The 57,671-nt window shown below is 75.1% G+C and carries 31 protein-coding genes (1 of these 31 running past the window's edge); 10 read left to right on the top strand and 21 right to left on the bottom strand.

The window, feature by feature from the left end; translation table 11 throughout:
* From ACYVGT_RS04720 to eccD, 9 genes are all read right to left on the bottom strand, one after another.
* A protein-coding gene (locus ACYVGT_RS04720; protein ID WP_460855164.1) for a WXG100-like domain-containing protein crosses the window boundary here: on the bottom strand, window positions 1-20,633 show its 5' portion. It extends 3,664 nt beyond the left edge of the window; 20,633 of the gene's 24,297 nt are visible here — the first part of the coding sequence; its start codon is at window positions 20,631-20,633; the stop codon falls past the left edge of the window.
* Between the two features lie 7 nt (window positions 20,634-20,640).
* A complete protein-coding gene (locus tag ACYVGT_RS04715) occupies window positions 20,641-21,864 on the bottom strand; it encodes a hypothetical protein (RefSeq protein ID WP_460855163.1) in 1,224 nt (407 codons plus the stop codon).
* A gap of 73 nt (window positions 21,865-21,937) precedes the next feature.
* Entirely contained in the window at window positions 21,938-22,243 is a 306-nt protein-coding gene (locus ACYVGT_RS04710; protein ID WP_460855325.1) for a YbaB/EbfC family nucleoid-associated protein, read from the bottom strand.
* Window positions 22,164-24,953 (bottom strand): hypothetical protein, encoded by a 2,790-nt coding sequence (locus ACYVGT_RS04705; RefSeq protein ID WP_460855162.1) that lies wholly within the window; start codon window positions 24,951-24,953, stop codon window positions 22,164-22,166. The genes ACYVGT_RS04710 and ACYVGT_RS04705 overlap by 80 nt, the downstream gene beginning before the upstream one ends.
* A 62-nt stretch (window positions 24,954-25,015) precedes the next feature.
* Window positions 25,016-25,414, bottom strand: coding sequence for a hypothetical protein (locus ACYVGT_RS04700; RefSeq protein ID WP_460855161.1), 399 nt, complete (start codon window positions 25,412-25,414; stop codon window positions 25,016-25,018).
* 134 nt (window positions 25,415-25,548) lie between these two features.
* A complete protein-coding gene (locus ACYVGT_RS04695; RefSeq protein WP_460855160.1) occupies window positions 25,549-25,851 on the bottom strand; it encodes a WXG100 family type VII secretion target in 303 nt (100 codons plus the stop codon).
* 45 nt (window positions 25,852-25,896) lie between these two features.
* Window positions 25,897-26,223, bottom strand: coding sequence for a WXG100 family type VII secretion target (locus ACYVGT_RS04690; protein ID WP_460855159.1), 327 nt, complete (start codon window positions 26,221-26,223; stop codon window positions 25,897-25,899).
* 26 nt (window positions 26,224-26,249) lie between these two features.
* Window positions 26,250-27,710, bottom strand: a complete 1,461-nt coding sequence (gene eccB, locus ACYVGT_RS04685; RefSeq protein ID WP_460855158.1) for a type VII secretion protein EccB — start codon at window positions 27,708-27,710, stop codon at window positions 26,250-26,252.
* A gap of 28 nt (window positions 27,711-27,738) precedes the next feature.
* Window positions 27,739-29,139: a type VII secretion integral membrane protein EccD gene (gene eccD, locus ACYVGT_RS04680; protein ID WP_460855157.1), complete on the bottom strand. Its 1,401-nt coding sequence runs from the start codon at window positions 29,137-29,139 to the stop codon at window positions 27,739-27,741.
* Between the two features lie 372 nt (window positions 29,140-29,511).
* Here eccD and eccCa point away from each other — a divergent pair, with 372 nt between their 5' ends.
* A complete protein-coding gene (gene eccCa, locus ACYVGT_RS04675; protein ID WP_460855156.1) occupies window positions 29,512-33,459 on the top strand; it encodes a type VII secretion protein EccCa in 3,948 nt (1,315 codons plus the stop codon).
* Between the two features lie 75 nt (window positions 33,460-33,534).
* Here the strand turns inward: eccCa and ACYVGT_RS04670 are convergent, their stop codons facing one another.
* Window positions 33,535-34,710, bottom strand: coding sequence for a S8 family serine peptidase (locus ACYVGT_RS04670; RefSeq protein WP_460855155.1), 1,176 nt, complete (start codon window positions 34,708-34,710; stop codon window positions 33,535-33,537).
* A 268-nt stretch (window positions 34,711-34,978) separates the two neighbouring features.
* Here ACYVGT_RS04670 and ACYVGT_RS04665 point away from each other — a divergent pair, with 268 nt between their 5' ends.
* Window positions 34,979-36,004, top strand: a complete 1,026-nt coding sequence (locus ACYVGT_RS04665; RefSeq protein WP_460855154.1) for a chitinase — start codon at window positions 34,979-34,981, stop codon at window positions 36,002-36,004.
* Between the two features lie 121 nt (window positions 36,005-36,125).
* Here the strand turns inward: ACYVGT_RS04665 and ACYVGT_RS04660 are convergent, their stop codons facing one another.
* On the bottom strand, window positions 36,126-37,172 hold the full coding sequence (locus ACYVGT_RS04660; RefSeq protein ID WP_460855153.1) for an acyltransferase domain-containing protein: 1,047 nt from the start codon (window positions 37,170-37,172) through the stop codon (window positions 36,126-36,128).
* A 204-nt stretch (window positions 37,173-37,376) separates the two neighbouring features.
* Here ACYVGT_RS04660 and ACYVGT_RS04655 point away from each other — a divergent pair, with 204 nt between their 5' ends.
* Window positions 37,377-38,972, top strand: a complete 1,596-nt coding sequence (locus ACYVGT_RS04655) for an AMP-binding protein (RefSeq protein ID WP_460855152.1) — start codon at window positions 37,377-37,379, stop codon at window positions 38,970-38,972.
* A gap of 45 nt (window positions 38,973-39,017) precedes the next feature.
* Here ACYVGT_RS04655 and ACYVGT_RS04650 read toward each other — a convergent pair whose 3' ends face one another.
* From ACYVGT_RS04650 to ACYVGT_RS04630, 5 genes are all read right to left on the bottom strand, one after another.
* Window positions 39,018-39,341 (bottom strand): 4a-hydroxytetrahydrobiopterin dehydratase, encoded by a 324-nt coding sequence (locus ACYVGT_RS04650; RefSeq protein WP_460855151.1) that lies wholly within the window; start codon window positions 39,339-39,341, stop codon window positions 39,018-39,020.
* A gap of 99 nt (window positions 39,342-39,440) precedes the next feature.
* On the bottom strand, window positions 39,441-40,271 hold the full coding sequence (locus tag ACYVGT_RS04645) for a metal ABC transporter permease (protein ID WP_460855324.1): 831 nt from the start codon (window positions 40,269-40,271) through the stop codon (window positions 39,441-39,443).
* A gap of 41 nt (window positions 40,272-40,312) precedes the next feature.
* A complete protein-coding gene (locus tag ACYVGT_RS04640) occupies window positions 40,313-41,095 on the bottom strand; it encodes a metal ABC transporter ATP-binding protein (RefSeq protein ID WP_460855150.1) in 783 nt (260 codons plus the stop codon).
* The gene (locus ACYVGT_RS04635) at window positions 41,092-42,075 is read right to left on the bottom strand and encodes a metal ABC transporter substrate-binding protein (RefSeq protein WP_460855149.1); all 984 of its coding nucleotides are present in this window, start codon (window positions 42,073-42,075) and stop codon (window positions 41,092-41,094) included. The genes ACYVGT_RS04640 and ACYVGT_RS04635 overlap by 4 nt, the downstream gene beginning before the upstream one ends.
* Window positions 42,076-42,131: 56 nt before the next feature.
* Window positions 42,132-43,010, bottom strand: coding sequence for a phosphotransferase (locus tag ACYVGT_RS04630; RefSeq protein ID WP_460855148.1), 879 nt, complete (start codon window positions 43,008-43,010; stop codon window positions 42,132-42,134).
* Window positions 43,011-43,194: 184 nt separating this feature from the next.
* On the opposite strand from ACYVGT_RS04630, the gene rph reads away from it, so the two are divergent.
* Both rph and ACYVGT_RS04620 read left to right on the top strand, forming a co-directional pair.
* The gene (rph, locus tag ACYVGT_RS04625; RefSeq protein ID WP_460855147.1) at window positions 43,195-45,774 is read left to right on the top strand and encodes a rifamycin-inactivating phosphotransferase; all 2,580 of its coding nucleotides are present in this window, start codon (window positions 43,195-43,197) and stop codon (window positions 45,772-45,774) included.
* A 100-nt stretch (window positions 45,775-45,874) separates the two neighbouring features.
* Window positions 45,875-46,291 carry a DUF6463 family protein gene (locus ACYVGT_RS04620; RefSeq protein WP_460855146.1) on the top strand — a complete coding sequence of 139 codons (417 nt, stop codon included), beginning with the start codon at window positions 45,875-45,877 and terminating at the stop codon, window positions 46,289-46,291.
* Window positions 46,292-46,312: 21 nt separating this feature from the next.
* On the opposite strand, the gene ACYVGT_RS04615 is transcribed toward ACYVGT_RS04620, so the two are convergent.
* Window positions 46,313-47,011, bottom strand: a complete 699-nt coding sequence (locus ACYVGT_RS04615) for a metal-dependent transcriptional regulator (RefSeq protein ID WP_460855145.1) — start codon at window positions 47,009-47,011, stop codon at window positions 46,313-46,315.
* Between the two features lie 76 nt (window positions 47,012-47,087).
* Window positions 47,088-47,939, bottom strand: coding sequence for an alpha/beta fold hydrolase (locus ACYVGT_RS04610; RefSeq protein ID WP_460855144.1), 852 nt, complete (start codon window positions 47,937-47,939; stop codon window positions 47,088-47,090).
* Window positions 47,940-48,183: 244 nt separating this feature from the next.
* On the opposite strand from ACYVGT_RS04610, the gene ACYVGT_RS04605 reads away from it, so the two are divergent.
* Together ACYVGT_RS04605 and ACYVGT_RS04600 are read left to right on the top strand one after the other, a co-directional pair.
* Window positions 48,184-49,449 carry an FAD-dependent oxidoreductase gene (locus ACYVGT_RS04605; protein ID WP_460855143.1) on the top strand — a complete coding sequence of 422 codons (1,266 nt, stop codon included), beginning with the start codon at window positions 48,184-48,186 and terminating at the stop codon, window positions 49,447-49,449.
* Window positions 49,450-49,753: 304 nt separating this feature from the next.
* The gene (locus tag ACYVGT_RS04600) at window positions 49,754-50,101 is read left to right on the top strand and encodes a hypothetical protein (protein ID WP_460855142.1); all 348 of its coding nucleotides are present in this window, start codon (window positions 49,754-49,756) and stop codon (window positions 50,099-50,101) included.
* 112 nt (window positions 50,102-50,213) lie between these two features.
* Here ACYVGT_RS04600 and ACYVGT_RS04595 read toward each other — a convergent pair whose 3' ends face one another.
* The gene (locus ACYVGT_RS04595) at window positions 50,214-50,789 is read right to left on the bottom strand and encodes a DUF421 domain-containing protein (protein WP_460855141.1); all 576 of its coding nucleotides are present in this window, start codon (window positions 50,787-50,789) and stop codon (window positions 50,214-50,216) included.
* A 319-nt stretch (window positions 50,790-51,108) separates the two neighbouring features.
* Between ACYVGT_RS04595 and ACYVGT_RS04590 the strand changes: the two genes are divergently transcribed.
* A complete protein-coding gene (locus ACYVGT_RS04590; RefSeq protein ID WP_460855140.1) occupies window positions 51,109-54,489 on the top strand; it encodes a DNA polymerase III subunit alpha in 3,381 nt (1,126 codons plus the stop codon).
* Window positions 54,490-54,507: 18 nt separating this feature from the next.
* Here the strand turns inward: ACYVGT_RS04590 and ACYVGT_RS04585 are convergent, their stop codons facing one another.
* Window positions 54,508-55,035: a CGNR zinc finger domain-containing protein gene (locus ACYVGT_RS04585; protein ID WP_460855139.1), complete on the bottom strand. Its 528-nt coding sequence runs from the start codon at window positions 55,033-55,035 to the stop codon at window positions 54,508-54,510.
* 90 nt (window positions 55,036-55,125) lie between these two features.
* On the opposite strand from ACYVGT_RS04585, the gene ACYVGT_RS04580 reads away from it, so the two are divergent.
* Window positions 55,126-55,314 (top strand): hypothetical protein, encoded by a 189-nt coding sequence (locus tag ACYVGT_RS04580; protein ID WP_460855138.1) that lies wholly within the window; start codon window positions 55,126-55,128, stop codon window positions 55,312-55,314.
* Between the two features lie 116 nt (window positions 55,315-55,430).
* Complete coding sequence (locus ACYVGT_RS04575) at window positions 55,431-56,231, top strand: thioesterase family protein (protein WP_460855137.1); 801 nt, start codon at window positions 55,431-55,433, stop codon at window positions 56,229-56,231.
* 672 nt (window positions 56,232-56,903) lie between these two features.
* Here ACYVGT_RS04575 and ACYVGT_RS04570 read toward each other — a convergent pair.
* Window positions 56,904-57,671, bottom strand: a 768-nt coding sequence (locus ACYVGT_RS04570) for an FUSC family protein (RefSeq protein ID WP_460855136.1), incomplete at its 5' end; no start/stop codon positions are given.

The following is a 57,671-nucleotide window of genomic DNA, read 5'->3' as shown; positions in this document are numbered from 1 at the left end:
GGGGCGGGTGGCGCGGCGGGGTCGGGGTGGTGTGCGGCGTTGAGGGCGTCGGCGTAGGTGCGCAGGGCGGTGACCGCGTCGCGGCGGGCGAGGGCGGCGGCGCGCTGGTCGTGTGCGGCGTCGAGGCGGGTCTGGGCTGCTCGGGCGGCTTCGGTGCGGGCTGCGGCGGCGGCGCGGTCGGCGGTTCGGGCGCTTTCGGTGGCGGTGTGGCGCTGCTTCTCGGCGGTGGCGCTGTGGGCGGCGGCGGTCCGGTTGGCGGTGGTGAGGGCGTGTTCGCGGTCGGGGAGCTGGTCGGCGAGGGCGGCTGCGGCGTCGCGGTCGGCCCGTGCCCGGTCGAGGGCGGCGCTGGCGGCGCGGGCCGCGGTGAGGGTGCGTTCGGCTTCGGCGCGGGCGGTTGCAGCGGCGGCGGCGCGGTCGGCGGTGGGGGCCCTCTCGCCGGGAACGGGTGTGGTCCGGGGGCCCTCGACCAGGAGGCGGGGCCGGCCTGCGCTGCCGGTGCCGACCGGGGTGACGTCGGTTTCGGGGCCGGTGCCGATGGCGGCGGTGAGGCGGAGGGCGTAGCTCCAGGAGTCGAGGGTGCCCGAGGCGCTGGAGGCGGCTTCGACGCCGGATTTGCGGGTGCTGGAGGCGGGGGCGGCCTTCTCGTGCTCGTAGGTGTATGCGGCGCCGGCCTCGGCGATGCCGCGCGGGAGTGCCGCTGCGGTCTCGCCGGGGCGGACCTGGAGGGCGGCGGAGGCGTCGGCGCCGTAGGCCCGGGTGGTCTGGTGGCCGGTGCCCTGGGCGGTGGAGGCGTTGAGGCCGGAGCTGAGGGTGCCCTCGCGGGATCCGGCGAAGCGGGCGCCTTCGAGGCTGCCGTGGATGCGGACGGTGACGAAGCCGGCGCCGTCGCGGTCGTCGGTCTTGACCGATTCGTTGAAGGCGCCCACGAGGGAGCGGCGGCGTCCGGGGGCGGGGGTCAGGGCGTTGCGCAGCCCGCCGGTGCGCAGGGTGATCGGGATGCCGTCGCCGATGAGGGTGTCGGCGTCGGCGGCGGCGCGGTCGATCTGGTCGTAGAGGGCCAGGGTGTTGCTGGTGCGCTGGTCGGGGCCGCGCCACAGGCCGGACCAGAAGCCGCGGCCGGTGCGGTCGCCGTCGGCCGGGTCGTGGACCAGTTCGGGGTGGGCGCGGTGGACGGCTTCGTGGACGCGGCGGGCGGCGGCGGCCAGCGGGGTGGCGGCGCTGGTGTCGCGCAGCCGGCCGTCGTCCCATTCGGCGTGCAGCGGGGTGGATTCGCCGAGGTGGTCGGCGCGGTCGGCGCGCAGGCCGGGGGTGGCCGGGGCGGCGGGGTCGCCGTCGGCGGGGGTGCGGGGGCCGGCGGCGATGGCGCGGGCGTCGTCGGCGGAGACCTGGTCGAGGGTGGTCAGGTCGAGGGTGCCGGGCCGCAGGCGCGGCTGGGGTGGGGCGGTGCCGCCGCTGTCGGGTCCGGGGGCGGGGGGCTGGGGTTCGGTGGTGGTGATGCGGTAGGTGCGCTGGACCTCGTAGAGGGCGGAGTCGCCGGTGGTGCCGGCGGCGTGGACGCGTTCGCTGCCGTGCTCGGTGGTGCGGGTGGACTTCTGGGCGCCCTTGGCTCCGCCGCCGATCTCGGGCCCCAGGCGCAGCAGCGAGGGTGATCCTGCGCCGGGGATGAGGGTGCCGACGAAGCCGCCGCTGATGCGCAGTTCCTGCTTGTTGGTGCGTCCGGCGCTGCTCTGGGCGCTGGCGGCGGTCTTGTCGGTGTCGGAGAAGGCGCTGTCGGTGAGTTCGGGGCCGATGCGGCGGTAGTCGAGGGGTCCGCCGCTGATCTCGGCGACCTGCCAGGCGCCGGTGGGGTCCTGGTAGGGGACGCGGAGGGTTTCGCCGTGGTCGGCGCGGCCGAGGTGTTCGCGCAGGGTGCGCGGGTCGAGGGGGAAGCTGTCGGGCGGGGTGGGGCTGGTGATGGCCAGGGTCTGGGCGAAGCGGGGGACGCGGGTGGGGATGCCGGTTCCGTCGTCGGTGCGGAAGTGGTCGGGGGCCGGTTCTCGGGGCGTCTCGGCCGGGTCGGTGGGGGCCGGGGGGCGGATCTGTCCGGGCAGCGCTACTTCGATGGCGCCGTTGAGGCGGTCGGTGAACGCGGTGGGGCGGGGCGGGCGGCCGGTGGTGTCGGTGCGGTCGAGGTCGAGGGTGCCGTGCACGGTGAGGTCGGTGGTGAAGCGTGCGGGGCGGTCGCCGGAGACGTCGACCTTGCGCTTGCGGCGGCGTTCGGTGGTGGTCTGGTATTCGCTGCCGCGCTGGCGGATGGCGGCGGCGATCTTGGCGCGGATGGTGGCCAGTGCGGTTTTGCCGCCGGCTTCGCCGATGAGGGTGATGGGTGCGCCGATGTTGGCGCTCTTGCGGGACTGCTGGGCGGCGGTGCCGACGGCCTTGGCGCGGATTTCGGCGGTGTGCGCGGGGCGGGTGGCGGCGGTGTCGCCGGCGGATTCGGTGGTGTCGCGCCAGGTGTGGTCGGTGGTCAGGCGCAGGCGGCCGCGTGCGGGCGGCGGGTCGCCGCGCCGTGCGGATCCGTCGGTGCTGCGGGGGCGGACGGGGATGTCGAGGGGCTGGCCGGGGCGGGTGGCGCCGGTGGCGATGCGGACCAGGGCGTTGTCGAGGGCTGCGGGGTCGGGTTCGAGGCCGCGGCGGGCGAGGCGTTGGGTGATGCGGCGCTGGAGCCCTTCGACGTCGGCGGCGGGGTCGGCGCGGGTGCCGGTGTAGCCGCCGCCGGCCTCGTTGACGCCGCCGGCGAGGAGCGTGTCGAGCAGTCGGGTGGTGGCGGCGTCGGGTGCGGGTCCGTCGATGGGGGCGGGGGTCGCGGTCTCGGCCGCATGCTCGGTGCCGGTGTCGTCGTCGCTGGATTCGTCGTCGGTGGTCTCGCTTGCGTCTGTGTTCTCGGCCGGCGGGGCGGTCTCCTCCCCCGGCGGCGGGCCCTGGGGGTCGGTGGGCGGGGCGAAGCGCACCCGCCGGCCGGTGGTGTTCAGGTCGTCGAGCGGGTGGCCGCGGCCGTCGGCGGGAGGGTGTGCGGTGGCCGATTGCGCGGGGCCGGCGGCGCGGTGCGGGGTGCTGTCGGGTGCGTCGGTTCCGGCGGGGTGCGGGAGCTGGGACAGCGGCGCGTCCATGCCGGCGCCGCGCGCGGTGTCCAGGGCGCGGTCGAGGCGGCCGTCGGCGGCCCAGGCGGCGGTGGCGGCGTCGAAGGGGGCGCGCAGCCGCGGCGGCAGGTCGGCGCGGACCTGGTCGTCGGGGCGGCCGCGGACGTCGCGGTCGTAGGCGGCGCCGAACAGGTCGACGGTGTCGTCGGTGCTGCGGGTGCCGTCGGGGTCCAGGACGGCGGCGATGGCGCGGTGGGCGCCTTCGCCGAGGTCGGCCAGGCGGGCGGGGGCGTCGTAGGCCGATGCCTGGCCGGCGTGGGCCTCGATCTGGTCGAGGTAGTGGTTGAGGATGCGGGGCGCGGTGTGCGGGTCGTCCATGTAGCCGCCGGCCTGGTGCACTGCGGTGGAGCCCGGTGAGCTGCGGAGCACGGCGGGCGAGCGCGCGCCGTCCTCGGCCGGCGGTGCGTCGCGGTATTCGTCGTTCAGCCCGAGGCCGTGGAGGGTTTCGTGCAGCCACACGTCGGCGCCGTCGTCTAGGCGCCAGTTGGCGGTGTCGCTGCGCCCGGGCAGGTCGGGGTTGTCGTTGACCCAGGTGATGGAGGTGTGGGGCCGGTCCCCCGCGCCGACCGGTTCGATGCGCACGTGCAGCTGGTCGCCGCTGTCGGGCAGCCGGTAGTGCTGGTTGAGCACGTCGTCGACGCGCTGCAGGAAGCGCTGCCGGGCCCGGTCTGCGTCGCCGGGGTGCACGCTGTCGCCGGCGCCGAAGTGCATCCGCACGGTGAGTTCGGTGACGTGGGTGGGGCCGCCGTGCGGTGGGTGCGGCAGCGGGATCCGGCGCACGTCGAAGCCGCGCGCGGCCACTGAGGAGACCGGCCGGTCGGGGGTGGAGGCGGCGAGGATCTCCACGCCGTCGGTGTCGATGCCGGAGGTGTCGCGGGCTGTTCCGGCGCGGGAGACCTCTGCGGCGCCGCGGGCGCCCTCCCAGTCGGCCGGGGGCGGCAGACCGGGCGTGGTCGGGGCCGGAGCGTCGGGGGCGCGGTGTCTGCCCGTGCCGGTGTCTGCGGTCCCCTCCGCTGCGCGGTCCGGGGCGCCGGGGCTGTCCGCGGCGCGGTCGGCGCCGTTGTCCTCGGCTGGGGGGCGGGGCGGCGGCGCGGCGGCGCGCACCGGGGTGTTCGGCTGTTCGGGGGCGGGCCGGGCGGGGGTGGAGAACGCGTTTTCCAGGTTCTGGAAGTAGGTGTCCAGGGCTGTGCGGTGGTCGCGCAGGGCGTGCTCCAGGCCGCTGCGGTGCTGGACCAGGTCGCGCATGCCTTGGACGGTGTCGCGGTCCAGGCCGCCGGCGTCTCCGGCGGTGGAGTCCAGGCGGGTGAGGGCTGCGTCTGCGGCGGTGCGGGCAAGGTCGGTTTCGGCGGCGGGGCGGTTCCAGCCGTGGTCGGCCGCTGCGGTGCCGAGGTAGTCGCGCAGGGCGCCGACCGCGTCGGCTGTTGCGGGCGACCAGTCGCGGGGGTTGCGATCGGCGTCCAGGGCGAGCAGGTCGCGGGCGCGGTTGGCGGGCTGGCCGGCCTCGGCGCCGGTGTCGAGGCCGAGGTGGTTGAAGACCGCGGTGTCCAGGGCCGCCTCGGTCGTGGCGGCGGCGGTCTGGGCGGTGGCCGCTGCGTCCCAGGCGGCGCGGTGGGCGGGGGTGATGCCGGTGTCGAGCAGGGTCAGGCTGTCGGGGCCCAGCCACACGTCCACGGTGGTCTGCACCCTCTCCCCCGCCGGGGGCGTGCTGGAGCGGGTGTCCTGGGCGGTGATGAGCACGTCGACCGGGAACCGCACCAGGTAGCCGTCGCTTTTCGCGGTGGGCGGCGCGGCGTCGGTGCGCTGGGTGGAGGCGGCGGTCTTGGAGCCGCCGGCGGCGGTGGAGGCCGCTCCCGCGGTGCTGTTGCCGCCGCCGATCATGACCTGGCGCTCGTTGAAGCCGCTGGCCGGCTCGTCGACCGCCTTCATGCCGGCCAGGCTGGCGTCGGTGGTCAGGGCGGTGGAGCCGGCGTGGGTGGTGGCGTGTTCGTCGCGGTGCAGGTGCTGGGTCTCGGTGCCGGTCTTCAGGCCGCTGTCGCCGCCGGCTGCGCCGATGATCTCTGCGCCTGAGTAGTCGACCTGGGTGAAGATGCGGGTGTCCAGCCCGGGGACGGCGAAGGGGCCCTGGGGGTCGTCGCCGACGAGGCTGGCGCCGTCGTCGGTGGTTGCGGCGCCGAATACGCCGCGCAGGACCTGCTCATCGATGGCGGCGGGGAGCATGTCGGCGCGTGTGCCCGGGCGCTGGGTGCGCAGGTGCTCGACCGGTCCGCGGGCGTTGTCGGTGGTCCAGCCGAAGGTGCGGGCCTGGGCGCGCAGTACGGCGTCGGCGACGGGGCGGTGGTCCACGCTCTCCACCGGGGGCAGGGTGTGCTGCGGGCGGGCGAGGCCGGCGCGCCAGTGGTCGGCGTAGGTGCGGTGTGTGGGGGCGTCCGGGCCGGGCTGGGGCGGGGTGAACGGCTGCGGGGCGGTGCGCACGGGCCGGTCGCCGGAGCGGTGGCGGGGCGGGTTTCCGTCTGCCGCGGGTGCGGGGCGGGGGCGGAAGGAGCCGGTGGGGAAGACTTCGCGGCGGGGGCCGGCGTCGACGGAGCCGGAGGCGGTTCGGATCTTGCCGGCGCTGTTGCCCGCGGTGAGGGTGAAGTCGATGCTGAAGCGGGTGTCGGCGCCGGCGCCGGGTGCGGTGACGGTGCGCGAGGTGGTGCGGGTGTCGGTGTCGGAGGTGAGGTCGGTGGCGGTGGTGGCGCCTTCGACGCCGGTTCCGGCGGTGAAGGCGTTGGACTGGTAGCGGTTGCGCGGGAAGGAGGCGGTGCCGTCGGCGTTGGTGCCGGTGGGGCCGACCGGGTTGACTCCTCCGTCCACTGCGGTGGTCAGGCCGCGCTTGATCTGCTTGGCCGAGGAGGCGTTGTGCTCGTCGGAGCGGCTGCCCGACCACTCGGTGGAGAATCCGGACTCGGCCGAGTCGAACTGCGGTGCGCTGCTGCGGCCCAGGCTGAGGCGGATCCATCCGTGGCTGGTGAAGCGCTGCTCCCCCAGCGGGCCGCCTTCGCGGACCCGGACCGGGACCACGAGGCCGCCGGTCTGCAGGCGCCGGTTGGCGCCGCGGGTGTCGGAGGCCGACAGTGCGGTTTTGATGTCGTGCAGTGCCTGGTCGGTCAGTTCCACGCCGGCTCGGTCGCGGACCTGGCGGGCGATGGTGTCGGCGGCGGCCGCGGTGTCGATCGGGGTGAAGGCGTAGCCGGTGCTGTGGCGGCCCGGGACGGTCTCGGTGTGCGGCGGGGTGGCGCGGGCGCGGGTGAGCGCGCCGTCCAGTCCGCGGGTGCCGGGCAGGGCGCCGTCTTGGGCCAGGTCGAGGATGCGGTGGCGGGCGGAGACGGTTCCGTGGCCTTGGGCGGGCCGGCCGGGGGGCGGCGCTCCGGGGCGGCTGGCGGAGCTGTCCTGGGAGTCGTGGCTGGTGCGGGTGGGCGGCGGGGCGGGCAGGCCTGCGCTGGTCTGGCTGCGGGAGCTGATCGGCACCGAGGCGCCGACGTTCCACCGGGTCTTGATGCGGGTGTCCACCTGGAAGGTGTCGGAGGTGGTGACGTCGAGCGTTCCGCCCGGGAAGGAGATCTTCTCCTCGTCGGCGCTGGTCTGGGTGTCGCCGGTGGTCCGGGTCTTCTTGGAGGCGTAGGGGGTGGCGCCGGCGGAGAACCGGAGGCGGTTGTAGGCGTCGGCGCCGGGGACGAGGGAGGCCTCCCCCTTGACGCCGGCCTTGGTGTCGAAGGTGTGGCTGCTGGAGGCGCCGGTGCCGCGTCCGGCCTCGCTTTTGAGGGTGAGGTCGATGCCGCCGTCCTTGACCGCCGCCGAGGTGGTCATGGTCTCGCGCTGGGCGGTGATGTCGGTGGTGATGTCGGAGCGCAGGTGGCCTTCGTACTGGGCCTGCAGCGGCAGGCCGCCGTTGTGCAGGTCGGCGGTGTTCGCGGCGAGCACGGTGGGTGAGGTGAGCATGTCCCAGTGCCCGGTCACGGCCTCGCCGGAGCGGGCGGCTTCCTGGGCGCCGTGGGCGTTGCGGACCGAGTCGCGCACGGTGGCGGCGAGGTCGGGGGCGTCGACGTTGCGGGGCGCGTTGGGACGGCCTTCGAGGTCGAGGGCGGGGCGGCGCCGGGGGGCGCCGTCCGGTCCGGGTTCGGCGCGCAGCCTGCCGTCGCGTTCCAGGGCGAAGCGATGGTTGCGGGCTTCGGCTGCGGCTGCGGCTTCCTCGGCGCGGGCGGTGCGCTCGGTGTCCAGGGCCTGGTGCAGGGCGGTGCGGCGGTCGCCGAGGCGTTCGCCGGCGTCGTGGGACTGCTGGCGTTCTGCTTCGGCGGCGGTGGCGGCCTGCTGCGCGTCGCTCGCCTGCTCGGCTGCCCGGGTCGCGGCCGCGGCGGCCTCTTGGGCGGTGGTGCGGTGCCCGGTGGCGGTGCGCTGGCTCTGGTCGGCAGCCGTGCGGGCGCGGTCGGCGCTGTCGCTGCGGGTGCGGGACTGGTGGTCGGCTGCGTCGGCGTTGGCCGGGGTGGGGCGCTGGGGTGCCGGCGCGGGGTCGCTGGGGGCGCTGCTGTGGGTGTCCCGGGCGGCGTTTTCGGCCTCGGTGGCGTCCTGTTCGGCGTCGCGGTAGTGCTGGTCGAGGGCGTCGCGGTCGGCTTGGGCCCGGGTGAAGGCGTCGTCCGGGCGCTGGGGGCCGGCGCCGTCGGGTGCGGTCCAGGGGGTGCGGGCCGGTGGCAGCGGGGCGTGCGCGGCGGCGGGGCGGCCGGTCTGGTGGTTGAGGGCGTCGGTGTAGGCGCGCAGTGCGTCGATGGCGTCGCGCCGCTGCTGGGCGGCGGTGTGTGCGGCGTCGGCGGCGCGGGCCCGCGCGGTGTCGGCGCTGGCGCGGTCGTTCTGGGCTGCGGTCTCGGCGGTCTGGGCGGTGTCGGCGGCGCGCTCGGCGGCGGTCTGCTGGTCGGCCGCGCGGTCGGCGAGGTCGTGGGCGTGCTCGGCGGCGGCGGTGGCTGCTTCGGTGCGCGTGTCGAGGAGGCCGGCGAGCGCGGTGTCGGCGGCCAGTTCCTGGCGGGCGCGGTCGGCCGCTGCTGCGGCTGCGTCGGTGCGTTCGCGGGCCTGCTGGTCGGCGGCGAAGGCCTCGTTGGCGCGGTCGATGCGTTCGGATTGGGAGCCGGCCGGGGGGACTTCGCCGGGGACCGAGGTGGTGCGGGGGCCTTCGACGACGACGCGGGGCCGGCGGTCGCCGCCGTCGCCGGTGTCGGGCCCCTGCGGGGTGATGGCGTGCGCGGCGGGGTCGGAGCCCAGGGTGATGGACAGGTCGAGGGCGTAGGAGAAGGAGTCCAGGGTGCCCTTTGCGGAGGTGGCGGCGTCCACGCCGGCCTTGCTGGTGCCGGTGGCGGGGGTGGTCTTCTCGTAGTCGTAGCTGGAGCCGGCGCCGGCCTCCACTCTGCCGCGGGGAAAGCCGGAGGGCGTGGATCCGATGCGCACCTGGGCGGCGAAGGACCCTTCGACGCCGGCTCCGGTCGTCTTCTCCCTGCCGGCGCCCTGGGAGACCGTCCCGGTGAGGCCGGTGCTGAGTGAGCCGTCGGAGCGGCTGCCCTCGTAGCGGGCTTCCTGGAGGGCGGCCGCGAGCCGCACGGTGACGAAGTCGGCGCCGTCGCGCTGGTCGTCGCGGACCGGGGCGATGTGGAGCAGGGTGCCCAGGATCTTCTTGCGCAGGCCGGGGGCGGGCAGCAGGGCGTTGCGCAGGCCGCCGGTGCGCAGCCGGATGTCGGTGCCCGGGGGCAGCAGTCCGTCGGGCCCGCCGATGGCGCCGCCGATCTGCTCGTAGAGGGTGAGCGTGTTCTGGCTGCGGAGGTCCTGGCCGATCCAGATCTTCTTCCAGAACCCGCGGGAGGGCACGGGGCCGTCGCCGGGCGGGAGCACCAGGTCGGGGTAGGAGCGGTGGACGACCTCGTGGGCGCGGCGCGCTGCGGCGTCCAGGGGGGATTCGCCGCGGGCGTCGCGCAGGTCGCCGCCGTTCCACTCGGCGCGGACCGGGGCGGAGTCGCCGAAGTGGTGGACGCGGTCGGCGCCCAGGCCGGAGGTGGTGGGCCGGGCCGGGGCGTCGGCGGGCGGCGGTGGTGCCGGTCCGGCCAGGTCGAGGGCGTCGCGGGTGAGAACCTGGTCGATGGTGGTGAAGTCCAGGCTGCCGGCGTCCACCCGCGGGGCGCCGGCGCCTTCGCCCGTCTGCGGCTCGGTGGTGGTGAGCTGGTAGGTGCGCTGGACCCGGTAGAGGGCGGAGTCGCCCTTGGCGTCGGTGGTGCGGGTGCGTTCGCTGCCGTGCTCGGTGGAGCGGCTGTGCTTCTGCGATGCCTTGGCGCCGACTCCGGCTTCGGGGCCGAGGCGGACCACGGCCGGCCCGTCGGTCAGTCCGGCCAGGACGCCGCCGCTGGCCCGCACCTCCTGCTTGTCGGTGCGCACGGCGCTGCTGGAGGCGTTCGCCACGGATTTTCCGCTGCCGGAGAAGGAGGAGTCAGTGAGTTCGGGGCCGATGCGTTCGTAGGCGACCGGTCCCCCGCTGATCTGCAGCAGGTGGGGCTGGCCGTCGCTGCCGGTGTAGGGCACCCGGAGGACTCCGCCGCGGTCCATGGCGGGGAGCTTCTCCCGCAGGTACTGGCCGTCGACGGGGAAGCCGTCCGGCAGGGCGTCGGCGGGGACGGCGAGGGACTGGGAGAAGCGGGGGGCGCGCACCGGGCGGCCCGGGTCGCCGTCGTGGCCGGGCGGGTTGCCGTCGGTGCGGAACCGCTGGGGCGCCGGGGTGCGCTCGGGGGGTGCGGTGCTGGTGCTGGCCAAGCTGTCGGGGGTGCTGTTCCCGCCGGCGGGTCGCACGTGGCCGGGGAGCACGACCTCGGTGACGCCGGTCCAGTCGTCGGTGAAGTCCAGGGGCGGCGGTGTGACGCGCTCGGGCCGGGCAGCGGGGGTGCCGTCGGCGCCGGGAGGCCCGTCGGGGCCGGCCGGGCGTACCGGGTCGAAGTCCACGCGGGCGTGGGTGGTGGTGCCGCTGGTGTAGCGGGTGGGGTTGTCGCCGTCCACGGCGACTTTGCTCTTGTGGCGGCTCTCGGCGGTGGTCTGGTACTCCATGCCGCGCTGGCGCACGGTGAAGGGGGTCTTCAGGCGTGCGCTGATCAGCGACGTCTTCTCCGCGATCGAGCCGACCACCGACACCGGGAAGGCGGGGTTGACCTGTTTGCGGGACTGCTGCGCGCCGGCGCCCACGACGCGGTTGCGGGTCTCGGCCGTGTCCTCGCCCTTGGTGGCGGGGTTGGCGGCGTCGGTGGTGGCGCGCCAGGTCCAGTCCCCCGCCGTGATGGTGGCGCGTCCGTGCTGGGTGCCTCCGGGGCCTTCGGCGGTCACCGGGATCTGCACCGGCAGCCGGGGGCGGCCGCGGTTGGCGTCGGCGTGGTCGACGGCCTCGCGCACGGCGCGGTGCAGCAGGCGGGGGTCGGCGTGGATGCCTTCGCGGTCGAAGCGGGCCCGCAGGCGTGCGGCGATCTCGGTCACGTGGCCTTGGCCGCGGTGCGTCCCGGTGTAGCCCCCGCCCTGGCGGTCGCCGCCGGTGGTGCGCAGCGCATCCAGCAGGTCGACGGTGTCCTGGTCGCGCACTGCGGAGGGGTCGTGGTGCTGCTGCTCCGGGCCGAACGGGCGCTCCGGGTCGCGGCCGGGCGGCTGCTGCGGGTCCGGCGGGTTCTGTCGACCGTCCTGTTCGGTCGGCGGGGTTTCGCCGTCGGGACCCCGATCGGAGAGGTCGGTCATCTCCTGTCCGCCGTCGGGCTCGGGGGCGGCGGGGCCGCGCCCGAACACCGTGGACAGGAACTTCGGCAGGCCCGGTGGCGGGGCGTCGGCGGTCTGCACGCGGATGGGCAGCGGCGGCGCGGACGCCGCGGGGGCCTGATCCGCGGACTGCTGGGCGCCGTGGTAGCGGGCGGTGTCCACGGCCCAGTCGAACCGGCCGTCGGCGTCCCAACGTGCCGTGACCGTGTCGTACACCGTGCTCAGGTGCGGCGGGAGGTCGTTGCGCACGAGGTCGTCGTCGCGGCCGCGCACGCGGCTGTCGTAGGCGGCGCCCAGCAGGTCCAGGGTGTCCTGGGTAGTGCGGGTACCGCCGGGGTCAAGCGCGGCGGCGATGTCGCGGTGGACCGATTCGGGCAGGTCGGCCAGGCGGGTCGGCATGTCGAAGCGGGTCGCGCCGCCCCGGTTGGGGAGCACGTCCGCCGGCGCTGGCGGCGCGGGCCGCCGCGACATCGGGCCTTCCATGCCGAAGTGGCGGGCGGTGTCCACGGCCCAGTCGAACCGGCCGTCGGCGTCCCAGGCCGCGGTGCTCGCGTCGAAGACGTCGCGCAGCCGCGGCGGCAGGTCGCGGCGGACCAGGTCCTCGTCGCGGCCGCCCGCGCGGTAGTCGTAGGCCGCGCCGAACAGGGCGACGACGTCGCCGGTGTTCTGGGTGCCGTGGGGGTCGAGCCCGGCGGCGATGTAGCGGTGGACCGCGGGCGGCAGGTCGGCGATCCGGACGGGGGCGTCGTAGTGGGAGGCGCCGTCGACCTGGGCCTCGATGCGCTCCAGGTAGCTGTTGAGGATCTTCGGAGTGGGGCCGCCGGGGCCGTTGTGGGTGTCCATGTAGCCGCCGACTTCGTGCACGGCTGACTGCTCGGGGCGCTGGCGCAGTATCGGGGGGTTGCCCGCGCCGTCCTCGGCGGGGGGCTCGGCGTATTCGTCGCGCAGGCCGATGCGGTGCAGGGTCTCGTGCACCCACGCGTCGACGCCGTCGTCGATGCGCCAGGTGTCGGCGTCGCTGCGCCCCGGGAGGTCGGGGTTGTCGACCGCCCAGGTGATGGCGGCGTGCGGATCGTCGTCGGGGCCGACGGGTTCCACGCGCAGGTGCAGCTGGTCGCCGCTGCCGGGCAGCCGGTAGCGCTGGTTGACGACGTCGTCGATCCGGTCGGACAGCTGCTGCTGGGCCTGGGCCGCAGTGTCGGGGTGCACCCCCGGGCCCAGGCCGAAGTTCATGCGCACGGTCAGTTCGGTGACGTGCGTGGGGCCGCCGTCCCGCGGATCGGGCAGCGGGATGCGGCGCACGTCGAAGGCGTGCTGGCCCACCATCGTGTCGGGGCGGTCCGGGGTGGACGCGGCGAGGTGTTCCACCGTGTCTGTGTCGACGCCGGAGGTGTCGCGGGCGGTGCCCACCCGGGTCACCTCGGCGGTGTCGCGGGCCCCCTCCCAACTGGAGGCACGGGGCAGTCCCGGGGTTTCCTCAGCCGCCGCGTAGGGGTCGGGGCGCGGCTTCTGCACCACCGGCGGCCACGGGCCGGCGCCCTCGGAGCGATCGGAGTCGTCGGAGTCGGAGGAGGAGTCCGAGGCCTCCCAGGAGTCGGCCGAGGAGGACTCCTCCGCCGCGGAATCGCCGAAGGGCGACCTTTCCGTCGGCCCTGCCCCGGCCCGGCCGCGGCCTTCGGAGCTCTCAGAGGACGCGCTCTCCGATGAGGAGTCCTCCGCGGCGGAATCGCCGAACGGCGATCGCTCCGCCGGCCCGGCGGGGTGCGGGGAGCGCGGGCCGGACGCGGCGTCGGAGGAGGAATCCGACGGTTCCCCGGAGTCGCTTGAGGACGACTCCTCTGCCGCGGAGTCGCTGAACGGCGATCGCTCCGGCGGGGCGGCCGCCGGCGGGGCAGCGGCCGGGGGCGGCGTGTTCTGCGACGGCGGCGTGTTCGGGTCGCCGTGGCGGCGGGCGGCCTCCAGGGCCCAGTCGAACCGGCCGTCGGCGTCCCACTCCGCGGCCACCGCATCGTACTGCCCCTGCAGGTGGTGCGGTAGGTCATCGCGGACCAGGTCGTCGTCGCGCCCGCGGATGCGCCCGTCATACACCGCGCCGAGCAGGTCGAGGGTGTCGTCGGTGCTGCGCCTGCCGTGCGGGTCAAGCCCTGCCGCGATCTCGCGGTGCACCGAGTCGGGCAGGTCAGCCAGCCGGACGGGCAGGTCGAAGCGGGGGTGGATGCCGTCGGAGCCGGTGGGGGGCGGCACGGCGGCCGGGGCGGTCCGCTGCGACATCGGCCCCTCCAGGCCGAAGCTGCGGGCGGCGTCCAAGGCCCAGTCCACCCGGCCGTCAGCATCCCAGTGGGCGAGGACCTGGTCGTAGCGGTCCCGGAGCCGCGGCGGCAGGTTGTCGCGCACCTGCTCCTCCGGCCGTCCGCCCACCCGGCTGTCGTAGGCCGCGCCCAGCAGGTCGAGGGTGTCGGCCGCGGTGTAGGAGTCGGGCAGGTCCAGGCCGGCGGCGAGGTAGCGGTGCGCCGCCGCAGGCAAGTCGGCGAGACGGACTGGGGCGTCGTGGTGGGAGGCGCCGTCCACCTGGGATTCGATCTGTGCCAGATAGCGGTTGAGGATCTGCGGCGGGTTGCCGTCGCGCCCGTGCACGGTGTCCATGTAGCCGCCCACCTCGTGCACCCCGGACTGGCCGGGGCGCTGGCGGAACACTGACGGCTCGCGTGTCTTCCCGTCGGAGGGGGTGTCGACGTATTCGTCGTGCAGTCCGATGCGGTGCAGGGTCTCGTGCAGCCAGGTGTCGGCTCCGTCGCTGAGCCGCCAGCTGCCCATGTCGCTGCGGCCGGGGAACTCGGGGTTGTCGGTGACCCACGTGATGTCGGCGTGGGCGTGTTCGTCGGCGCCGACCGGTTCGACGCGGACGTGCAGCTGGTCGCCGCTGCCGGGCAGCCGGTAGCGCCGGTTGACGACGTCGTCGATCCGGTCGGACAGCTGCTGCTGAGCGATGGCGGCCGCATCGGGATGGACACCGGAGCCGGTGCTGAAGTGCGTCCGCACGGTCAGCTCGGTGACGTGGGTGGGGCCGTCCGGATCCGGGTTCGGCAGCGGCATGCGCTGCACGTCGAAACCGTGCCGCGACAGCATGGGCACGGGCTTTTTCGGGGTGGAGTCGGTCAGCAGCTCCACGCCGTCGGAGTCAACGCCGGATGTGTCCCGGGCGGTGCCCACCCGGGACACATCGGCGTTGTCGCGGGACCCCTCCCAGTCGGACGAGGGGCGCAGGTTCGGCGCCACCGGAGCCGGGGCGTCGGGGTCAGGAGGGGGCGGGGAGGGTGCCGGCCGCTCCCCCACCGGAGAGCTGGTGCCGGAGTCGTCGGAGGAGGACTCCGCGGCGTCGTCTGAGCGCTCCCAGGTGTCCCGGGAATCCTGCGAGGAGGACTCGATCGCCGCGTCGTCGCCGAACGGCGTCCGGGGCTGGGCGCCGTCGGGCGCAGACCCGGTGCTGGAGTCGTCTTCGGAGCGCTCCCAGGTGTCCCGAGAATCCTCTGACGAGGGGGACGTCGGCTCCTCCGACGAGGAGGTGATCGCGGCGTCGTCGCCGAACGGCGAATCGCCTGGCGGATTCGCGCGCGGCGGAGCTGAGGGCGGGAGTGGGGTGCTCGCCGCGGGCGGCTGCTGCTCCGGGGCCGCCTGGCGGCCGTGGTAGCGAGCGGTGTCCACCGCCCAGTCGAACTGCCCGGTGGCCTCCCAATGAGCGACGGTCGCGTCGTAGACCGAACTGAGCCGCCGCGGCAGGTCGTTCCGCACCAGATCTTCGGAGCGGCCGCGGACCTGGGCGTCGTATGCGGCGCCCAAGAGCTCGATGGTGTCGGCGACACTGCGGGCGCCGGAGGAGTCGAGTCCGGCGGCGATGCCGCGCTGCACGGAATCCGGCAGGTCGGCCAGCCGGGTGGGCAGGTCGAACCGGGATCCGGCGCCATAGCCGGGAACCCCCACCGGCGCCGCGGGCCGCTGCGACATCGGGCTCTCCAGCCCGAAGCGGCGCGCGGCAGCCAGTGCGCGGTCGAACCGGCCGTCGGCGTCCCACGCCGCCGCGGTCCGGTCGAAGACGTCGCGCAGCCGCGGCGGCAGGTCGCGCCGGACGCGTTCATCGGGCCGACCGCTCACACGGGTGTCGTAGGCGGCGCCCAACAGCGCCATCGCGTCGCTCACCGAGTAGGAGTCGTCCAGGCCCAGGCCGGCGGCGATGTGGCGTCGCGCCGTGGGTGGCAGGTCGGCGAGTCGGACGGGAGCGTCGTAGTGCGACGCCCCGTCCACTTGCGCTTCGATGCGGTCCAGATAGCTGTTGAGAACCTTCGGCGTGGGACCGCCGGGGCCCGGGAAGGTGTCCATGTAGCCGCCGGCCTCGTGCACCCCGGACTGGCTGGGGCGCTGGCGGAACACCGCCGATTCGCGGGTCATCCCGTCGGTGCGCGTGTCCACGTACTCGTCGCGCAGCCCGATGCGGTGCAGGGTCTCGTGCATCCACGCGTCGGCGCCGTCGCCCAGACGCCAGGTGTTGGCGTCGCTGCGGCCCGGGAGGTCGGGGTTGTCGGCGACCCAGGTGACGTGGTTGTGCGGGCGGTCGCCTCCGGTGACCGGTTCGACGCGGACGTGCAGCTGGTCGCCGCTGCCGGGCAGCCGGTAGCGCCGGTTGAGGACCTCGTCGATGCGGTCGGACAACTGCCGCTGTGCGGCGGCTGCCGCGTCCGGATGCACGTCGGGGCCGGTGTGGAAGGCGGTGCGCACGGTCAGTTCGGTGACGTGGGTGGGGCCGTCCTCGGCCGGGTCGGGCAGCGGGATGCGCCGCACGTCGAAACCGTGCTGGGCCACCATGGGGCGGAGGTTGTTGGCCGCCGAGCTGGTCAGAATCTCCCGCGTGTCGGAGTCGATCCCCGAGGTGTCCCGCGCGGTGCCCACCCGCAGCACCTCAGCGCTGCCGCGCGCGCCCTCCCATTCGGTGGCCGACGGCAGGTTTTCAGTGACGGGCGCTGGCGCGTCCGGGTCCCGAGTCGGCCGGTCCCGCGCCGGCGACACGGGACCGGAGTCGTCGGAGGAGGACTCGTCGTCCGAGCGTTCCCAGGTGTCGCGCGAGTCCTCTGAGGAGGACTCGATGGCCGCGTCGTCGCCGAACGGCGACTTCTCGGGCCCGTCCCCGGCCGGGGACTCGGACTCGGAACCCGAGGACGCCGGCCCCTCCCCCGAGTCCGATGACGACTCGGCGGCCGAATCCCCGAACGGGGACTTCTCCGGTGGGGTGGCGGGGGACTGGTGTGTGCTGGAGCCGCCGTCTGAGGAGGAGTCCTCCGCCGCGGAGTCCCCGAACGGTGATTTCTCCGGCGGCGGTGTGCCGTCGGGGCCGTCTGCGGCCGGCGGTGCGGCGGGCGGATGGGAGCCGCCCTGCGTCCGGACGGGGGACGGCGGGGCGGGCTGCTCCGCCTGCTGCTGCGGCGGGTCCTGGTGGCCGTGGTAGCGGGCGGTGTCCACCGCCCAGTCGAAGCGGCCGTCGGCGTCCCACTGCGCTGTGACCGTGTCGAACACCGAGCTCAGCCGTTCCGGCAGCTCGGCCCGGACCAGGTCGTCGCCGCGGCCGGCGACGCGGCTGTCGTAGGCGGCGCCGAGCAGATCGATGGTGTCGGCGGTGCTGCGGGTCCCGTGCGGGTCGAGTCCCGCGGCGATGTCGCGGTGCACCGAGTCGGCCAGGTCGGCCAGCCGGACGGGCAGGTCGAAGCGGGTGGCGCCGCCCTGGGTGGGGACCACAGCGGCGGGCGCGGGCGGTGCGGGCCGCTGCGACATCGGCCCCTCCGCGCCGAAGTGCCGGGCGGCCTGCACGGCCCAGTCGAACCGCCCGTCGGAGTTCCAGGCCTCCGCGGTCCGGTCGAAGACGTCGCGCAGCCGCGGCGGGAGCTCGGTGCGGACCAGGTCGCCGTTGCGGCCCCGCACCTGGTTGTCGTAGGCGCCGCCCAGCAGCGCGATGGTGTCGGCGGTGGTGTGCGTCCCGTCGGGGTCCAGGCCGGCCGCGAGGTAGCGGTGCACTGACGGGGGCAGGTCGGCCAGCCGCACCGGCGCGTCGTAGTGCGAGGCGCCGTCGACCTGGCCCTCGATGCGCTCCAGGTAGCTGTTGAGGACCTCCGGGGTGGGACCACCGGGGCCGGGGAAGGTGTCCATGTACCCGCCGGCCTCGTGCACCCCCGACTGGTCGGGACGCTGGCGGAAGATCGGCGGATGCCGGCGGCCGTCTTCGGCCGGCAGCTCGGCGTATTCGTCGCGCAGCCCGATCCGGTGCAGGGTCTCGTGCACCCAGGCGTCGGCTCCGTCGGCCACGCGCCAGTTGTCGGCGTCGCTGCGCCCCGGGAGGTCGGGGTTGTCGGTCACCCAGGTGATGGCGGCGTGCGGATCGTCGTCGGGGCCGACCGCTTGGACGCGCAGGTGCAGCTGGTCGCCGCTGCGTGGCAACCGGTAGCGCTGGTTGAGGACCTGGTCGATGCGGTCGGAGAGCTGCTTCTGTGCAGCGGCGGCCGTTTCAGGAGCCACGCCGGGCCCGGTGCCGAAGTTCATCCGCACGGTCAGTTCGGTGACGTGCGTGGGGCCGCCGTCCCGCGGATCGGGCAGCGGGATGCGGCGCACGTCGAAAGCGTGCTGGCCCACCATCGTGGTGAGCTGGCCGGCAGTGGAGTCGCTCAGGACCTCCACCGTGTCGGTGTCGATGCCCGAGGTGTTCCGCGACGTGCCGACCCGGAACACCTCGGCGCTGTCGCGCGCTCCATCCCATTCGGTGGACGGACGCAGGTTCGGCGCCACGGGTGCGGGCGAGTCCGGGTCGGGGCGCGTCGCGGGGCCGGCCGGGGACGGGCGCGGCGCACCCGCGCCGTCCTGTCCGCCGCCGTGCGGGAGCGGTGCCGCTGCCACGGGCAGCGGCGGCGGGGCGGGCTGGGGCACGCCTTCGCCGTCGGTGACGGGCGCGCCGGGATCCTCGGCGTCGCGGGGGGCGGGGCCGCCGGCCTGGTCGGCCCGTGGGTCGGGAGCGGGCGGGGCGGCATGGTCCGGGCGGGGTCCTGCCTGCGTTCCGGTCTCCGGGGCGCGGGCGTCGGGACCGGGTGCGCTGCGGTCGTCCCCTCCTTCGGACGGCCGCTGCGCTCCGCTGTCCTCCGCGGAGTCGGACGGCGCCGCCGTGGAGGAGTCCTCACCCTGCCCCGAGGGGGCCCGCTCCGGGCCGTCCGGCGGCGCGCCGGTGGACGGATCCGGCTGCGCTGAACGGTCCGGAGCGGGCGGCGGTGCGGATCCTTCGGCGGGATCCGGGGCCGGGGTGCTCAGCGCGCCGCTGTCGTCGGTGGGGCGGGCGTTGGTCTCCGCTGCCGGGGGTACGGCGGGCGCTGCGTCCTGGTCCTGGTCGGCGCCCTGTTCGGCGCGCGGCGGCGCGGCACCGCCGGTCTGCTCCGGGCCGGAGGCGCGCGGTGCCGTGTCGGTGCCGCCGGACTCGGTACGGACGGGGTCGGGCGCGGGTGCTGCCTCGTCTGGAGTGTCGGAGGGCTCGCCGGGCCGGGATGGCGCCTCGGCGTCCTGCGGCGCGGGGGTCTCTGCCGGTGTGCTGCCGGTGTCGTCCCCGGCCTGGCGCTGGGGGTCGGACTGCTGCTCTGGAGGGGGCGCACTGGTCTCGGTGCCGTCGCCCGGGTCGGCGGAGGCAGTGTTGCCGGAAGCGTTCGCGGGCGGCCCGGCGGCGTCGCCGGACGCACGGTCCTGTTCCGCGTCCGCCGGCGGGGGCGCGGATGCGTTCGGGGCCTCGTCTGCGTCGGGGGTGCGGTCGGCCGTGTCCGGGGTCTCCGGTTCCGGGCCGGTGTCCTGTCCCAAGGCCTCGTCGCGCGTTGCGCCGTCTCCGCTGCGGTCGTGCTCGGAGCCGCCGCCCTGGTCGGCGGTACCGCCGCTGCCGGAGGCGCTCGGCGGGGGTACTGCGGAGCTGTCGGACGATCCGCCCTCGGTCTGGACGGGCGGCGGTGCGGGGGGTGCGACCGGAGGAGCCGCCGGCGGGGGCGGTGGGGCTCCCGGGCCGGGCCGGCCGGCGTCCTCGTCCGCCTCGGTCCCGACCCTCTCGGGCAGCGGAGGCGGCCCGGCGGCGCTGCCGCGGGAGTCGTCGCCCCCGGTGGTGGCGGAGGAATCGGGGCCGGGACCGGGGGAGGCTGCTCCGCCGCCGTCGGGCGAGCGGGGGTCGTCGGACCCCATCGGCGGGGTGGGGAGGTTGGGCACGCCGTCGGGCAGGCCCGCGTTCCGGAGCCGGTTGATGAGCTCGAGGCCGCCGGCGGTGAGGGTGTGCTGCAGCGCACCGGTGACCGCCCCGGAGACGCCGGACAGCCAGGTGATGGAGAAGGACTTCTCGTCGCTGAACCAGAGGTTGAACAACCCCTCGCTGAGCATGCCCTGGACGCCGTTGGCGATGGTCTGGCCGCCGAGCTGGGCGAGGAAGTTCTTCCAGTGCGCGCCCACGTCGGCCAGCCCGTCGCGCACGCCTGCGGGCACGCCGCTGCCGAGGAAGTCGCGCATCGACGGGTCGAGGCCGCGGCCGTGCTTGGCGATGACGTCGTTCAGCGCGTCGTTGAGGCCCGGGTCACCCCATTTGCGGGCGAAGGTGTCGGCGTAGCGCTCGCCGAACTCGCGGGCCTGGTCGCGGCCCATCGAGGGGCCCAGGGTGTCCTCGAACTGCTTGCCCATGTCGGTGCGGAACCGCTCGCCGTCCACCGGCCGGGCCCAGCCGGGCCGGTTGTCCAGGCCGAAGTTGCGCAGCAGTTCGTCGGTGTTGCGGCCGAACACGCCGCCCATCCGGTCGGGCAGGTCGCTGGGCGAGCCCGGCCCGCTTCCCGGCGCCTCGGGCCCGCCCCGGCTCGGCCCGCCGGTCGGCGGCGGGAAGCGGTCGTTGAGCTGGTGGGCGATGCTGGGGCCGGAGGTGTTGCCGAGCAGCTTGTTGAACTGGTGGCTGAGGCCCTGCCCGGCAAAGGCGGCGCCGGTGCCCAGCAGCCCGTCGATCCAGGCGCCGTTGGCCGCGTCCTGGGTGAGCTGCTCGTCCCACTCGTCGCGGGTGCCGCTGTCGATCTGGATGCGCTGGATGAGGGCGTCCAGCGTCATGGCGAAGACGAAGCTGATCATCATCTGCTGCAGCAGCTCGGAGAGCAGCCGGAACATGACGCGGCCGATCACCGTGCGCGCGATCGCCTGGAAGACCGGGATCTTGGCCAGGGACGCGCCGAAGGTCACCGGCGCCATCGCGATCGCCCAGGCGATCTCCGCGGCCAACTGGATGAGCTGGCCGATGATCATCCACTTGGCGTACTGCACCTGGGTGCCGGCGCTGCTGACGTAATCGGAGAGTTCGCGGGCCACCGTCGCGCCCGCGCCGATGTAGTCGCGCTCCCCCGCGGTGAACTGGTCCACCGACTCGTCGAAGAAGTCCGCCGCCTGGGCGTCGAAGTTCTCCCGCACCTTGTTCTTCACCCGGATGACGAGCTGCGGGAGCTCGGCCTCCATGTGCTGGGCCGTGCCGGCGTAGACATCGGCGAGCTGCCACAACCGGTCCTCGTCGGCTGTGGGCCACTCGGACCCGGTCAGCACGCTGAACAGGCCGCGGAGTTCGGAGGGCAGCTCCATCCCCATGGGCGGGTTACACCCTCCCGTCGCCGGGAGCCCGGCCCTCGGTGTCGGACAGGGGCGCGACGCCGTATTCTGCCGGCTCGGCGGGCAGCACGCTGGGAAGGACTTCGCCCATTTCGTTGCGCATCGGCTCGGAGACGGCGCCTTCCCAGGCGGGCTCAACCCCGGCGTCCACCGGCTCGGTGAACGGTTCCATGGGGACGGACTCCCGCGGCATCACCGGCTCCATCGGGCGGAGCGGCTCCGAGACCACCCCGTCCCGGCCCGGCTCGACGCCGAAGTCCGCCGGCTCGGCAGGGGTGCGTGCCGCCTGCCACGGCTCCGCGGGCTGCAGCGCGTATCCGGCGTTCTGGGCCGGGACACCCGGGTCGACGGGCTCCAGCGCCGGGGACCAGTGCGTGTGCCCGGCCTCCTCCGCGGGCACCCGCGCCGTGACGTGGGTGGACTCGGCGGCCCGCAGCGGCTCGGACACGACGCCCTCCCGGGCCGGCTCCACCCCGGCGTCCACCGGTTCGGCGGGTACGCGCTGGGCGGTCTCGGCCTGCTCCCCCGGCTCCCGCGGGACAAGCAGGTGCGCGGGCTCCGCCGGGACCGTGCCCTCGAGCGGTGTGAGGTCCCGGGTGGCGTCGCCGGCGTAGCTGATGCGCGCCGCCTGCATCGGCTGGAGCTGCTGCGGCTCACGGCCGCGGTCGGTGACGGGCTCGGCCTCGGTGCGCCGTGCTGCCCATTCTTGGGGAACGTTGTCGGCGGTGGTCTCCTCTTCCTGGCGGTATGGCAGCAGCATCCGCTTGGTCTGCGCCTGCTGCATCGGCTCAAGTCGGTAGGCGGCCGTGGCGGGCTGCTGCGGCGCCAGCGCCGCCTCCATCCGCGCGGTGAGGGCCCGCCCGTCGTCCTGGGCCGCGTCGTCGTCGCGCCGGAAGTTGGCCGACATCTCCCGGGTCTCCCGCGCGACCTTGGTGAACGCCGCCGTCAGCGCGGAGAAGTAGCTGTCGAGCTGCGCTTTCATCGGCAGGTAGTTCTCTTCGAAGGACTTCGCGACCTCGTCGCCCTCGCCCCAGCACTTGCCCAGGGCGTCGCAGCCGTCGTTGTGCCACGTTTCGAGCCGACTCACCTCGTCGGCGAGGTCGTCGATGTGCACGCTGTCGCGGTCGATGGCGTCCGGAGCGACCGAGATCCGGTCGCCGCGGTTGCCGCCCCCTGAGCCCGATCCGCCGCCGGAGATCCGGTCCGTCATGGTGGGTGTCCTCCTGATCTGGGTGCGGTGGTTCGGGTAGAGGCGCTGGGGCCCGGGGCTGCGGCCGGCTTGCTCAGCGGGGCGGGTCGACCTTGCCCAGTCCCAGCTCCTCCAGCAGTGCCGTCGGGTCGCCGGCCGCGGCCTGCTCGCGGGCCGCAGTGTCGCCGGGGACAAGCCCGCTCATGGAGTCGGTGACCTGGCGGGCCACATCGCGGCGGGCGCGCTCGACGACCTCGGTGACGGCCGCGGCGAGTTCGGCCGGCGCCATCGACCGGTACTTGTCGGTGTGGAAGCGCAGCTCAGCGATCTCTCCTCTGGCGTTCACCGTCGCGCTGACCATCCGATCCTTCGACACCGCTTCGGCGGTAACCGACTCCAGGCTTGCGCTTGCCCGTGCCAGGCGCTCCTGTGTCGTGCGCAGCTGTTCGAGGGACCTCTCCATCCGCCCCTGGAAGGACATGTCCACTGCCGACCACTCCCTTGTCGCGTACCGTCCCGGGGCGGCCCAGGGACGCGGGGCCGCCGCGCGCCGAGGTCCCCCAGACCTTCTCGTCCTCAGCCAGCCAGGTGCTGCGGCTGCGCTCCTGGCCGCCGCCGGCTCCTCCGCCGGCGCCGCCGCCCGGCGGCATCATCGGCGCCATCGGCATGCCCGGCGACCCGCCGGCGCCGCCTTGGCCCGCGGAGCCCTGGCCGCCCCCCTGGCCCTGTCCGCCGCCCTGCCCTTCGCCGCCGGCTGCGCCGGGGCCGCCGCCGTAGGCGCCCAGCGCACTGGTTCCCCCGGGGCCGGTGTCCTGGCCGCCGGCTCCGCCGCTGCCTGCGCCGGCGCCGGCGTCGGGACCGACCGCCCCGGAGCCTTCGCTCGCCTTCATTTCGACCCGGTCGGCGCCGGGATCGAAGGAACCGCTCCCGCCGCCGCTCGACGAGAGCGGGGGCGGGGGGACGGAGGGCCGGTCGCTCGACCCACCGCCGGAGCCGGGGAACTCCGATCCGCCCGATTCGGGCGTGGGATAGCCGCCGGAGCCGCCGAAATCGGACGGGTCGAGGCCGCGCGGCAGGTTCAGGTCGCCGGATCCGCCGTCGCGGGACTCGCCGTTCCCCGACCCGCTGGAACCGTCCAGGTCGCCTGAGCCCGACGAGCCTCCGGGCAACGGGATGTCCCGCGCCCCGTTCTCGCCCGGGCCGCCGGAGTCGCCCGAGGAGGACAGGTTGCCGCTGCCCGATCCGCTGTTGCCCAGGCCGTCCAGATCGGACCCGGTCGGGACCTGGCTGGGCGGCGGCGGGATGAGCGCCCTGTTCTGTTCTTCGCCGGTGGAGCCGTCGCCGGAGGAGGACTGGAGGTCACCGCCTCCGTCGGGCATCCGCCCGCTCCCTTCGGGGGCGGAGCCGCTGCCGTCGGGAAGGTTGCCCGCGCCCTCGGGGAGCGGCGAGCCGCCGGGGCCGCCCTCGCGGTCCCGGCCGCGGCCGCCGGTGGCGCCACCGCCCGATCCGCCGCCGGCGCCACCGCCGGCGCCGACCGGGGGCGGCACGAACGCGCCGCCTCCGCCGAGGGATCCCTCTCCGGAGGAAGACGGCGGGCCGTCACCGCCCTGGCCCGGGCCGCCGTTGAGACCGCCGCCACCGCCCGGCCCCTGCCCCGGTGGGCCGTTCGGGCCGTCGCCGCCGCCACCGCCGCCGAGGGACCCTTCCCCTTCGGGGATCTGCGCTCCGGGGCCGCCGGGACCGCCTCCCTCGTCTGCGCTGCTGTCCGGTTCCTGGTTGTTGAGGTAGTCCTCGACGATCTGCTCGGGGGTGCGGTTGTCGCCGTTGGGGCCGTTGCCGCCTCCGCCGCCGTTGTTCTCTCCGCCCCCGCCGCTGTTCTCTCCGGAGCCGCTGTTGTCGCCGCCGCCGAAGAGGTTGTCCAGGTACTTCTCGATGTCGAAGTCGCCGCCGCCGTTGTTACCGCCGCTGCCCCCGTTGTCTCCGTCGCCGCCGCCGAAGAGGTTGTCCAGGTACTTCTCGATGTCGAAGTCGCCGCCGCCGTTGTTACCGCCATCGCCCCCGCTGTCCCCGCCGCTGCCGCTGTCATCGCCGCCGCCCTGGGTGTTGACCGGGATGAACGGGAGGATGTTCTCCGCGCCGGCGGTGTACTTGGACTCGACAGTCGAGCGTCCGCCGGCCGCCGAGCGCAGGTCCTCCATATTGGCCCACCAGCGGTCTTTGACGTCCTTCTCGATCGTCTGCCACGTCGACGCCTGGTCGGTGGGCATGCCGTTGATGTGGATGGTGCCGTTTTCGCGGGTCACCGTGCTGCGGTGCTCTTCCCACCAGTTGCGCAGGGCCATCCGGGGCGACATGTCGGAGCTGGCGATCCAGTTGTTCCACGCGGAGATGACCGCCTGGATGTAGGAGCGCGACGCCTCGGTCGCGTCCTCGACCGAGGTGATGGCGGGGTCGACGTAGGTCGCGAGGTTGGTGAACTCCTTCGAGACGCCCTCGACGATCTCGGCGAGGACCTTCGCGGCCTCACCCTCGAACTTCTCGTTGCCCGGCTTGAAGTTCGCGTTGTCGGAGAACAGCTGCTCGCCGATGGAGTTGGACTCCTTGCGGAAGTGCAGGAGGTCGTCGGCGATGCGGTCGAGCACGGACCGTTTGAAGCTCTCGGTGCCGGACGGCTCCGAGGCGCCGCTCAGGATGGCCAGTCCGTTCTGGTAGAACTTGCCCCACACGGTCTGCGAGCTGTCTTTTCCCTCGCCCTCGGAGACTTCCCGGATCGCATCGTGGATGTAGAGCCCGGAGTAGTTGGCGCCGAACCCCCACTGGTATTCGCCGAGCAGTTCGGCGTCGTCGGTGCTCTCGTCGAACCCGAACCACTCGTCGGCGCTGTGCGGGTTGTTCTTGCCCCAGAAGTACTCGCTGATCCACGTGCTGTCGTAGACCGCCTGGGCGGTGGCCATGGCCGGCGCAGAGCCTCCGCTGGAGTCCTCCCCGTCGGGGTCGGCGAACATGTTGATGCCGTGCGCCATCTCCGTGTCGGACTTGTCGTCCGGGGCCTTCTCCGGCAGGTCCGGATCTGAGCCCGCCTCGAAGTCGATCTTCTCCTCGTCGGACACGGGCACTCCTCACGGCACGGTGGGCGGGGGCGGGGTCGTTCAGCGGTGCGGGGCGGCGCGGGTCAGGTCTGGCCGGAGGAGCTGTCCGGCCCGCCGCCCCCCGACCCGGGGGTGGCGCCGGTGCTCATGATCTTGGCGACCTGCTGGGCGCTGAGTTCGGCGTCCGCCTCCAGGTCGCTGAACTCCGCCTTGCTGTTCCGGATGCCGGTGACGATGCCGGTCAGGCGCTTTTCCAGGTCGGTGATCGAGGTGCTGAACTGGGTCAGCACGCCGGCCACCTCCTTGGAGAGCATGGATGCCTGGGGAAGGAACGCGGCGTTGCCCAGCGGGATGCTGATGTCGTCTCCGCCGTAGTGCTCGTCTGACCGGGTCTTCAGTGCGGAGACGTCCTTGCGGATCGCCTCGATCTGGTTGCCGAACTTCTCCAGCTCTTCCAGCGTGACCTTGGTCTTCTCCCCCACGGCCCGTCCCTTCCGTGATGTGTTCTGGTCCTGTACCGGTGCCGCGCCGGCCCGGTGGTGCGTGGCGCGGCCCAATCGGGGCCGCGCCACGCGTGCAGGCCGCGGCGGACGCGTGTGTGCTGCGCGGAATGGCCCTAGCGGCGGCCCTGCCAGTTCCCGGCTTCCTGGAGATCGCCGCGCCGGTAGCGGTCGGTGATGTCGTCCAGCGAGACCTGTGCGTTGTTCAGCAGGGTGCGCATGTCGTCGACGTTCTTGCGCCAGTCGGTCAGGCGCCGGTCGTACTCCTCGGACGCCTCACCGACCCAGTCGGCTTTCACGGTGCGCACCTTGGCGTCCAGCTCATCGATGGCCTGGGAGACGACTTCGGTCTGGCGGCGCAGGTCGAGCCCGGCGCTGTCGGCGCCGCCGTACTTGATCTCGAATCCGTCGATGCTCATGGCAGCGGTTCCTCTCTCTGTGTGGGTCCGCGTTCCGGGGCGTCGTCAGGCGGGGCTGGACTGGTTCGGGTTCAGGTCCTTGATCCAGTTGGCGCTGACCATGTTCTCGTCTTCCATAGAGTGGAAGTTGCGCTCGGTGCCGCCGAGGATTCCGATCATGTCGTTCATGTCGTTGGTGATCAGGCGCAGCTCTTCGAGCCACTTGACCAGCGCGGTGTCGTACTGGCTCGCGGCGCCGCCCTGCCAGTTGCCGCCGAGTAGATCGCGGACAGAGTCCACGGAGGTGTAGACGCCGTTGCACGTGGTGTGCGCGGTCTCCATGGCGTCGCGGCCCGTCCGCATCGCCTGGTCGGTACTGCGCATCATCGACATGGGGCTTCTCCTTTGGCTCTCGCTTGTCAGGGGCTGGGGCAGGATGGCTCGCCCGGTTCCTCGGGCGTGCCCGCGGGCTCGGACGCGGCCTGGGGGGACAGTTCGGGGCCGGTGGGCAGCAGGTCGAGCAGCGGCGTGGCGGCCTCGGACGCCGCGCCCACCGAGTACCCGAGCGACTCGGCAGCAGCCGAGTCGGGCAGCGGGTACTTGGCTCCGGCGTCGGTCACCAGGAAGTAGGCGGCGCTCAGCGCCGATCCGCCGGCCGGGACGGCGCGCACGATGCCGCCCTCGCCGGCGGGGATGTCGACGAGGTCGGGGGCGCTGCAGGCGGCCGTGGTGCCGGACGGCGGCCGGGCGGCGCGTCCGCCGATCTCGGCCGGGGGCATCAGCGCGAAGACCGGCGCGCCCTGCCCCTGCTCGACGGCGCACACCGCGGCGCCCTGCGGCTCGGCCAGCTGCGGCGGCGCCTGCGGCGTGCCTTCCTCGCCGACCCGGGCGTCGTCCTCGGCCAGGTTGGCGCGCACCTCCGCCACCGAGAGCTCCGCGGGCTCGGGGTCGGCGCCGGCATAGGCGTCGCGGGCGGTGCGCGGGTCACCCAGCAGGAGCCGGGCGACGGTGCTGTCGGTGGGGGCGAGCCCGTCCTCGGTGAGGACGTAGTACTGCGCCGCGCCGCCGTCCTCGCCGGGGACGGAGAAGACCTGTCCGATGCGGGTGGCGCCGTCCGCCAGCGCCGGGCCGCGGTCGCCGCGGCCGGCGATCTCGGGCGGGGTCAGCTCCGGGCCGGGCGGGACCGCCTCCAGCAGGGCCGCCGAGGCGGGGTGGGCCGCGGCAGTGCCGTAGCCCAGCGACTCCAGGGCGCCGGCGTCGGTGTCCAGCCGCATGCGGGTTCCGCCCCACAGCAGGTGGTGGCCGCCGCCGGGGCCTTCGACCAGGACTGCTTCGCCGTCGCCCAGGGGGCTGCCCGCGGCGGAGCGGCCGAGGGTGAGCGAGGTCAGGGGTTCGGGGCCGTTGCCCTGCCCGGTGTCCACCGCGGTCGCGCAGACCTGCCAGGTGAGCGTGCCCTCGGGCTCGGCCGACGGCAGGGAGTCGGGCGCCCCGGCGATGCCCAGCGGGGTGCCCACCGGGGTGCCCTCCAGGGAGTCGGCGGCGACCTGGGTGGGCGGAGTGCCCTCGGAGAGCAGCAGCGCCGACGTCTGGTTGGCCACCGGCCACAGCGCGCCCTCGGAGTACACGAAGCGCCCGGCGCCGCCCTTGACCGCGACGACGGTGCCCTCGGTGCGCCAACTGGTCGCACCCCCGGGGAAGATCAGCCCGAACACGAGGAAGCCGATGCACAGCAGGACGGCGAGGATCAGCCCCACCAGCGTGAAGTTGCGGGTGCGCCGCAGGGGCGCCTCGACGGCGTTGGGGTCGGCGGCGGCCATCGCGGTGGAGAGGCGGCGCACCATGAACGAGTGCGCCTGGACCTGGTCGCGGCGGGTCTGCATCAGTGCACCCCGCCCGTTCGGTGAGCGCTCATCCGCCGATCCCCCGCAGCAGGGCCAGGACGCCCAGGTTGGCGGGCACCAGGCAGACCAGCACCATCGCCGCCAGGCTCTGCAGCAGCTCCCCGGCGCGGCCCCAGTGCGGGATCGGCCGGTTGCCCGGGATGGACCAGGCCGCCATCAGCAGGCCGAGCGCGGCGATGAGGAGCAGGCCGAACAGCACCAGGCGGGCGGTGTCGCCGGAGAGGATCCCGGCGCCCACCGCGAGCGCGGCGGGCCCGTAGACGCCCGGCACGATCAGGCAGACGCGGTGCCAGACTCCGCTGAGCCCGCGCGCCTGGAGCAGCAGGATGACCGCGATGCACACGCCGGCGGAGGAGGAGAGCCAGCCCGGGTGGGCGGCGAGGACGGTCAGGGCCGCCGCGCATACGGCGCCGCCGACCGCCAGCCACGCGCCCTGGTAGTGGTCGGCGCGGCGGCTGCGCTCGGTCACCTCGCGTGCGGGGTGGGGGTCGATGTACTCGCCGAGCTGCTCGGGGCCGTCGGGCAGCGGGGGCAGGCGCATCCCCGCCATCCGGAAGGCGATCGCCGGGGCGAAGGAGCTGAGCAGGAGCGCCAGTGCCGCCGCGGATACGGCGGCACCGGCCGGCGGGGCGGCCTCCCAGAACATCAGCAGCGCTCCGGCGGCGGCCGCGAAGACCAGGGTTCCCGTGATCGCGGTGAAGAAGGGCAGGCAGGCCGCGACGGCGGCGATGGCGAGGATGGCCGCGCCGGTGCCGGCGGAGGCGGCGGAGAGCATCTGCGCGCCGACGAGGGTGCTGCTGCCGGGCTCGCCGCCGGGCAGGGACGCCCCGGCCAGCGCCATGAACAGCACGGCGGCGGCGCCGGTGGTGGCGCCGGCGACCGGTGCGTCGAAGGCGCGGGAGGCGGCCCCGGCGGCCAGGAGCAGCAGCAGCGCCGTCGCGGCGGCGGTGGTCCCCGCGATCCAGTGCGGGCCCATCAGCGCGAGGAGCGCGAGGGCGCCGGCAAAGCCGACCGAGGCGGTCGCGGTCAGCGCCCGGCGGACCGCGATGGCCCCCCACGGGTCGGCGCGGTCGGCCAGCGAGGTCGCGACACCGTCCACCAGGTCGTCGAAGTGGATCGGCGGCATCTGCTCTGAGCGCGCACGCAGGAAGAGCGTCTCCCCGTCGGTGAGGCCGAGCGTCTCCACCGTCTCCGATTCCTCCAAGGGCTCGGAGCCCAGCCGCTGGAGTACCCAGCCGCCGTGGTCGATCCCCTCCTCGTCGAGGTCCTCGTCCTCCCGCTCGGCGTAGAGCAGGAAGGTCGGCAGCACCTCGGCCAGTGGAACGTCGCGGGGGACGGCGATCTCGAAGGTGGTGGTGGGCGCTCGGACGGCCAGGCGGCACAGGTCCGCCGCGACGACGTCCGACATCGGTACTCCTCGTGCGACAAGTGGATGCGGGGCGGTCCGGCCCCGGGAAACGTGCTGGGGCATTGCCGCGGCGCGCCATTCCGTGGCGGTTCACCCCGTCCGGGGCGGCGCATCGGATTGCGAAATGCTGGGTTAGATTAGCACCGCTTCCGAAATAACGGTCATGACGATTTGGAGAACTCTACCCCAGCCTGCCGGTGCTCATTTGAGCACCCGTCGGCGCCGCTCGCGAAACCGAGCGCCGTTCTGCCGCCGCGCTCGTTTGAGCAATTGTCCCGGGGGTGCTCACATGAGCACGGCGCCATTCCGCGCTGCGGTTCCGGGCGGCGTCTGCGGAGGTCCGGGGCAGGGCGCAACAGGAGGAAGAGGCTGATGAGCACCATCCTCGTCCGCAGGCCGGCGCGCCGGTCGGGGCCCGAGCCCCCCGACGGGGAGCTGTCGCTGCAGGAGCCGCCGGTGCTGCCCGAGCAGGAGAGCAGCATCTCGGGCGTGTTCATGTACCTGCCCATGGCGATGAGCTCGCTGGCGATGGTGATGATGTTCATGCGGCCCGGAGCGGGCACGATGGGCACCGCGATGCCCTTCGTCGCGGGCGGCATGATGATGGTCGGCGCCGTGGCGATGGTGGGCGGCCAGATCCTGCGCACCCGCATCGAGCGCGGGCGGCGGCTCTCCGGCGACCGCCGGGACTACCTGCGCTACCTGAGCCAGATGCGCGGCCGCGTGCGGGAGATCGTGGTGGCCCAGCGCGAGGCCCGCTCCTGGAACGGCCCGGCCCCGGAGGCCCTGTGGTCGCTGGTGCGCACCAGCCGGCTGTGGGAGCGCCGCGGCTCCCACGACGACTTCGCCGAGGTCCGGCTGGCGGTGGGCGAGCAGCCGCTGCAGAGCCGCATCGCACCGCTGTCCACCAAGCCGGTGGAGGACCTGGAGCCGCTGAGCGCCCATGCGCTGCGCCGCTTCATCAACGCCTACGCTGCGGTGCCCGACCTGCCGGTCTCGCTGTACCTGCGCGGCTTCGCCCATGTGGGGCTGAGCGGCGACACCGAGGCGGCGCGTTCAATGGTGCGCGCGATCCTCGCTCAAATCACAGTTTTTCACGCGCCGGACGAATTGCGGGTCGCCGCGTGCGTGAACGACGAGCGAATGGCCGACTGGGAATGGATGAAATGGCTCCCGCATTGCCTGCACCCGTCCGACACGGACGGCGCCGGGGCCGTGCGGATGTTCGCCTCCGACGCAATGGAACTGGAACGGCTGATCGGGCCCGAGTTTGCGGACCGCCCCCGATTCGACCCCCAGGCGGTGACCGGTTGTGATGAGCCGTTCACGGTGATCATCGTAGACGGCGGGGCGGTTCCGCAAGGCTCCCGGCTCCTCAGCGGCGGGTTCCGTAACGCGATCGTGATTGAAGTGGGGGTCGAGCGGCCCTGGGACGGCGCCCCCTACACCCTCATGCTGCGGATGTCGGACGAGGCGGTGGAGATGGGCGACCTCGACCGCACCGGCAAGGAGGTCTTCTCCTCCATCGGCCGGCCCGACCGCCTGGACCTGGTGCGGGCCCGCTCGCTGGCGCGCCTGCTCGCCCCCTACCGGGTGAGCGTGGCGGCCGACGTGGTGGAGCCGCTGACCACCGACTTCGACCTCACCACCTTGCTGGACATCCCCAACCTGCACACCTGGGACCCGCTGCGCGAGTGGGAGCGCGAGCGGCCGGAGACGCGGCTGCGGGTGCCCATCGGCATCGCGTCCACCGGGGCGCCGCTGGAACTCGACCTGAAGGAGTCGGCGCTGGGCGGCATGGGGCCGCACGGCATGCTGATCGGCGCCACCGGATCGGGCAAGAGCGAGCTGCTGCGCACCCTTGTGCTGTCGCTGGCGCTCACCCACTCCTCGGAGACGCTCAACTTCGTGCTGGTGGACTTCAAGGGCGGCGCCACCTTCATCGGCCTGGACCAGCTCAACCACACCTCGGCACTGATCACCAACCTCGCCGACGAGACCGCGCTGGTGGAGCGGATGCAGGACGCCGTCCACGGCGAGCTGGTCCGCCGCCAGGAGTTCCTGCGCGCCACGGGCAACTACAGCTCGGTGCACGAGTACGAGAAGGCGCGCCGCGGCGGAGCGCAGCTGGAGCCGATGCCGACCCTGTTCGTCGTCGTCGACGAGTTCAGCGAGCTGCTGGCCGCCCACCGCGACTTCATGGACCTGTTCGTGATGATCGGCCGGCTGGGCCGAAGCCTGGGCGTGCACCTGCTGCTGGCCTCCCAGCGGCTCGATGAAGGGCGCATGCACCAGCTGGAGAGCCACCTCTCCTACCGGATCGCGCTGCGCACCTTCTCGGCGATGGAGAGCCGCGGCGTACTCGGCGTCCCCGACGCCCACCAGCTGCCCTCGTCACCCGGGTCGGGCTACCTCAAGCCCGATACCGACGAGCTGGTCCGCTTCAAGGCCGCCTACGTCTCCGGCCCCTACCGGGCCAAGCGGCGCCCGGTGCGCACCACGGTGGCCGCCGGTGAGATCGCGCCGTTCCTGCCCGGCTACGTGGCGGGCCCGCCGGCTCCGGCAGAGCCGGTGGAGCCCGAACCCGCCGAAGAGGAGGAGACCACCACGCTGCTGGCGGCGGCGCTGGAGACGGTCGGCACGGCCGGCCCGCCCGCGCGGCGGGTGTGGCTGCCGCCGCTGGACGAGGCCCCCACCGTGGCGGCGATGCTGCAGGGCCAGGGGGCGGGGCCGCTGCCGGCCTGGGGTGCCGAGGAGACCCTGTCGGTGCCGCTGGGCCTGGTGGACCGGCCGTTCGAGCAGCTGCGCACGCCGCTCACCGCCGACCTGCGCGGCGCCGGCGGGCACACCGCGGTCATCGGCGGGCCGCAGAGCGGCAAGAGCACCCTGCTGGTGTCGATGATCACCGCGCTGGCGCTCACCAACACGCCGGCGCAGGTGCAGTTCTACCTGCTCGACTTCGGCGGCGGAACGCTGCGCGGCGTCGCCGACCTGCCGCACGTGGGCGGCATCTGCGGGCGTATCGACACCGAGCGGATCACCCGCACGGTCGCCGAGGTCACCGGGCTGCTGGCCCGCCGGGAGCGGTTCTTCGCCGACCACGGACTCGACTCGATGGCGGCCTACCGCCGCCGCCGGGCGGCCGGCGAGTTCGGCGACGAGCCCTACGGCGACGTGTTCCTGGTGATCGACGGCTGGGCGACGGTGCGCTCGGACATGCTCGACATGATCCCCGAGATCGTGCAGCTCGCCCAGCGCGGACTCAACTACGGCATCCACCTGATCGTCGCCTCGCCGCGCTGGGCCGACGTGCAGTCCAGCCTGCGCGACCTGCTGATCACCCGGTTCGAGCTGCGGCTCGGCGACGCCGTGGACTCCGCGATCAACATGCGCCAGGCCGAGAAGGTGCCGCGGGTGCCGGGCCGCGGCATGACCGCGGAGTACAAGCACTTCCTGACCGCGCTGCCGCACCTGGAGGAGTCGCCCGAGGCGTCGGTGGCCGGGGTGGTGGAGGCGGTGAAGGCCGCCTGGGACGGCCCGCCCGCTCCCCCGGTGCGGCTGCTGCCGCTGTCGCTGCCGGCCGCCGACCTGCCGCCCGCCCAGGACGGCCCCAAGATCGCGCTCGGCCTGGAGGAGCGGCGGCTGGAGCCGCTGTGGCACGACTTCTCGGCGCTGCCGCACCTGCTGGTCGTCGGCGACACCGAGTCCGGCAAGACCAACCTGCTGCGCCTGGTCACGCGGACCATCCGGGAGCGCTACGACGCCTCCCAGGCCCGCGTGGTCGTGGTGGACCCGCGGCGCAGCCTGTTCGACGCCATCCCCGAGGAGATGCGCCTGGGCTATGCGGTGACCGGTGAGAGCGCGCGGGAGATGATGGGGGCCGCCGCCCAGGCACTCAAGCCGCGCCTGCCCGGCCCCGAGGTCACGCCCGAGGAGCTGCGCAACCGGTCCTGGTGGACCGGGCCGGAGCTGTTCGTGGTCATCGACGACTACGACCTGCTGGGCGCGGGTGGCGGCGGCCCGCTGGCCCCGGTGATGGACATGCTGCCCCAGGGCGCCGACATCGGCTTCCACCTGATCCTGGCGCGCGGCGCCGGCGGGATCAGCCGCGCCATGGGCGACCCGGCGCTGCGGATGCTGATCGACTCCAACACGCCCAGCATGGTGCTGTCCGTCCCGCCTTCAGAGGGCGTGCTGTTCGGGTCGCTGCGGCCCGAGCGGCTGCCTCCGGGGCGGGCGCTGCGCTTCGACCGCCGCGACCCGGTCAAGGTCCAGCTGGCGCTGGACCCCGGCACCGAGGAGGAGGCCGACCGCAGCTGAGCGGCTCCCGTGCACCCGCAGGCCCCGCTCCGGCAAGGAGCGGGGCCTGCGCGCGTTCGAGCGAGTGCCGTGTGCTCAGCCGGCGCCGGGCGCCCGCCGGCGGCGCACCGCTGCGGCGCCGACCGCGGCGATGACGCCGAGCAGCGCGGTGGCCCCGACGAGTGCCATGACCCGCCCCACCGTCGGCTCCAGCGGTGGGGACAGCGCCGGGGCCTGCGGCGCGACGGCCGACTCCGCGGCGACGGCCGACCGTCCCACCGCGCCCACCGGGTCGACGGTTCCGGCTCCCAGGCGGGCGCTCTCGGCGGCCGGGTAGGCGGTGGCGGCCAGCCGCTCGGCGGTCTCTTCCGCGCTCAGGTCGGGGAACTGGGCGCGCACCAGGGCCGCGGTGCCGGCCACGAAGGCTCCGGCCACGGGGTCGCCGGAGGAGACCGCGTGGCCGTCGCCGCCGGGGGCCAGGCTCATCACGGCCGCGCCGGGGGCGGCGATGTCGGGCTGGCCCTCCGCGGCGCCCAGGTCCTTGGGGGACGGGCCGTCGGTGTTCTGCCCATCGGGGCCGGTCCCGGTGGCCGCCAGCACGTCGTCGCGGTCGCCGGGCACCGAGTAGTGGCCCGCGCCCCGCTCCGGGTAGGAGGCGGGGGCGATCACCACGGCGTCGGCGGCGACGGCCTTGTCCACCGCCGCGTCCAGTGCGGCGCTCTCCTCGATCATGGCGACCGCGATCAGGATGACGTCGGCGTCCTGCCCCGCCGCGGTGGTCAGGCCCTCGGCAAGATCGGCGGCGTCGGCCCAGCCCGCGTCGTCGGTGACCGGCACCGAGAGGATGTCGGCGGCGGGCGCCACCCCGACCAGGCCGCTGCCGGGCTGCGGGCGCGCGGCTACGACGCCGGCCAGGAAGGTGCCGAGCCCGTGGCAGTCCTCCCCCGCGCCGCGTACCGCACCGGAGAGGGCTTTGGCGGTGTCGTCGACGCCGCTGCCAAGGATGGCCACGGTGGTTCCGGCGCCTTCGGTGACCGTGCGGGCGCGGGGCAGGCCCAGCGCGTTCTCGGTCCAGACCTGCTGGTCGACGATGTCGTCGGAGGCCGGTGCGCAGGTGCCGCCGACCGGTTGGGAGGGGATGCTGGCGAGCGGCGGGGGCGTTTCGTCCTGGGCCGCGTCGGCCGCGGCGGGGGCCGCCGCCGGCGCGAGGAGCGCGACCGCGCAGGCGCCCGCTCCGATCCGCCCCCGGTTCCGCTTGGACAGCTGGGCCACGGTGCCTCCCGATCGCGTTCCGCCGGGCGCCGCGCAGGCCGCCCGAAAACGGTGCAACCCTAGCGGTCTTCGCGGCGCGGGATCATCCGGCGGGCGCGGGAGCGGGGCGCGCCCGCCGCCCCAAATGGAAAAGAAACCTTCCTAAGGGCGTTGACGGTGGGGCTTCAGCGGCTTAGGTTGCCGGGAACGGTTGCGCATCCCGTCCATGCCCTGACAATCCGTGACACCGCGGCGCGGTCCGCCCGGTGCGCGGAGGAGGAGTGCCCCCATGCGTGTCCCCCGCTCACCACGCTTCCTGATCGCGCCCGCGCTGCTGGCGGCCGCCGCGCTCGCCGCGGTCCCGCTGGCGTCGGCCACCCCCGCCACGGCCCAGCCCGCGGCTTCCGGCGAGCCCAGTGCGGCGGCCGAGGCCCCCTGGCTCACCGGCTACTGGCACAACTTCGACAACGGCTCTGCGGTCCTTCCGCTGTCCGAGGTGCCGTCGCAGTACAACATGGTCGCCGTCGCCTTCGCCGACAACCAGGAGGGCGTCCCCGGCGGTATCGACTTCACGGTGGCCACCGACGAGCTCGGCGGCTACACCGAGCAGGAGTTCAAGGACGACGTCGCCGCCCTGCAGGCCGAAGGCCGCTCGGTGGTCCTCTCCATCGGCGGCGAGCTCGGCCACGTCGACGTCACCAACCCCGAGGAGGCCGCCAACTTCGCCTCCAGCGCCCAGGACGTCATCGAGGAGTTCGGTTTCGACGGCATCGACGTCGACCTGGAGCACGGCATCAACGCCCAGTACATGGAGCAGGCCCTGAGCGACCTGGACGCCGCCGTCGGCGGCGGACTGGTCGTGACGATGGCGCCGCAGACGATCGACATGCAGTCGGCCGACACCGAGTACGCCAAGCTCGCCACCGGCTTGGGCGACCTGCTCGCCGTGGTCAACATGCAGTACTACAACTCGGGCTCGATGCAGGGCTGCGACGGCCAGGTCTACGAGCAGGGCACCGTCGACTTCCTCACGGCTCTGGCCTGCATCCAGGTCGAGGACCTGGGGCTGGACCCGGGCCAGGTCGGCCTGGGCCTGCCGGCGACCAGCCAGGCGGCCGGCGGCGGCTACCAGGACCCGGCGAACGTGGTGGCGGCGCTGGACTGCCTGGAGACCGGGGAGAACTGCGGGAGCTTCCAGCCGTCCGAGCCCTACGGGGCGATGGCCGGGGCGATGACCTGGTCGGTGAACTGGGACTCCACCAGCAGCTACGCCTTCGCCGAGACCGTGGGCGCGCGGCTGGGCACCGGCGGCTGAGCCCGGCGGCCGGCGGGAGCGCCCGAAAGCCCCCGCCGGCCGCGCCGAACCGCCCCTGCCGCGCCGCACGACCCGGTGCGCCAGGGGCGCACCTGCGCGGCGGCACCGGTCCGTGCAGGGTTCAGCCTCCGGGCAGGAAGAGCCAGCCGGTACGCACCTGCCAGTGGCCCCCCGCGGCGAGGTGGCCGGCGGCGGCCCGCTCCACCCGGGTGCGGCGCGGAAGCCGGGCGGGGGCGACCGGTTCCGCGCGGTCGAAGACGAACCGGTGCACGTCGGAGTCGCCCGGCGCCGCCTGCTCGACCAGGTGGAACAGGTCCTGGAAGGCGAGGATGTTGGACCCGGCGGGCAGGTAGCCGCGCAGTTGGGGGTCGAGGAGCCAGGAGGAGCAGGTCGCCACCGTGAAGCCGGCCGGATGCCAGCCGTCGAAGAAGGGGCGGGCGCGGCGCAGCGAGGCGGCGGTGCGCTCCGGGTCGAGCGGCTCGCCGCCCGGGATGTGCAGCCGCAGGGCGGGGGCGCCGGGCGCCAGGCGGGGGTCGCCGCCGGCCGCGGCATGCTCGGCCGGGGCGAGCCAGCGGACGGCGCCCTGCTCGCCCAGTGTGTTGGGCTCGTACTGGAGGCGGCCGAGCTCATAGAAGCCGGAGCGGAAGAGGTGGGCGACCCAGGCGGTGGTGTCGAGCCCGGCGGTGCCGAACATGCGTCGGTGCGCGGCGGTCTGGCGGCCGACGTCGCGCAGGGTGGCGCGGGTGGTGGCCGGATCGGTGCCGTCGGCGGCCTGGGCGCGCAGGTGGGCGGGGACGGCCAGCGCGAAGGCGATGAGCGGCGCGGTGCGGGCGTGCGGGTCGGCCAGGCCGCTCACCCGGGGCCAGTCGACCCAGGCGGGCGCGGTTCCGGCATCGCGGGCCACCGCCGCGGCCATGCGGCCGGCCATCCAGACCGCTTCCCCGGGGACCGGTCCCGACCACAGGGCGGTGATGTCGTGCAGGTCCTCGGCCGCCAGCGCGAAGGGCTCCAGCAGCGCATGCAGCCGGTCCGGGGTGAGCCGGTGCAGGTCGGCCGCTACGGCGTCGGGGTGGTCGGGCAGGCTGGCGGCCGCGGAGAACCAGGCGCGGGCCGGCCCGGGCAGGGCGAAGCGGTCGGCGGCCTTGCGGGCGCTGTCGGTGCTGTTCACGGGGTGCGGTTCCTCCGGTCGGTGCGGTGGGGACGGGGTGAGGGCGCCGTCACATTCAACGGCATATTCTGGGTGGGACCCCCGAAGGCGCACGGATCGCCCCGCGCCGCCGCACGGAGCGGCGGCCGATCCGCCGGCCGTACCCTGATCCGCGTCGGGTGTGCCGCCGCGCCTGAAGCCGACTGATGTGGAGGAAGCCGTCTCATGCCCGAACCGGCCGAGCAAGTGTCCGAGTGGCTGGCCGACTACGGGGATCCGTCGAGCTGCGTGGCGCACCTGCTGTGCGACCGCCATCCCGCCGGCCGGACTGCGCTGCTGGAGGTCGGTGAAGACCTGGAGGCGGCCGCCTTCACCTTCGGCGATCTCGCGGAGCGGTCGCGGCGCCGCGCAGCGGGGCTGGCGGCCGCCGGCGTCCGGCGCGGCGACCGGGTGGCGACGCTGCTGGGGCGCGGCGCTGAGCTCGCGGTGACGGCGCTTGCGGTGTGGCGGCTGGGCGCGGTCCACGTGCCGCTGCTGACGGCGCTGGCCCCGCAGGCGGTGCGCCAGCGGCTGGAGGCCGCCGGGGTGGGCGTCGCGGTGTGCGAGCCGGGAGAGGAGCAGCGGGTGGCCCCGGGCGCCGGCCCGGGGGTGCGCGTGGTGGCGGCCGGGCCCGGCGCCGACGGCAGCGCCGCGGAGGCGGCAGCCCTGGGCGCCCCGGTCGCGGTGGGCGGCGACGCGGCGTTCCTGCACCTGTTCGCGCCGGGGACGACGGGCGGCCCGCAGGGCTTCGACGTGCCGGTGCGGGCGCTGGCGGCGCTGCATTCGCACCACGCCTTCGGGCTGGACGTGCGCGAGGACGACGTCTTCTGGAACGCCCACGACCCCTCCTGGACCTACGGGCTCTACTACGGGCTGGTGACACCGCTGCTGGCCGGGCAGTGCAGCGTGCAGCTGCGGGCGGCGCCGGACCCGGAGCTGACCCTGGAGGTTCTGGTGGTGTGCGGGGTGACCAATCTGGTTGCGCCGCCCACCCTGTACCGGACACTGCAGGCCACGATGAAGGCGCCGCCGGCCGAGCTGGGCGTGCGGCGGCTGTCGTCGGCGGGCCAGCCGCTGCCGGCCGAGGTGTCGGACTGGGCGCGGGACATGTTCGGGGTGGCGGTGCACGACCACTACGGGCAGGCAGAGCTCGGGATCTGCGTGGGCCAGCACCAGCACGCCGACGCAGCGGGCGAGCTGCGGGCGGCGTCGCTGGGGCGCGCGCTGCCGGGGTATGCGGTGGCGGTGCTGGACCCGCTGGACGACGTGGCGGCGCCAGCCGGGCGGCGGGGCCGGGTGGCGGTGGATGCCGCGGCCAGCCCGGTCTTCTGGTTCGGCGGCTACGTGAGCGGCGCCGGCGCCGGCGGGGGCCGCTCGCGGTTCTCCCCCGACGGGCGCTGGTTCCTGACCGGCGACACCGGAGCGGTGGACCGGGAGGGCTACTTCTACTTCGCCACCCGCGACGACGAGGCGATCCTGTCCGGCGGCTACCGGATCGTCCCGGTCGACGTCGAGCAGGCCCTGCAGGAGCATGCGGGGGTTCAGGAGGCGGCGGTCTACGGCGCCCCGGACGAGGTGGAGGGCCAGGTGGTGGCGGCGACCGTGGTGCTGGCGCCGGGCTGGTCGGGCAGTACGGAGATGGCGGAGGAGCTGCGCGACCTGGTGCGCACGCGCTTCGCCGAGCACGCCTACCCGCGGATGGTGGAGTTCGTCGCGGAGCTGCCGAAGTCGCCGTCGGGCAAGATCCGGCGGTCCCGGCTGGGGGCGCGCCGGACGCGCTGACCGCGCCCCGGCACCGCTGCGGAGCGGCTGCGGCGGCGCCGGGTGTCAGTCGCGGCCGGCGGCGGCCGCCGCGGCGATCGTGTCGATCGCTGCGGCCATTTCGAGGTCGGCCGCAGTCAACCCGCCCTCGGAGTGGGTGGTCAGGCGCAGTGTGACCGCGGAGTAGCGGATGTCGATGTCGGGGTGGTGGCCGGCCGCTTCGGCGGCGTCGGCGACCCGGCCGACCAGGGCGACCGCCCCCGGAAAGGACTCGGCCTGGACGGTGCGCTCGATCGCCGGCACTCCCCCGGCGCGGTCGTCGGCGCGCTGCCAGCCGGCCAGCTGGGCCAGGCCGTCGCGGATCTCGGCGTCGGTGAGCAGGGCTGCCATGGGTACTCCTCGGATCATCGGCTGCTGGTGGTGGGTCTACCGCGCACCGGAGCTCCCCAATCCCCCGGCCGCCCGGCCGGGTTCCTGCCCGCAGCCGCGTCAGGCCGCTGCGTCCCGGCGCCTGCGGCGCTGCCGGGTGAGCAGGCCGTGGCGGGGCGCGGCGAGGTAGGCGAGCAGGAACGCCCCGGCCTGGACGGTAACGATGGTGCCGCCGGTGGGCGCATCCCAGTGGAAGCTCAGGTAGGTGCCGGTGACGGCGGCGGTGACCGCGACCGCCACCGATATCAGCAGCATCCGCTCGAAGCGGTCGGTGAGCAGGTAGGCGGTGGCGCCCGGGACGATGACCATGGCCACCACCAGGATGATGCCGACCGCTTGCAGGGCGATGACCACGGTGACGGCGAGCATGCCCAGCAGCAGCGCCTCCAGCCGGCGCGGCTGGAGGCCGATGGCGTGGGCGTGGGTGCGGTCGAACGCGAACAGGGTGAGGTCGCGGTGCTTGGCGGCGGCCACCGCCAGGACGGCGCCCGCCATCACCAGGACCTGCACGATGTCGGAGTCGGAGACGCCGAGCACGTTGCCGAACAGGATGTGCATCAGGTCGGTCTGCGAGGGGATCTTGGCGATCAGCAGCACCCCGACGGCGAAGAACGCGGTGAACACGGTCCCGGTGACGGCGTCCTCCTTGACGCGGGAGGTGCGGTTGACGGCGCCGATGAGCGCCACCGAGCCCGCACCGAAGGCCAGCGCGCCCACGGCCAGGGGCAGGCCGAACAGGTAGGAGAGCACGACTCCGGGCAGCACGGCGTGCGACACGGCGTCGCCGAGCAGGGACCAGCCGATCAGGGTCATCCAGCACGACAGGACGGCGCACACGGTGCCGGCGGCGATGGCGACCAGCAGCGCGCGGCGCATGAAGTCGAACTCCATGGGGACGGTGAACCAGGCCAGTGCGGCGTCCAGCACGGCGGTCACGCTCCTTCGGCGGGGGCGGTCGCGCCGGGGCGCTGGGGCGGGTGGGCGCCGGGCAGGCCGAACGCGGCGGCGAGCTGCTCGGGGGTCAGCACGTCGGCGGCGGGCCCCGCGGCGAGCACGCGCTGCTGCAGCAGGACGGCGTCGTCGCACAGGTCGGCGGCCTGGGCGAAGTCGTGGGTGGAGACGAGCAGGCCGGCGCCGTCGTCGCGCATGGCACGCAGTACGTCGGCGACCGCGGCTTCGGATGCCCGGTCGACGCCGGCGAAGGGCTCGTCGAGCAGGAACACCTCGGCCTTCTGGGCCAGGCCGCGGGCGAGGAAGGCGCGCTTGCGCTGCCCGCCGGAGAGTGCACCGATCCGGCGGTCGGCCAGGTCGGACAGGCCGGTGCGGTGGAGTGCGGCCTCCACGGCGGCGCGGTCGGCGCTGCGGGGCCGGCGCAGCGGGCCCATCCGGCCGTAGCGGCCCATCATGGCGACATCGGCCACGCGCAGCGGGAAGTCGGGGTCGATGCGCTCGCTCTGCGGGACGTAGGCGACCAGTCCGGCGGCGCGGGCGTGGTCGATACTGCGCCCGGCGAGGCGGACGTGGCCGGCGCGCGGGCGGATGAGGCCGATCAGGGTGGCGAAGAGGGTTGATTTCCCGGCCCCGTTCGCGCCGAGTAGTCCGCAGATGCGGCCCGGCGCGACGGTCAGGTCGACGTGGTCCAGCGCGGTCGTGGCACCGTAGGCAACCGTGACCCCCCGGGCCTCCACAGCGGATGTCTCGTACGGACGGGTCACCGCTCCTCCTCATCGGCGGGGGTCAGGGCAGCGCTGCCGCCGGCACTGCCGGCGGCGAGGCCGCGGGCGATGGTGTCGGCGTCGTGGCGCAGCAGGTCGAGGTAGGTGGGCACCGGGCCGTCGGCCGCCGACAGCGAGTCGACGTAGAGGCTGCCTGCGTAGCGCGCGCCGGTCTCCTCGGCGACCCGTTGCATCGGCTTGTCGTTGACGGTGGTTTCGCAGAACACCGCGGGCACACCGGCGGCGCGGACGCCGCGGACCACCTCGGCGATCTGGCGGGGGGTGCCTTCGCTCTCGGCGTTGACCGGCCACAGGTAGCGCTCGTCCAGGCCCACGTCGCGCGCCAGGTAGGAGAAGGCCCCCTCGCAGGTCACGAGAGTGCGCGCGGCCGGGGGTGCGCTCTCCACGGCGGCGCGCAGCTCGTCGCCGACCGCGGCGATCTCGGCGGAGTAGTCCTCGGCGGCGCGGGCGTAGTCGCCGGCGTGGCCGGGGTCGAGGCGGGTGAGGGCGCCGGCGATGTTGGCGGCGTAGGTCTGGGCGGCCTCCGGCGACATCCAGGCGTGCGGGTTGGCCTGGCCCTGGTACGTGCCGGAGGTGATCGCGATGGTGTCGATGCCCTCGGTGAGCACGGCGTGGGGGGCGTCGAACTCGTCGGTGAACCGGGTGAACCAGCCCTCCAGGCCCAGCCCGTTGGAGACCAGCAGGTCGGCGCCGCGGGTGCGGACCAGGTCGTGCGGGGTGGGTTCGTAGCCGTGGATCTCCGCGCCGGGCCGGGTGATGGACTCGACGGCGACGTGGCCGGAGCCGACGGTGTCGATCATGTCGGCGAGCACGGTGAAGGTGGTGACCACCAGCGGGCGGCCGTCGTCGGCAGGGGGCGGCGGCGCGGTGCAGCCGGTGGCGGCTGCCAGCGCGGCCGCTGCGAGGGCGCAGCCGGCGTGCCAGGCGTTTAAGCCATGGCGTCGAACTGTCTTCGGCACACCTAACTTTTATCATAAGGTGGGACATCACTGCCGCCGGGAGGGAGCGGGCCCGGTCAGGGACCTGCGCCTCCGGGCGGCCGGTGCGGGTCCTCAGCGAGCGCCTCGGCCAGCATCCGGTGCCCCTGCTGCTCGAACGCTTCGTCGCCGACCCGGTGCGCCCAGACGGCGGTGCCGATCGCTTCGCGGATCCGGTTGCGGTGCCAGGCCGCCTGCTCCCGCGGATCTGCGCCGTAGCCGTCGAAGAACGCCGCCTCGAGCGCGGGGGCTCCGCGGAACTGCTGTGCGGCAAGCCGGCCGAGATCGCTGCTGGCGGGACGGAGGCCGGCCCGGCCGAAGTCGATCACGCTGACCGTGCCGCTGTGGATCAGCCAGTTGCGGGGCTGCCAATCTCCGTGGGTCGGTACCAGCGTGCTCGGCGGGGCCGGCCACGACTCCACCATGCGGCGCAGCCGTGCGGCCACGTCCGCCGCGATCCGGTGCGGCTGGTCCAGCAGCCGCAGCGCCTTCGCCTGCTCCCGCGCCTCGAATCCGGCATCGCTGACGCCCGTGTGCCGGTGCAGTGCGGCGAGCAGCTCGCCGGCCTGCCGATAGGTCTGCGGCGCGTACTCGTCACCGGTGCCCTCGACCAGCCGGCCGGGCAGGTAGCGGGTGACGACGAGCTTCGCGCCGCGGTCAGCGTGCACGAGTTCGGGCGCCCGGCCGGCCGCGGTCCACGGCCGGAGCCACTCGCGGTGGGCGCGGATCTCCCGGGCGATGTGGTGGTCGTCCGCGCCCCCGGCCTTGGCGATGTAGCGGTCCGCGCCGCGCCGCAGCTCAAGCACTGCCGTGCTGGTGAGCCCCCAGCTGTGGTCGGCGGCGACCTCGGCGCCGGGCAGCCACGCCCGGACCAGCTCGCGCTGGCGCGGGGAGAATCCGTCCATCCGGTCCGTCACGGCTACCAGGGTAGGGGTGCGCACCCGCGCGGATCCGCGGTTCAGGGACGCCGGTGCGGGGCAGGCAAAGCCGCCTCCCGCCGTTTTCAGTGTAGTCCGGATCGGCGCGCCTCATGAGGCGCGCGCAACCGTTCCATACTGGCGTGCCTGCAGGGGACCGCGACAGAGCGAGGGGGCGGTGCACGTGCGCTACGTGCAGGAACTGGCAGGGATCGACGCGTCGATGGCGGCCGGGGCCGGCGGCAAGGTGGCGAACCTGGGCGAGGTGCGGCGCATCGGCGGGATCTGGGTGCCGGACGGGTTCTGCGTCACCACCGCGGCCTACCGGCAGATGCTGGCCGGCGCGCCCGCGGTCGCCGCGCAGATCGGCCGGCTGGAGCGGATGGACGCTGCCGACCGCGCTGCGGTCGCCGCGCTCAGCACCGGTATCCGCCGCGGCATCGAGGACGCACCGGTGCCCGCCGGCCTCAGCGCGGAGATCGGCCGCGCCCTCGCCCGGTACGGCGCGGACGGCGCCTACGCCGTACGCTCCAGCGCGACCGCCGAAGACCTGCCTGCGGCGTCCTCCGCCGGCCAGCAGGACTCCTACCTGGGCATCTCCGGAACGGATGCGGTGCTGGCGCACGTGCGCCGCTGCTGGGCATCGCTGTTCACCGAACGCGCGGTGGCCTACCGCCTGCGCGCCGGCGCGGGCGGGGCCGAGATGGCGGTGCTGGTGCAGCAGATGGTCGAGCCCGATGCGGCCGGGACGATGTTCACCGCCGACCCGGTGACCTCGAACCGCACGGTGGCGGTGGTGGAGGCCGTGCCGGGGCTGGGCGAGGACCTTGTTGCCGGACGGGTCTCCGGCGAGGTGTTCAGGGTGCGCGGCGGCCGGGCCGCCACCGAAGCCGCACCCCGGAGCGGGGCAGCGCAGCCGGTGCTGACCGAGTCCCAGGCGGTGCGGCTGGTGCGGCTGGGCCGGCGCATCGAAGCACACTTCGGCCGGCCCCAGGACATCGAGTGGTGCCGGTCCGGCGAGGATTTCGCCATCGTGCAGAGCCGGCCGGTCACCACCCTGTTCCCCCTGCCCGGCGACGACGGAGCCGGTGCCGAGGACGGAGACGGCGGGCTGCGCGTCTACCTCTCTGCGGGCCACCAGCAGATGATGACCGACGCGATGCGGCCGCTGGGGCTCTCGCTGTGGCAGATGACCACGCCGCGTCCCATGCGGGAGGCCGGCGGGCGGCTGTTCTCCGACGCGACGCCCCTGCTCGCCGACCCCGCCCAGCGCACACCGTTCCTGGACATGCTGGCCGCCTCCGACCCCCGCACCGTCGACGCACTGCGCAGCCTCCTTGACCGCGGCGCCCTCCCCGACCGCCCCGCCCCGGGATCCGGCACGCCGCCCGCCGCCGTGCACGGCGGCCCGGCCGGGCCGGTGGAGGCCGACCCCGGCCTGGCCGCCGGACTGGTTGCCCGCGCCGAGGAGTCGGCCGCCGCACTGCGCGCCGAGATCGGCCGGCACACCGGCAGCGACCTGCTCGGCTTCATCCGCTCCGACATCGCCACCGAGCTCAAGCGCGTCCTGTTCGACCCGGCGGGCATCGAGGCGATCATGGCGGCGCAGGCTGCCGGGCAGTGGCTCAACGAGCACGTCGAATCCTGGCTGGGCATCAGGAACGCCGCCGACGCACTCACCCAGTCGGCGCCGGACAACGTCACCGCGCAGATGGGGCTGGCGCTGCTGGACGTGGCCGACGCGATCCGCCCGCACCCCGGCGCCACCGCGTTCCTGCAGCGCGCAGCCGACCCGGTGCAGAGCGGCGGCGCCTCGTGGGAGGAGCTGCTGGCCGGGCTGGCGCAGGAGGAGGGCGGACCGCAGGCAGCGGAGGCGATCCGCGGCTACCTCGACGCCTACGGCATGCGGTGCGCCGGAGAGATCGACATCACCCGCACCCGCTGGTCCGAAGACCCGGCGCTGCTGCTGCCCGCACTGCTGGCCAACGTGGCCGGGTTCGCGCCGGGCGAGAGCACGCGCCGGTTCGAGCAGGGCCTCGAACGGGCCCGCAGCGCCGAGCAGGACATCATCGGGCGCCTGCGCGCCCTGCCCGGCGGAGCGGAGAAGGCAGCGCAGGCCGAGAAGCGCATCGGCATCGTCCGCACCTACGCCGGCTACCGGGAGTACCCCAAGTACGGCATGGTGGTCCGCTACTTCCTCTACCGGCAGGCGCTGCTGGGCGAAGCCGACCGCCTCGTCGGCCGCGGCACCCTGCAGGCCCGCGACGACATCTACTACCTGCGCTTCGAGGAGCTGGCGGAGGCCGTGCGCACCGGCAGCGCCGACGCCGGCCTGATCCGCGAGCGCCGGGAGGCGTTCGCCTCGCATGCGGGGCTCACCCCGCCCCGCGTGCTCACCTCCGAAGGCGAGGCCCTCGACGGGCAGCACGGCGGCAGCGTCCCGCAGGGCGCACTGGCCGGGCTCGCGGTCTCCTCCGGGACCGTGGAGGGGCGCGCCTGCGTCGCCACCGACATGGCCCGGGCCCGGCTGGAGGCGGGCGACATCCTCGTCACCGCCTACACCGACCCCAGTTGGACTCCGCTGTTCGTCTCCGCCGGCGGACTGGTGACCGAGGTCGGCGGACTCATGACGCACGGCGCGGTGATCGCCCGGGAGTACGGCCTGCCGGCCGTGGTGGGCGTGGACGGAGCCACCCGCGCGATCCGGGACGGCCAGCGCATCCGGGTCAACGGCACCGACGGCTACGTCGAGATCCTCGACTGACCACCGGCCCCGGCCGGGCCCGGCGCTCTCCCCCGGCCGGGGCCGCTCCTCCCCCGTGCGCGGGAGGTGCCGGTCCGGTCCGGGCCGGGAAGCTGGCCGCATGGACAACGCAACGCAGGACAGGGACGGGGCCGCCGCAGTGCGGCCGCACGCGCGCGACCGGTGGGTCCTGGCGGGCGGCTGGTCCGTCATCGCCATCGCCGCGCTGCACACCGCGGTGTTCGCCGGCCACCCCTACTGGGCCGAGTGGTTCTCCGGAGGGCTGCGGGGCGGCGGGGAACCGGACTCGGTGGCGGTGTTCTGGGCGCTGCCCGCCTTCGTCGGTCCGGTAGCGCTGCTGGGCGTCCTGCTGGTCGGGGCGGGCCGGCGCGGTGTCGCGGTGCCGGGCTGGATCGGCGCGGCGCTGGCAGTCTGGGCGCTGGGGTGCGCCGCGCTCGTGGGGCCCAGCGGGTTCCTGCTGTGCCTGGTGCCCGCGGCCCTGCTGGCGGCGGGCGCCTGGCGGCGTACCCGGCGCTGAGGCCGGGGCGGCGCAGCGGGCTCAGGCAGGGGCGATCCACAGGGCCTGGGCGGCGACGTGGCCCAGCGACCGCTCAGCCGGCTCGCCGGACTCGGCCTCCGGCCGCACCCGCACGACGAGCGGCCCGCCGAAGGGCTGGCGCTCCACGACCTCCACCTGCATGCCGATGCCGATGCCCTGCTCGGCGAGGTAGCGCAGCAGCTCGGGGTCGGTGTCGTTGACCCGCACGATGGTGCCGGCGGTTCCGGGGCCGGCATCGGAGAGCAGGCCGGTGGCGCGCTGCACGACCCGGCCGTCGCGGGTGGGGATCGGGTCGCCGTGCGGGTCGGCGACCGGGTCGCCCAGGTGCGCGGCGATGCGGTCGACGAACTTGTCGGAGACGGCGTGCTCCAGCTCCTCGGCCTCGTCGTGCACCTCGTCCCAGGAGTACCCGAGCGCTTCGACGAGGTAGGTCTCCAGCAGCCGGTGGCGGCGCAGCACGGCCAGCGCCGCCCGGGTGCCGGTCTCGGTCAGCTGCACGGAGCCGTAGCGCTGGTGGTCGACCATGTCGAGGCCGTGGAGTTTGCGCAGCATGCCCGAGACCGAGGACGCCGACACCGACAGCCGCTCGGCCATGGCCGAGATGGTCACCGGCCCGGTGCCGCGCTCCTGCAGGTCGTAGATGACCTTCACGTAGTCCTCGACCGACGTGGACGGCCGATCCGGCGTTGCTGTGCCCATGTCCTTCACGCTACCGCGCCGCGGCCCGCACCGGTGGCGCGAGCGCGCCCGGCCCGGCGCCGGCCGCGGCGGCGGATCACCGGCCCGCGTGGGCGCCGAGCCAGTCCAGCACGGTGCCGGCCAGCGCGGCGCCGCCGAGGTCGTTGAGCAGCTCGTGGCGGCCTCCGGCGACGCGCACGAACGTACTGTCCGCGACGGGCAGCGCGGCGGTGAAGCGCTCGGACTGGGCCGGATCGGTGACGGTGTCGTCGGTGCCGTGCACCACCAGGCAGGGGGTGCGCCAGCGGCCCAGCGTGCGCCACACCCCGGCCGCGGTGTCGAGGATGCCGGCCGCCGCGGACAGGGTGAGCCGGCCCTGGTAGCGCAGCGGGTCGGCGCCGGCGGCGGCCACCTCCTCGGGCAGTCGGGTCAGGGCGCCCTCCGGCGAGGGCTTCAGCGGCGCCGGAGCAGCCGGGGCCAGGCGGGCCGCAGCGTCCACCGCCCAGCGCAGCGCGGCCGGCGCAGGGGGGACGATCGCGGGCGAGAGCAGGACCGCGCCGGCAGCGCCGGACGGCGCGGCGGTGAGCGACCCGGCGGTGACCAGGCCGCCCAGGGAGTGCCCTACGCACAGCAGCGGGCCGCCCTCGGCGGCCTCGCGGCGCACCGCGACGTGGTCGGCGACCGAGCGGCGCACGTCGACTACGCCGCGCCGGCCGGGTGAGCGGCCGTGGCCGAGCAGGTCCATGGCCCACACGGTGTAGCCGGCGGCGCGCAGGCGGGGGATGAAGCGGTGGTAGTGGGCGATCCAGCGCTCGGCGTACTCGCCGTAGCCGTGCTGGAGCAGGACCTGGGCGCCCCCGCTGCGGGCGCCGCCGTCGGGCTCCCACCGGTGCAGTCGCGCCCCGGACTCCAGTACGCGCACCTGGTGCGCCGTGCTGCCGCTGTCCATCGCGCCCTCTCTCCCCGGCCTGCGCCGCCGCTCCCGATCATGCCGCACCGCAGGGCTCCTGCTGCGGCACGCGCGCCGCAGCCCCCTCCCCGGGCCGCTGGCGGGGCGGTGACAACCGGCTGTCCAGGTGCTTTTTGCTGCGGGGCCAGGCGTGAACGGGTGCCGCGGCGGAAACAGATGGGGGCGCGGGGTGCGCACGCAAGGAGCTGCGCTGCGGGTTCGCTGCGCAGCGGAGGAGGCGGCAATGGCGGCGACGTGTGCGGTGGTGGGCGGCGGGCCGGCCGGGATGGTGCTGGGGCTGCTGCTGGCACGCTGCGGCATCGAGACCACCGTGGTGGAGAAGCACGCCGACTTCCTGCGCGACTTCCGCGGCGACACCGTGCACCCCTCCACGATGGCGCTGCTGGACGAGCTGGGGCTGGGCGAGCGCTTCGCGGAGCTGCCGCAGAGCCGGCTGGAGCGCGCTACCGCGTCGGTGGGCGGGCGCTCCATCACCCCGGTCGACTTCACCCTGCTGCGCACCGCCCACCCCTACGTGGCGATGGTGCCGCAGTGGGACCTGCTCAACCTGCTGGCCGAGTCCGGCGCCGAAGAGCCCGCGTTCACGCTGCGCATGCGCACCGAAGCGGTCGGGCTGCTGCGCGAGCACGGCCGGGTGGCCGGGGTTCGGCTGCGGGGGCCCGGCGGCGAGGAGGAGCTGCGCGCCGAGGTGACCGTGGCCTGCGACGGCCGTCACTCGCTGCTGCGCCGCGTGGCCGGGCTGCGGCCGCGGGAGTTCCCGGTCGGGTTCGACGCGTGGTGGTTCCGCGTCCCGGTGCGCACCGGCATCCCCCCGACCCTGATGCCGCGGCTGGGGCGGCGCCGGATCATGGTGGGCATCCCGCGCCAGGGCTACCTCCAGGTCGCCTACCTGGGCCCCAAGGGCACCGACGGCCGGCTGCGCGCCCGCGGCGTCCAGGCGCTCCGCGCCGACGTCGCCGAACTGATGCCGGAGCTGTCCGGCGAGGTCGCGCAGATCGCTTCGATGGACGACGTCAAGCACCTCGACGTGCGCGTGGACCGGCTGCGCCGCTGGCACCTGCCGGGGCTGCTGTGCATCGGCGACGCGGCGCACGCCATGTCGCCGCTGGGCGGAGTGGGCATCAACCTGGCCGTGCAGGACGCGGTGGCCGCAGCGCGCCTGCTGGCCGGTCCACTGCAGGCCGGCCGGGTGGCGCCGAAGGAGCTGGCGCGGGTGCGGCGCCGCCGGCTGGTGCCGACGGTGGCCGTGCAGGCGCTGCAGCGGTTCCTGCACCGGCGGGTACTGGACCCGGCGCTGCGCGGGGAGGCGATGTCGATCCCCGGGGCCGCGGTGCGGATCCTGTCGGCAGCGCCGCGGCTGGCGGTGGTCCCGGCCTACCTGATCGGTTTCGGCGTTCTGCCCGAGCGCCCGCCCGCTGCAGCGCGCCGCTCCCCCGCGCCCCGGCCCGCCGACCGCGCGAACGGCGACGCGGCGGCCGGGCCGGGGTGAACACCGGGGCGGCAGCCGGCGCGGGGAGCCACTCCGGCAATCCGTTTTTCCGGCCGGTGACGAGTGCGAAAGTCAGAAGTCCGCCGCGGCCGGTGTCGAGCACGGGGGCCGTGGCGCGTGTTCTTGCCTGACCAGCTCGTCGGGGGAATGCTCGGGCAGACCTCACACCACAGCTTCCGGTCGCACCAGCCATCGGGGGGCACCCGGCTGGCAGCGGCCTGGACCAGCCGGTCTGCTCCCACTGGAGACGCCACCGCTCGGGTGTGTGGAAGGCGAGGGCCTCCCACCCCGCCCCGGATCGCAGATGCTCCGGGATGCCGCCGAGCTCGCGCAGTTCGCGGTGGAGCGGCGGCACGGCGATCGACGCCTGACCGCCTGTCGTGCGGAACGTGCTGATGGAGCCGATGGAGCGGTCATCGGTCCCGAAGCTGCGGTAGCCGCCCGCGGACAGGACCGCATCGGGCTGCTCCGGTTCGAACGGGACGGCGTGCGCTTCGGCGCGCACGGCGCGGACCTGGCCACCGACGCCTGCCTGATCGATACGCGCGGCGGGCTGCACGGCGAAGTCCCGGCTGAGGCCTTCGACCATCCGCTGCGGGTCATACGCCGCCGCACGCGGATACGTATCAGGCCGGACGAGTGCATCCAGTGAGGCCGCCGCACCCTCGTATCAGCCTGCCCACCCGGGCAGCAGGAGCCCGTGGGCAGGGCTCTGGCCACGGCCCGGCCCGGGCCGGGCTCGGGGAGCGGCGCCGGGCGGCAGGTCAGGTGGCGGGAGTGCCGCGGCCGGAGGCGAGGAGGGCTTCGATGCGCTCCAGGCGGGCGCGCAGGTCGTCGATGTCGTCGGCGGAGGCCGGGCGGCGGCCGCGGACTAGCTCCACCAGCAGAGTGCCGTCGGGTTCGAGCAGGACGCGGTGCGCATCGTGCACGCTGTTGCCGCCCTGGTGGCGCACGACCTGCTCGACGTCGGCGCGGCGGACGCCCAGGCGCCACATGGCCCGGCGGTCGTAGCGGCCGCGGCGCACCAGCACGGTGGCCGAGCCTTCGAACAGCCGCCAGGCCCACAGCCAGCGCACCCGCACCCGGACCAGGGCGTAGTCGACGGCCAGCAGCACCGCCGCGCCGAGCAGGCCGCCGGTCAGGGAGTTGTCCGGGCCGATGACGGCGTTCTGCACGACGTTGGACAGCAGCATCACCACGACCAGGTCCATGGTGTTGAGCTGGGCGAGGTCGCGCCGGCCGACCAGGCGCAGCAGCAGGTAGACCGCCAGGTAGACGCCGACGGTGCGCAGCGTCTTCTCCAGCGGCGGGATCTCCATCGCGAGCATGTCGTGCCACATGGGCCCCATGCTCCACCGCGGGGGCCGTACGGGCGGCGGGGCGCGCCCGCACGGCCCGGGGGCCTGGTGGCGCGGAGCGCTGTGGCGCATCCCACCCTGCGCCGGCCGGGAGCCCGCAGGGCCCGCGGCGCCGCGGTTCCGGAACCCGGCGGGCCCAGCGGCCGCCCGCGGACCTGGGGCTCCGCTTCCCCGGACACCCGCCCTGGGGTACTATTCGAACAGATGTTCGCTTTCGGCCTTTCTTCCCCTGTATCGGCCGGAGTGCGTGGAATGCGAAGCCCGCCGGGGCTGCACGCACTGACACCAGGGGGAGGCGCCGATGACCACCGCAACGGCCGGAGCGGGCCCCTTCCCCCACCTGCACACCGCCTCCGCCGCCTCCATGCGCTACGGCACCTCCCCGCCGGCCGACCTGGCCGCCCGCGCCGCTGAGCAGGGCATGGACATGCTCGCCCTCACCGATCGCGACGGCCTCTACGGAGCCGTCGCCCACGCCCGCGCCTGCCGCGACGCCGGGATCCAGCCGATCCTCGGCGCCGACCTGGCCGTCGCGGCACCCGACGGGGGCCGCATCACCGTGCTGGCCCGCGGCGGCGCCGGCTGGGCGTCGCTGTGCCGGCTGGTCACCGCCGCCCACGCCGACGGCCCCGACACCCCGCCCGCCGTCTCCCCCGCCACCCTGGCCGCCCATGCCGAAGGGCTGATCGTCCTGCTCGGCCCCGAGTCCGACGTCGCCCGCGCTGCCGCGCGGCAGCGCATGGAGGCGGCCCGCCGCCTCCTGCAGCGCTGGCGCGCCACCGCCGAAACCGCGATCGAGATCGTCGACCACCTCGGCCCCGGCGAGCACCGCCGCGCCACCGCCCTGCTGCGCCTGGCCCGCGAAACCCGCACCCTGGCCGTACTGGGCAACGCGGTGCGCTACCCCCGCCCCGCCGATGCCGAGGTCGCCCGCGTCCTGGACGAGGCCCGCCGCTGGCTGCCCGGCCCCGCACCCGCCCCGCCGGCCGGCTCGCAGTCCTACCTCAAGGACACCGCCGAGATGGCCGAGGTCGCCCGCCGCGTCTGCGGCCCCGATCCCGACGCCGCCCGCCGCCTGCTCGCCCACACCCGCGCCCTGGCCGCGGCCTGCGTCCTGGACCCCGGCACCGACCTGGGGATGGACCGCAACCACCTGCCGCCGGTCCCCGACGCCCGCGACCGGCTCTGGCGCGCCTGCGAACAGGGCGCCCACCGCCTGGGCCTGGACCGCGACCCCGCCGTCCGCCACCGCCTGGCCAGCGAGCTGCAGACCATCGAGCACAAGGGCTTCTCCGCCTACTTCCTCACCGTCGCCGACATCGCCGACCGGATCCGCGCCCGCGGCATCCGCTGCTCCATCCGCGGCTCGGGCGCCGGCAGCCTGGTCAACCACCTCATCGGCATCTCCGCCGTCAACCCGCTCGAGCACGGCCTGCTCATGGAGCGCTTCCTGGCCCCCAGCCGCGCCGGCCTGCCCGACATCGACCTCGACGTGGAGTCCCACCGCCGGCTGGACGCCTACCAGGCCGTGTTCGACGCCTACCCCGACGCCGCGTGCGTGTCGATGATGGAGACCTACCGCGCCCGCAGTGCCATCCGCGACGTCGGCGCCGCCATGGGCGTGCCGCCGCACGAGATCGACGTCCTGGCCAAGGCCTTCCCCCGGATCCGCGCCCGCCAGATCCGCGCCGCCTGCGACGACCTGCCCGAACTGCGCTCGGGCCGGATGGGCGACTACCCGGCCGCCGCCCTGTTCCGGCTGGCCGAGCGCCTCGACGGGCTGCCCCGCCACATCGCCCAGCACCCCTGCGGGATCGTCGTCTCCGGCGGCGATCTCGCCGACCGCGCCCCCACCGAGCCCAGCCGCACCGGTTACCCCATGGTCCAGTTCGACAAGGACGACGTCGAAGAGATGGGCCTGATCAAACTGGACGTCCTCGGTGTACGCCTGCAGTCGGCCATGTCGCACACCCTCACCGAGATCGAGCGCACCACCGGAGGCAGCGTCGACATCGACGCCGTGCCCGACGGCGACCCCGCCGTCTACGCCATGATCGGCTCCTCCGGCACGCTGGGCTGCTTCCAGATCGAATCGCCCGGCCAGCGCGAACTCGTCGGCAAGCTCCGCCCCCGCGACATCGGCGACCTCGTCGTCGACATCTCCCTGTTCCGGCCCGGCCCGGTCGGCAGCGACATGGTCGCCCCCTTCCTCGCCGCCCGTGCCGCCCACGGCAGCACCGGACAGGGCCCTCTCGGCCCCGGACCCGACCTGGTCTCCCCCGTGCTGTCCGGCGCGCTCGCCGAGACCGGCGGCGTCGTCGTCTACCACGAGCAGGTCATCGCGCTGCTGCACCTGATGACCGGCTGCGGACTGGACCAGGCCGAGACGATGCGCCGCCGGCTGGGCACCGAGCAGGGCCGCGAACAGGTCCGCGCCGCCTTCACCCGGATGGCCGGCGAATGCGGCCGGCCCGCCGAGGAGACCGACCGGGTCTGGGAGATCATCGCCTCCTTCGGCTCCTTCGGCTTCTGCAAGGCCCACGCCGCCGCGTTCGCCCTGCCCACTTACCAGTCGGCCTGGCTCAAACGCCACTACCCCGCCGCCTTCTACGCCGGCATCCTCACCCACGACCCCGGCATGTACCCGCGCCGCGCCATCATCGACGACGCCCGCCGCTTCGGCGTGGCCGTCCTCGGCATCGACGTCAACCGCTCCGGATCCGCATGGCAGGTCGAGGACGGACCCGGCGGGCGGCCGGCGGTGCGCGCCGCCCTGTCCGACGTCAAGGGCATCACCGCCGCCGAGACCGCCGCCGTCGCCGCCGGCGCCCCCTACACCGGGCTGGAGGACTTCACCGCGCGCGCCCGCGTCTCCCGCGACGTGGCCGACCGGATCATCTCCGTCGGCGGCTTCGACGCCCTGCACCCCGAGTCCACCCGCCGCGACCTGCTGCTGCGCGCCGGCGCCCAGCGCCGCGGTACCCCGCCGCCGCGCAGCGCGCGGGGCCAGCTCACCCTGGCCGTGCAGCGGCCCGCGGCCGAAGCGGCGGTGCAGCTGGCCCCGATGACCCCTGCCGAGCAGGTCCAGGCCGAACTGGAGGTGCTGGGCTACGACGCCAGCCGCCACCTGCTCGACTGCTACGCCGAGGTGACCGCGGCGCTGGCCGCCCGGCACGGCGCCCTGCGCGCCCGCGATCTGCGCCGCGCCCGGCACGGAGACGAGGTGCTGGTGCTGGGCGTCAAGGTCGCCACCCAGACGCCGGCGGTGCGCTCGGGCCAGCGCATCATCTTCACCACCCTGGACGACGCCACCGGCCTGGTGGACCTGACGTTCTTCGAATCGGTGCAGGAGCGCTGCGCGGCGACCGTGTTCGGCTCCTGGCTGCTGGTGGCGCGCGGCCGGGTGCGCCGCTCCGGGTCGGGCCTGCCCACCGTCAACGCCACCCACGCCTACGACATGGACGAAGCCGCGCGGCTCTGGCACGAGGAGGGCCCCGAGGCGATGGACGCCTACCTGCGCACCGGCCCGGGGCGCGCCCCGCTGGCCGGCGTGGGCGGCCGCCGCATCCGCTACGCCAGCGGCTTCGCCCTCACCCCCTACTCCGAGGTCGGCGGTCCCGGCGGCGCCGCCGGCGCCCCGCGCAAGCTCTGGCACGCCAGCCCCGGCAGCTCCGGCCGCTGACCGGGCGCGACCGGCCGGTCAGGGCTCCCGGCGGGCCGCGCGGGCGCGGTGCGCGGCGACGTTGACCCGGTTGGCGCAGGCCACCGAGCAGAACCGGCGCCGGCCGTTGCGGGAGGTGTCGACGAACACCGCGGTGCACCCCGCCCGGGCGCAGCAGCCCAGCCGGCTGCCGCCCGCCCCGCACAGCGCCACCGCCAGCCCGCCCGCCGTGGTTCCACGGAGCCGCTCGGCGGTGTCGGCGACCTGGCTGACGTAGTGCAGGTGGGGCTCGGCGCCGTCGTGCGCGGAGACCTGCACTCCGGTGGACGACTCGCGCAGCAGCGCGTTGATGCGCACGATCTGGCGGTCCCGGTCGGGCTCGCCGAACAGCGGGCGCAGCCGCTCCATCCAGGCGCAGATCCGCGCGGCCTGGGCGGCGTCCACCCGGGGCCGGCTGATGTGGTGGCGGGCCAGGATGTCCGACAGCGCCGGCGCGGTGCGGTCGGCGGCGTTGAGCAGGTCGACGGTGACGAAGGTGCCCGTTCCGCCGTAAGTGTTGAACTGCATAAGGGCATTACATCAGGCTGGATCCGGCCGGCCGCCGCACGCGGGGGCCGGAGCGGTCCACCACCGTGTGCAGAAGGAAGATGATCACCCATGACGGCACCCGCCGACTTCCCCTCCGGCGCCACCGGGCACCAGTGCTCCGGCTGCGGCCTGCCCGCCGGCCTGGCCCGCGTGGAGTCGGCCCACTACACCAGCACCGGCATCGTCCGCTACCTGCAGTGCCCCTGCGGCGCCCGCTCCGTCGACACCGGCACCGGCGCGGACGCCACGCGGCGCTGACCTGCAGGGGGCAGGCGGGGCGCGGGCGGACCGGGCCGGGTACGGTCGTCGCGCACCCCCGCGCCCGGTCCCGCAGCCCGGCTGGCGCGCCCCACCTGGTCGAGAGGACCCCGCCGGTGAACGCAGGCAGCTACTACGAACCCGCCGGGCACCGCTCCGGCGCGCTCCGTTACCGGCCCACCCCGCACGCCGGCGGCGCCTGGGACCCCGGCGAACTCCACTTCAGCCCGCTGGGCGGACTGCTCGTGCACGCCGTGGACCGGCACACCGCCGACCGGCCCGGCCTGGTCCCGGCCCGCATCTCCTTCGACATCCTGGGCCGGCTCGCGCTGGAGGAGTGCACGATCCGGGTGGCCACCCTGCGCCCGGGCCGCACCATCGAACTCGTCGAGGCCACCGCGGAGATCGGCGGCCGCACTGCGGTGCGCGCCCGGGCCTGGATGCTGGCGCGCGGCGACACCGCCGCGGTCGCCGGCGGCGCCGCCGCCCCGCTGCCGCACCCCGAGACGCTCGCCGCGCGCCCGCTGACCGACGTGTGGCCGGGCGGCTACATCGCCTCGCTTCAGGTGTGTCCGGTGGGCGAGCCGCTGCCGGGCCGCACGGCCACCTGGGTCACCACGCCGCTGGACCTGGTCGCCGGCGAGGAGGTGTCGGCGACGGCGGCGTTCGTGGCGCTGGTGGACACCGCCAACGGCGTCGCGGTGCGCGAGTCGCCCAAGGAGTGGATGTTCCCCAACGTCGACCTGACCGTCCACCTGCACCGCCCGCCGCGCGCGGGCTGGACCGGACTGGACACCACCGTCGTCTTCGGCCCCGACGGCCAGGGCCTGACCAGCAGCGTCCTGCACGACACCGCGGGCCCGGTGGGCCAGGCCCAGCAGATCCTCACCGTCCGCCCGATGCCCGGCCCCGGCTGAGCCGGGGCGCAGCCGCCCCGCCCGGACAGCGGACCCGCAAGCGTGCGGCGCTCGGGCGGTGGTGCGCGGCCGGAGACGGGGGTCCTGCGGTCGGCCCGCGCCCGAAACGGCCGCGGGCCGTTGCCGGACGCGAAGGTGCGCAGGGGGGGGATGCGGTGCGGTGCGGCTGTACCGGAGCGCCGCAGTGCAGTGCCGACCCCGCCAGCAGTCCGCGCTCCCGGCTCCCGAGGGGCGCTGCCGGGCGGCAGCCTCCACGGCCCAGGGGACTCCGCGCCGCCGGCCGGGTCCGCGCTGGGGAAGCGCCCGTGCAGCCTGCGGGCGCCGGAGCCGCGGCGGCGCAGCGCATCCCTGCAAGCCTCCGGGGCGCCGCGGGCTGGCTCTGCACGGTCCACCGGCCGCACTCCGGTGATCCGGCGCGGGACGGGGCAGGGTGCCGGCCATTGCCGGATCTTGCTCATCCTGCGTCTACCGCGCGCCGGCGCCACTGTCGGTACCGGTGCGCTGGGGCGGAAGGGGCGCGCGGATACGCGCAGCCGCCACGCAGCAAGCGCCGCCGGCCGGTCCGGCGACCGGCACCCGGTCCGCTGGCAGCACCGGGACCGGGCGGATCTGATTCGGCCCGCGGGAAGACCCGGCGCCGACCGCGGAGGAGGGGCGGGCGGCCCAGGGGGGTCAGCGCGCCCCTGCGGGGGCGCGTGCGGCGGGCAGGTCGGCGAGGAGGCGGTGGGCCTCGTCCTCGGCGGCGGCGACCTCGGCGTCGGCGACACGTGCGACCCACGGCTCGCCGCGAGCTGGACCGTGGGCGGCGGCCAGCGCTGCGACCGCGGAGCCCAGCCGGTCCCGCAGCCCGTCTTCGCGTTCGGCGGGGCCGGCGGCGGCGAAGGCGGCCGCGGCCCGGCGGCAGTCGGCCAGCGCGGCGGAGAGCCGGGCCGCGTTGGAGCGGTTGGCGAGCGCCAGTGCGACGGCGACGCCGATGACCGCGCCCAGCAGCGTGGCCGTCACGCGCTCGGCTACCAGTGCGCCGGGCGGCACCGGCTGCGCCAGCTGCGACAGCCCGATGGTGAGCGGGGTGGCGAACACGATGGCATAGCCGTAGTTGGTCGTCACCACCAGCTCGGCCAGTGCCTGCAGCAGCGCCACCAGCGCCACGATCGCCCACGGCGGCAGGTCGCCCGCGAACAGCGCCGCCGCGATCAGCGCGCCGGCCGCGGTCCCGGTGCCGCGCTGCAGCATCCGGTGCCAGGTACTGGTGACGTCCACCGACTGCAGGACCGAGCCCGCCGACACCGCCGCCCAGTAGCCGTGCTCGATGCCGGCCAGGGCGCCCACCGCGCCGGACGCGGCGGCCGCCACCCCGATGCGCAGTACCGCGGTGCGGGTGGGCGAGCCGGCCCGCGCCGCGGCCGCCATCCGGGCGCGCGCGGGGGCCGGGCCCGGCGC

Source organism: Nocardiopsis coralliicola (assembly GCF_054779695.1).
Note: the sequence above shows the minus strand (reverse complement) of the source record. Positions and strands in the feature narration are given on the sequence as shown.

Bases quoted from the DNA above. Each gene is read 5' to 3' on its own strand.
- ACYVGT_RS04715 (WP_460855163.1), bottom strand. From the start codon at position 21,864: ATGACGGACCGGATCTCCGGCGGCGGATCGGGCTCAGGGGGCGGCAAC.
- ACYVGT_RS04695 (WP_460855160.1), bottom strand. From the start codon at position 25,851: ATGAGCATCGACGGATTCGAGATCAAGTACGGCGGCGCCGACAGCGCC.
- ACYVGT_RS04690 (WP_460855159.1), bottom strand. From the start codon at position 26,223: ATGTCGATGATGCGCAGTACCGACCAGGCGATGCGGACGGGCCGCGAC.
- eccB (WP_460855158.1), bottom strand. From the start codon at position 27,710: ATGCAGACCCGCCGCGACCAGGTCCAGGCGCACTCGTTCATGGTGCGC.
- eccD (WP_460855157.1), bottom strand. From the start codon at position 29,139: ATGTCGGACGTCGTCGCGGCGGACCTGTGCCGCCTGGCCGTCCGAGCG.
- eccCa (WP_460855156.1), top strand. From the start codon at position 29,512: ATGAGCACCATCCTCGTCCGCAGGCCGGCGCGCCGGTCGGGGCCCGAG.
- ACYVGT_RS04665 (WP_460855154.1), top strand. From the start codon at position 34,979: ATGCGTGTCCCCCGCTCACCACGCTTCCTGATCGCGCCCGCGCTGCTG.
- ACYVGT_RS04655 (WP_460855152.1), top strand. From the start codon at position 37,377: ATGCCCGAACCGGCCGAGCAAGTGTCCGAGTGGCTGGCCGACTACGGG.
- ACYVGT_RS04650 (WP_460855151.1), bottom strand. From the start codon at position 39,341: ATGGCAGCCCTGCTCACCGACGCCGAGATCCGCGACGGCCTGGCCCAG.
- ACYVGT_RS04645 (WP_460855324.1), bottom strand. From the start codon at position 40,271: ATGGAGTTCGACTTCATGCGCCGCGCGCTGCTGGTCGCCATCGCCGCC.
- ACYVGT_RS04620 (WP_460855146.1), top strand. From the start codon at position 45,875: ATGGACAACGCAACGCAGGACAGGGACGGGGCCGCCGCAGTGCGGCCG.
- ACYVGT_RS04615 (WP_460855145.1), bottom strand. From the start codon at position 47,011: ATGGGCACAGCAACGCCGGATCGGCCGTCCACGTCGGTCGAGGACTAC.
- ACYVGT_RS04610 (WP_460855144.1), bottom strand. From the start codon at position 47,939: ATGGACAGCGGCAGCACGGCGCACCAGGTGCGCGTACTGGAGTCCGGG.
- ACYVGT_RS04605 (WP_460855143.1), top strand. From the start codon at position 48,184: ATGGCGGCGACGTGTGCGGTGGTGGGCGGCGGGCCGGCCGGGATGGTG.
- ACYVGT_RS04600 (WP_460855142.1), top strand. From the start codon at position 49,754: ATGCTCCGGGATGCCGCCGAGCTCGCGCAGTTCGCGGTGGAGCGGCGG.
- ACYVGT_RS04595 (WP_460855141.1), bottom strand. From the start codon at position 50,789: ATGTGGCACGACATGCTCGCGATGGAGATCCCGCCGCTGGAGAAGACG.
- ACYVGT_RS04590 (WP_460855140.1), top strand. From the start codon at position 51,109: ATGACCACCGCAACGGCCGGAGCGGGCCCCTTCCCCCACCTGCACACC.
- ACYVGT_RS04585 (WP_460855139.1), bottom strand. From the start codon at position 55,035: ATGCAGTTCAACACTTACGGCGGAACGGGCACCTTCGTCACCGTCGAC.
- ACYVGT_RS04580 (WP_460855138.1), top strand. From the start codon at position 55,126: ATGACGGCACCCGCCGACTTCCCCTCCGGCGCCACCGGGCACCAGTGC.